Source organism: Marinobacterium alkalitolerans (genome assembly GCF_017776525.1).
Lineage (GTDB): Bacteria > Pseudomonadota > Gammaproteobacteria > Pseudomonadales > Balneatricaceae > Marinobacterium > Marinobacterium alkalitolerans.
On record NZ_JACVEW010000004.1, the window covers coordinates 56,512 to 112,731 of the forward strand.

Below are 56,220 nucleotides of genomic sequence, written 5' to 3' on the forward strand. Positions count from 1 at the left end.
CATGTGATGGGACGCGCCTACCACCACCGCTGCCGTTTTCAGCGGGCAGCCATGCGTATGAGTGGGCGCATTATCGCGCAATCAGTCTGCAATGTCTTGTACGGAGTCGTCATGGATTTTGAGATCATCAACGGCAGTGTTGAATCACTGGAAACCGAATGCCTTATCGTTGCCCTGGAAGCAGAGGGCGCCCTCTGTCCTTCTGCCGCAACCGTGGACAAGGCATCCGGCGGCTACCTGACCGAACTGGTTGAAAACGGCGATATTGCCGGCAAAGCGGGCCAGACACTGCTGCTGTTCAAGGTGCCCGGCATCAAGGCACGCCGCGTCCTGCTGGTGGGTCTGGGCACCGAAAAGGAACGCAAGGACCGCCACTACCGCAAGCTGGTCAAGGCGATCACCGCGACCCTGAAACAGTCCGGCATCACCTCGGCAGCGTTCGCACTGGATGGCTGTGCCAGCTACCGTGATGATGTTTACCGTGCCACCCGCCAGCTGGTGGAGTGGGTATCGGCCGACTTTTATCAGTACGACGAAACCAAGAGCAAGAAAGCCGATCCGGCCAAGCTGGAAAACGTGCAGATCCTGCTGTCCGAAGAGGACACCGAACTGGGTGAAGGCGCACTGCTGGACGGTGTCGCCATCGCCAACGGCGTGAGCACCGCCCGTGAACTGGGCAACCTGCCCGGCAACATCTGCACCCCGGTCTATCTGGCCGAGCGTGCCGAAGCCCTGTCCGAAGAGTTTGACGACATTCACACCCGCATCCTCGATGAAGACGAAATGGCCGAACTGGGCATGCACAGCCTGCTGGCCGTTGGCCGCGGCAGTGCCCAGCCGTCTCGCCTGATCGTGATGGAATACAACGGCGGCGAATCCGACGAGAAACCGCACGTGCTGGTCGGCAAGGGCATCACTTTCGACACCGGTGGCATCAGCCTCAAGCCCGGTGCGGCCATGGACGAAATGAAGTTCGACATGTGCGGTGCCGCCAGCGTATTCGGTGCCATGGAAGCCGTGGCCGAAATGCAGCTCCCGATCAACGTGGTGGGCATTGTGGCCGCAGCCGAAAACATGCCGGGCAGCCAGGCCACCAAGCCGGGCGACATCGTCACCACCATGGCCGGCAAGACGGTCGAGATTCTCAACACCGATGCTGAAGGCCGACTAGTGCTCTGCGACGCACTCACCTATGCGGGCCGGTACGAGCCGGAAACCGTGGTGGATATCGCCACCCTGACCGGTGCCTGCATTATCGCACTGGGCCATCACGCCACCGGCATCCTGTCCAACGACGAAGAGCTGGCCGGCGCCCTGCTGGACTCCGGCGATTACGCGGCTGACCGCGGCTGGCCGCTGCCCCTCTGGGACGAGTTCCAGGAACTGCTGGACTCCAACTTTGCCGACATGGCCAACATCGGTGGCCGTTCAGCCGGCACCATCACCGCAGCCTGCTTCCTGTCCCGCTTTACCGAAGAGTACCGCTGGGCACACCTGGATATCGCCGGCGTGGCCTGGAACAGCAACGGCAAGGAAAAAGGCGCCACCGGCCGCTGTGTACCCATGTTGAGCCAGTACCTTCTGGATCTGGCTGAACAGGCACAGGACGAGGACTGATCCCCCTTGTCCCGCGCCGATTACTACATCCTGCCGGACAGCGACCCGGACAGCCGGGCCGCTTTCCTGTGCCGGCTGTGTGACAAAATCCTGGGGCTCGGCCTCAGGGTGTTCATCAGCACCGAACATGAAAGCGACGCCCGGCGGCTGGACCAGCAGCTCTGGACCGCCCGCCCGGACAGCTTCGTGCCCCACGTGCTACTCGGCGGGGAGCCCGACTCCCCCATCGAGATCGGCTGGGGCGACCAGCTGCCCGAGCATCGTCAGGTGTTCGTCAACCTCTCGGCCAAGCTGCCCGAGGCCGCATTCGACTTTGAACGCATTGTCGAAATCGTGGTGCAAACACCCGAAGTCCTGGCCGCCACACGGGACAACTACGCCCGCTGTCGCGACCGCGGAATTGAACTGCACCGTACGGACATGCGCCCAAGGGGTTGAGCCCGATCAAGCCCGGCCCCGGCGCCCTTGCCTATACTGCATCCGTACCGCAAGGAGCATACCGGATGAAAAAGCTGTTCTGGGGCCTGTTCACACTGGGCCTGATCGCCACCGCCTTCTACCTGCTCAACCGCCCGGACCCCGTTCAGGTTGAACTGACCACCGTCAGCACCGGGACAGTCGAACAGATCGCGGCCAACAGCCGTGCCGGTACCATCAAGGCCTGCCGCCGTTCCCGTTTGTCCATGCCCCAGGGGGGCCGCGTTGACCGTCTGCTGGTCGATGAAGGGGATCGCGTTGAACAGGGCCAGCCCCTGCTGGAACTCTGGAGTGACGACCTGCGTGCCCGCACTGCAGAAGCGGCCGCAGTCCTGAACGCCCGCTCCATTCAGGCCCAGAGCGCATGCGATACGGCCGAACTGGCGCAGCGCGAATCCCGTCGCGCCGAGTCGCTGGCACGCAACCAGCTGGCCTCGGAAGAACTGCTGGACCAGCGCCAGACCGAAGCCCGCCGCGCCCGACTGGCCTGCGCTGAAGCCAAGGCCATGCGCGATCAGGCCGAAGCCAGCCTGCAACTGAATCAGGTCCTGCTTGACGACCGCATACTCAAGGCACCCTTTGACGGCATCGTTGCCGAAATCAACGGTGAAGTGGGCGAATACGTAACGCCCTCCCCGCCCGGCGTTCCCACACCACCGGCCGTCGATCTGATCGACGACACCTGCCTGTATGTCCGTGCCCCCATCGACGAGGTGGAAGCCTCCCGGCTGGTGGTCGGACAACCCGTTCGGATCACGCTGGACGCCTTCCGCGGCCAGAGTTTTCCGGGCGAACTGCAGCGCATCGCCCCCTTCGTCTCGGAGCAGGAAAAGCAGGCACGCACCGTGGACGTGGACGTTCGCTTCACGCCGCCCCCCGAGTCCGCCCATCTGCTGGTCGGCTACAGCGCAGACGTTGAGGTGATCATCGAGCGCCAGGAAAACACCCTGCGCGTGCCCACCGAAACCCTGCTGCAGGGCAATCAGGTACTGCGCTATGACCCTGACAGTGAAACGCTGGAAGCGGTCGACCTGACTACCGGGCTGGGCAACTGGACCTGGACCCAGGTGCTCGACGGACTGAGCGAAGGCGACCGCATTCTGCAGGCACTGGACACCGAAGGGGCTGAAGCCGGCGCCCGGGTGGTGCCCGCGCCATGATCCGCCTTGAGCAGCTGAACAAGGTGTACCAGCTCGGTGGCGAGCCGGTGCAGGCGCTGGATCACGTGGACCTGAGCATCGACGCCGGCGAATATCTCTCCGTGATGGGGCCGTCGGGCTCCGGCAAGTCCACCCTGCTCAACATGCTCGGCCTGCTGGATACCCCGGACAGCGGCCGTTACTGGCTGGACGAACGCGAAATGACCGCCCTGTCCGAAGAAGGCCGCGCGGCCGAGCGCAACCGCCATATCGGCTTCGTGTTTCAGGCCTATCACCTGATCGACCGGCTCAGTGCCCGGGAGAACATCGAGCTGCCGCTGGTGCTGAACGGCACCGCCCCGGCAGAACGTAAGCCCGCCGTGGGTGCCCTGCTGGAACGCCTCGGCCTGTCCCACCATGCCGACCACCTGCCGCATCAGCTCTCGGGTGGTCAGCGCCAGCGTGTGGCCATCGCCCGCGCCGTCATCCGCAAGCCCCGCCTGCTGCTGGCCGATGAGCCCACCGGCAATCTGGACAGCCATTCCGGGCGCGACGTGATCGAACTGCTGGAAGAGCTCAACGCCGAGGGCATCACGCTGGTGATGGTCACGCACGACGCCAGCATGGGTGCCCGCGCCCACCGCAGGCTGTGGATGCAGGACGGCTGCCTGCTGAAGGACGAGCGTCATGCGCCCGGCTGACCTGCTGCGCTTCAACGGTCGCCTGCTGACCGGCCAGTGGTTTCGGACCCTGATGACACTGCTGGCTACCGCCGTGGGCGTCGCCGCCGTGCTGCTGCTAACCGGACTGGGCGAAGGGGCCCGCCGTTTCGTCTTGAACGAATTCAACCTGCTGGGCAGCGATGTGCTGATCATGCTGCCCGGACGCAAGGAAACCAGTGGCGGCATTCCGCCGCTGACCGGTGAAGGCACCCGGGACCTGACCTTGGCCGATGCCCGCGCCGTGGAGTCACTGCCCGGCATCGCCTCGGTGGCGCCACTGGTGGTGGGCCTGACCCAGGTGGAAGCCGAAGGCCGTAACCGGGAGCTGATGGTGGTCGGCACCAACCAGCGTTTTTTTCAGATGCGCCAGCTTGAGATGGAACAGGGCCGCCCCCTGCCCGCCATGCGGCTCGACCGGGCCGAAGCGGTCTGCGTCATTGGAGCCGAGGTCCGGCACAGTCTTTTTGGCCAGGCACCGGTGCTGGGGCGCTGGCTGCGCACCGCCGACCGTCGCTGTCGCGTCATCGGGGTGATGGCCGAGCGCGGGGTTTCGCTGGGTACGGACATGAGTGAATCGGTGATTATTCCGGTGGCGAGCGCCCAGCAACTGTTCAACACCGAAGGGCTGTTCCGCCTGTTCATTCAGGTGCGCCACCCGAGCCTGATCGAGAGTACCAAGCCCCAGATCCTGCAACTGATACAGGCCCGCCATCAGGGCGAGCGTGACGTGACTCTGATCACTCAGGACAGCCTGCTGGGCGTGTTTGACGATATTCTCAAGCTGCTCACACTGTCGGTCGGCGCCATCGCCGCCATCAGCCTGATCGTGGCCGGTATTCTGATCATGAACATCACCCTGATCAGTGTCACCCAGCGCACCTCCGAGATCGGGCTGCTGAAAGCACTCGGCGCCAGCGAAAACGAGGTGCACCGTCTGTTCCTGAGCGAAGCACTGATGATGGCGTTGCTGGGCTCGGCATTGGGGGTCGGCACCGGCTATGCCCTGCTGGGCGCCGCCCACTGGATGTGGCCCGAGTTCCCGGTGTCCGTGCCCCTGTGGGCACTGCTCGGAGCCATCGCCCTCGCGCTGGGCGTGGCACTGGTGTTTGCCTGGCTGCCGGCACGCAAGGCGGCCCGCCTGCCGCCGGTACTGGCATTAAAGGGGCTCACCCATGCGCAGTCCTGATTATCTGCGCCTCGTCCTGCGCACCCTGCACGCCAGCCGCATGCGCAGCGCCTTGACCGTGCTCGGCATCGCCATCGGCATCTGCGCCGTGGTGCTGCTGACCACACTGGGGGAAGGTGTGCGCCTCTACGTGCTGGACAACTTCTCCCAGTTCGGCAGCCGCATCGTCGCCATCAACCCGGGCAAATCCCAGACCGGCGGCACCGGCGGCCTGCTGGCCAGCACTCGCCCGCTGCTGGTAGAGGATGCCAACAGCCTGCAGCAACTCCCCCACGTGGAGTATGTAGTGCCCGTGGTACAGGGCAGCGGCGCAATCGAATTTGGCCGCCGCGTGCGCTACACCGATATCATCGGCTCGGGCAGCGATATGGCCCGTGCCTGGCGCTTTGAAGTCGCGCAGGGCCGGTTTCTGCCGGACAGCCGCAGCGGCTACCCCAAGCCCTGGGCGGTGCTGGGCCACAAGGTCAAACAGGAGCTGTTCGCCGAGCAGAACGCGCTGGGCCAGTTCATCCGAGTGGGCGGCGAACGCTACCGGGTGGTCGGCGTCATGGCCGAGAAAGGCCAGATGTTGGGCTTCGATCTGGACGATATCGTCTACATTCCGGTCGAACGCGCCCTGAGCCTGTTCAACCGCACCGGCCTGATGGAGATTGATGTGACCTACCGTGCCGGCATCAGCGCCGATGCCATGGCAGAGCTGATCCGCCAGCGCCTGATCAGCCGACACGGCGTGGAAGACTTCTCCCTCATCACTCAGGATGAAATGCTCAAAAGCCTGGACCGGATTCTGGCCGTACTCACACTGGCCGTCGGCGGGCTGGGCGGTATTTCACTGGTGGTCGGCGCCATCGGCATCGTCACCATCATGGTCACCAGCGTGCAGGAGCGGCGCGCTGAAGTGGGCCTGCTGCGCGCCCTGGGCGCCACCGCCCGGCAGGTGATGTGGCTGTTTCTGGGTGAAGCGGTGCTGCTGTCGTTGCTGGGCGGTGTGGCCGGCATTCTGCTAAGCGGCCTGGCACTGGCTGCACTGGCGCTGGGCATTCCCGGGCTGCCCATCCAGCTTGACCCCTTCTACCTGCTGCTGGCACTGGCGCTCTCGGCGATGGTCGGGCTGATCTCAGGCGTGCTGCCCGCAAGGCGCGCCGCCGGGCTGAACCCGGTACTGGCACTGCAGAGTGAGTAAGGCGGTTGCACAGATGCTGCGTTTGGATTGGCCGGCGGTGGTTAGTCTGGCGAATTTGAAAAGTTCTGGTGTTGGCCAAAAGGAGACATTAACGCCTTACTAACTAAAAAAGATGGGCGGGGCCAATAAACCGGGGGAACTACAGCGTCCGCCAACAGCCACTTGTTAGGTGATTAACCACGAGACACCCAATCAGTCACTATCGATTTTGCGAGGTTAAAATCTGGCATTTTGGTCTGTGCATCGATGATTCTTGCTGCCTCAGACGGCGTGGTATTTTTAAGCTTGCATCTATTGAAATAGCTTTGCAGCTTTTGCTGGTGGCGCTTCAATGGCCGATCAGAACCAGCCAAAATCCAATAGACGATATGAACAAGAGCATCCTCGTGCTTATTTTCCAGCCTGAGAATGTTGGCCATGTCTTCATGAACGCTGGCATCAAGCGCGACTGCTTGCTTAGCAGTAAAGCCTAATCGGTTGGCGTGCTGCATGTAGAAAGATTTCTGATCATGATAGAAACCCCAAGCCTCATCGTACTGCTTAGCTTTGACGGCAGCTTTAGCTTTATGACCCGCTTCCGCCGCTTTTCCCAGAAAATCATTTTGCTGGAAGTCAGCCATAGCGTTTTTTGCGTAATCATCAAACTCTTGATCGGACTTGGGCCTTTTCTTCTTGAAGATTCTGAAGAATCCCATTCAATCACCTAACGCTTGCAGCATGCGCGCCTACGGAATGGAGCCGAAGGCGCAATGTAGTAGGCGTCGCCGTGCCTGCACTTGTTAAAAAACGGCCCCAGCCGCAGCGCCGATGACGGATACAACAGCGGGGTGCTCCAGTAGTTTGCGGAGCATTCCTTTGGCTTCTTCCTTTTGCTCTGGTGGGAGGTCAGCAGACTCGATTTTCTTCACCAGGGTCTCAAACGAATTCACAATATTCTGAGTGTTATGGTCGCCGACCTGGACTGATTGAGCGCCATGAATATTGATGGTGTGCCCAGGTTTCTGCATCTCAGATTGTCCGCCTTTACGATACTTAATTTGGAAATGCGCTCCCATGCCGGCAACACCACGTTTGTAGAATGTGGCATCAGTGACTATGCAACGCTCATCCTTCCCACTGGGTAGCTCCCTTAGAATTACGTCGCCTTCTTCTACATCTGCCTTCTCATCCAGAATGAAGATGGTCTTGCCGGGAAATGAAGCCTTATATGGACCGACTACTGTTCCATCTTGCTTTTCGATTCGAGCGTCATCCTCGAACTCCTTTAGGATGTCCATGACTTCTCCTTTTTAACATTTTAATACTGCGCATGCGTGTTTTGCTCCCAGCCAAAGACCGGGATAGATGACCTAAGCACTTGAAGAGAAGGGATAAATCGAGATATCACAGCCATTCTCTTCCAGTGAAAACGGGCATGCGCATTTTTATGATTTGCTGTGCGCAGTATCCCACAGCGACCTTTCCATAATCTCTTGATACTGGACCAATTTTCTACTGATCGCCAGTGGTAAATGAGCATGAAGATGTGGCAAAACGAGCATAACCAAGCACTGTTGATAAATATACTGTGTGAAATCAAATAGATACGATGTTCGTTATCCACAACGGCCAACAGGCCCACGCGCCATGCCTGCTGCATGGCCGCTTTGTGGTTTAAAACGGCCACCACCAGGGGGATGAGTTCAGCCGGTGCCTGCAGCCTCTGAGTTGTTCGCCGTACATCCGGGCGTTGGCATCCACCTTGCGGGCGACGCTGACCAGCCAGCCCTTGCTGTTGTAGGTTTTCCGTTGCCAGCCTCCGTGTCCTTCGTGGTAGGCCAGATACTGGTTATAGGCGTCCCATTTGGAGATGCCGAGGGTCTTTTGCGACATGTCGGCGTACCAGCCCATGAAGTCGACCGCATCGTCATACTCATCGCGATCAGCGCCCCAGTTGCCCGTCTTGTCCTTGTACCAGTCCCAGGTTTCGTCTTTCACCTGAGCGTAGCCATAGGCGCTGGATTCGCGCCACCACAGGGGAATGCCCAGAAACGTCTCGCGTGGCGGGGCGGCATTGTGCTTGAAGCTGGATTCCTGCCGCATGATCGCAAGCTGTACCTGAACCGGCAGGCCATATTTCTTTTCGACGGCCAGGGAGGCATCAAACCAGTCGGGCTTCTCGCGAAAGATCCGGCAGGCATTTTCCACGCTGGAAGGCGGTGTGGTCGCGCAGGCAGTCAGCAGGAGCGGGAGGGCGAGGAGTAGCCGTTTTTTTCGCATATACACACCAGTAGCCAAGTGAAATGCCGAGGATTTACACGGCACCGGATGATGAACGGCGCTGTGTCACTGGTTTGAAATGGTACTCTGCCCTGAGGGCGCAGACAAAAGAGATGCATCAAGCTGCCACAGGGCGTTGCTTCAGGCACTGGCCTGATGGATGCCGCTCGATTTTTGACGCAGGTTTTCAATATCCCGCTTTGGCGGTGTGCCGTAGAAGCGGCTGTATTCACGGCTGAACTGGGACGGGCTCTCGTACCCCACGATAAAACTGGCCCGGGCCGCATCCAGACCGTCACTGAGCATCAGGCGCCGGGCTTCACTCAGTCGCAGCCACTTCTGATACTGCAGCGGGCTCTTGGCCGTGAGCTGACGGAAGTAATGGTGCAGGCTGGAGCTGCTCATCTGCACATGGGCCGCAAGCTGATCGACCTTGAGCGGCTTGTTGTAGTTGGCCTTGATCCAGTCGATGGCACGCGCAACCTTCTGGCTTTGACTGCCCACCGCGACCACTTTCCAGAGGCTGGCGGCCAAATCACTTTTGAGCAGCCGGTAGTGAATTTCGCGCTTGATCAAGGGTTCCAGTACGGCGATATCGTCCGGCTTGCCGACCAGATTAAGCAGGCGCGCAAAAGGCTCCAGCAATTCAGGCGTCAACTGGCCGATATAGGCACAGTCTTCACGGGTTCGCTCACGCGGCGGCGACAGCCTGTACTGGGCGATCAGTTCGGCCATGATGTTCAGCTCCAGCTTGAACACCAGTCCCAGCGCGGGCTTATCCGGTGAGGCGTCCAGCACACCGGACTTGGCGGGCAGGTCCAGCGAGTTCAGAAGGAAATGATCCGGGTCGTACTCATAGGCCTTATCCCCGATCAGCAACTGCTTCACCCCCTGCACCACCAGCACCACGCTGGGCTCAACCACACAGTCGCAGGGTTCAGTGACGCTTTCACGGCGAAACAGCGCCAGGTTGTCGATCGGCGTTTGCACATCTTCGTGCCCACGGATCAGTTGATCAATCACGGCACACAGCGTCCGGGAGTGTGGTGCAAGCGCGGCTCCAACCGGGTGCTCGTACTGGCGTTTCACGGGCATGCAGTCCTCCAATTATCAGGTCATGAAAGAGTAAGCCAGCGCGCATGTGCTGTCTAAAGAAAATCCGCCGATTTGGAGAATCAGGCAATAACTTGACGGGATCATTATACCGCTCGCGGCTTCCGCCCCTCCAGAATGTCAATCACTGGCTAGCGGCTCACCTCTTGGGTGCAAGCCGCCTGAGCCCTCTTATCAACCAAACTGCCAGACCGCGATACGGAGGCTGACATGGGTAATCATATTTTCAATCTGAACGAGAAGGTGACGCGCAAGGCCGTAACCTACAAGAACCGTTTTGGCATAGAGCTGGCCGGTGAACTTTACCTGCCCACCGATTTTGACCCGTCCGGGCAGTACCCCGCCCTGGTGATTGGAGCCCCTTATGGCGGCGTCAAGGAACAGGGTCCCGGCATTTATGCCAACGAACTGGCTCAACGCGGCTATGTTGCGCTGACGTTTGATCCTTCCTACAACGGTGATTCCAGCGGCTTTCCCCGTCACCTGTCATCGCCGGAAATGTTCGTGGAAGATTTTCACGCCGGCGTCGACTTCATTGGTACACGTGCCGGTGTGGACCGCAACCGGATCGGCATCATCGGCATTTGCGGCTCGGGGGGCTTTGGCCTCAGCGCCGCGCAGGTCGACCCGCGCATCAAGGCCGTGGCTACCGTCAGCATGTACGACATTTCCCGCATGCACGCAGAAGGCTTTGCCGGCTCGCTGGATGAAGACGGCCGCAAGGCGCTGCTGGACAGTCTGGCTGAACAGCGCTGGGCCGAATTCGAGAGCGGCCGCCCCGAACTGAGCGAACGCGGTTCGCCGCTGGACATCGACGACAACACACACCCGATCGGGCGCGAGTTCGGCGAGTTCTATTCCCGCTCACGCGGCTACCACCCCAACTCCATCACCCAGTTTACCCAGACCTCCATGCAGTCCTTCATGAACTTCCCGCTGCTGGACAAGCTGGAGTGGATTTCGCCCCGCCCCATTCTGCTGATCATGGGTGAGCACGCTCATTCACGCTTCTACAGCGAAGACATCTACGCAGCGGCCGCCGAGCCCAAGGAGCTGTATGTCGTGCCGGGCAGTAACCATGTCGACCTGTACGACCGCACCGATGTCATCCCGTTCGACAAGCTTGATCGCTTTTTTGCCGAGGCGTTGACGCTCGACAGCCAATGAACCCATTGCTGCACAAGGAGAATCCGATGAAATCCGTGCGCAAAGGTTGCAAGACCATGCTGCATGCCGAGTAAGGCTGCAGACTAACCGGCACTGCCCCGGTGGTCAGGGCGAACAGCTCTGGCCACCGGGCTGATATTCGGAACCAACCAGAGAATAGGAGGATGCCGCAGATGAAAAGAGACAGACAGGGCTCCTGGCGGCCGCTGGCACGCCTGCTCTGCATGGTCTGGATGTCAGAGCCTGCCCTTGCCGACCCTTCCGGAGGAAGCATGAAGATCGCCATTATCCACGAAGACCAGCGCCTGACGGCGACACTGACCGACACCCCAGCGGCCAGGCACTTCGCAGAGCTGCTGCCGTTGGCGCTGACACTGACCGACTATGCGGCGACCGAGAAAGTGGCCGACCTGCCCGCTACGCTCCCCACTCAAGGCTCACCCAAGGGCATGGACCCCAGCGTGGGCGACCTGACCTATTATGCCCCCTGGGGCAATCTGGCCATTTTCTACCGCGACTTTGGCTATGCCAACGGTCTGATCTCGCTGGGCAGGATTGAAGGCGGCCTCGGTTTTCTGGAACGGCCGGGGCCGATAGCCGTTCGTTTCGAGCGACTTCCGACTGAGTGAGGCTGCAGGTGTTGATTCAATCCAGACGTTCACTACGACAGGGCATCAAGACACTCATGATCTGGTTGGCCGGGTTTCTGGTTCTCGCGGCCTCGGCCGCATTCGCCTACATGCAACATCCAAAATTCGGACAGCAGCCGGAGGGCACCCACCTGAGCAGCATTCAGGCCTCGCCCAATTACGTTGACGGCCAGTTTCGGAATCAGGTCGACACCCCGATGTTTACCGGTGATGAGTCCTTCGCGTCGGTGGTGTGGCAGAACCTGACAACCACCTCTCCCGAGCTGACGCCCGCCGGTGCGCTGCCCTCGGTCAATGTCTCGATCAAGTCACTGGATGCACAGCAGGACCTGCTGATCTGGCTTGGCCACTCATCGTTTTATCTGCAGCTGGACGGCAAACGCTTCCTGATTGATCCGGTATTCGGCCCCAATGCAGCGCCCGTGCCGGGGATGATTCCTGCTTTTCCCGGCGCTACGCCCTATTCGGCCGAAGACTTTCCGGCCATCGATTACCTGCTGATTACCCATGACCACTGGGATCATCTGGATTATCCAACGCTGACGGCACTGGCGCCGCGCGTAAAAAACGTCATCACGCCGCTGGGAGTGGGTGCCTACCTGCGCGGATGGGGCTTTGAAGATGCGAAGATCAGCGAAGGTGACTGGTACGATGCCTTCAGCGTTGAAGACACCCTCAAGGTGCACATCATTCCCGCTCGCCATTACTCGGGACGCACACTCAAGCGCGCCCAGACCCTCTGGGCCGGGTTCATCATCGAGTCAGCGAACTATCGACTGCTGTTCAGTGGTGACAGCGGCTATGGACCACACTTCAGCGAACTGGGCAAGCGGTTCGGGAGCTTTGATCTGGCCGCACTGGATCAGGGACAGTACGACCCACGCTGGGCCAACATTCACATGACACCGGATGAAGCGGCCACGGCAGCAGCGGAACTGGGTGCCCGGTTTCTGCTACCCGCTCATGTGGGCAAATACGCGCTCGCCAGACATCCCTGGCAAGAGCCGTTTGAGCGCATTTCAGCCCTGAGCCGCGAGCGCCCCTTCCAGCTTGTAACTCCCCGGATCGGCGAGCCGATCGCGCTTGAGTCACTTGAAACTCAACGCGCGACAGCCTGGTGGGTAACACAGGAGAGGTAGGTTAAAACCGCTTTTGATACCGATGGCAGTAGGGCATCTTGCCGGTGCGTTCGTAGTAGTCCTGATGGAACTCTTCGGCACGCCAGAAAGGTGCCATCGGCAGCACCCGGGTCACCACGTTCAGCCCCTGGTTTTCCAGCAGGGCGATCAGTTTTTCGCTGATGCCGCGCTCTTCGTCATCATGCACGAAGATGGCAGAACCATACTGGGGGCCGATATCCGGCCCCTGACCGTCTTCCTGAGTCGGGTCGTGAATTTCAAAGAACAGCTTGGCCAGGGTTTCAAAGCTGATCTTGGCCGGGTCGTACAGCACTTCCACGGTTTCCAGATGGCCCGTCTGCTTGCCGCACACCTGTTCATAACTGGGGTTATCCACATGACCCCCCATGTAGCCGGATACCACCGACACCACGCCGGGCTGCTGTTGCATCAGGTGCTCTACCCCCCAGAAACAGCCGCCGGCGAAATAGGCGGTTTTGAGGGTACTGCCCTGCTGCCGGGCCAGCTCTTCGGCGCTGATAAAGTCCATGGAAATGGAGTTCACACAGTGACGCAGGTTCTTGCGGGTCAGCATTTCACCTTCAAACACGTGGCCCAGGTGGCCGCCACAGTTGGCACAGAGAATCTCGGTACGGCGGCCGTCCGCATCCACTTCCCGACGGATGGCGCCCTCAATTTCATCATCGAAGCTGGGCCAGCCGCAGTGAGAGGGGAACTTGTCCTCGGAGCGATACAGGTGCGCTCCGCACTGCTTGCAGGCATAGACGCCGGTCTCGAAATGCTCGTTGTACTGGCCGGTGAAGGGCCGTTCGGTGCCCTTGTGCAGGATCACGTGTTGCTCTTCGGGGGTCAGTTTTTTGTAACTCATCACGGCACCTTTACTTCAGGTTGATCAAAGGGCCCGATCGGGGCCCTGTTGCGTGTCACACTCGCCGGAAAATCGGTGTCAACTTTCCGTTTGTACTGCCAGCAGCCAGTTGCGGATCTCAACACTGGCGGCATTCATTAACTGATCGAACGCGGCCACCACTTGCCCGACCTGACGGCCGGCCACCGGCTGCGACAGGGTCAGCGGGCGTTCGGCCAGAATGGCGCGGGTACGCGTATCGACCAGTTGCAGGTAGGCCCGCAGGACCACCACCGGCTGGCCATCCATGTATTCAGTCTGGAATGCATCGAGGCGGCTGACCAGTTCGTGGCGCGCCCCCATCAGCACCTCATCCCCGCTGATGCGGGCAAAACGGCTGTCCTGCTGCAGGGCCGCCACCAGATAATCTCGCCAGAGCACGGGGATACTGCCACTCCAGCGCGCATCCTTGTAGACACTGACCGGCTGCCCTTCCGGCACCACCAGCAGATAGCGCCCGCTGAGCAGGTCCTGTGTCTGGGGCCGCAGTACGCGCAGATCGCTCACCTGCACCTCACCCGCTTGTGTGGGCCGGGCAGGCTGCAACGTCCAGCTCTGTACCGGCTGAGGTTCGGGCAACAGGCTGCAGGCTCCCAGCAGCAGCGCCATGCCCAGTACCAGCGTTTTCGTGGCGATGTGTCGCAGCATGTTCAACCTCTCAGGGGGTAAATTCGTGGGCCGGCGGCTGACCGGTCAGGTAACCGGCCGGGTCGTCTTCCAGCCGGATCAGAATACGGTTCAGGGTACCGAGACTGCGCTGCAGCTCCTGCATCACCGGGCCAATGGCCGACAGCCCCTGCATGCCCTGATCCAGCGCGCCGCCGTTGCGACTGAGCAGCTGTTCCAGTTGCTCACTGCTGCTGGCCAGCGCCTGCATCGCTTTCTGGCCTTCTGCCAGCATGGGGCCACCCTGTGCCGTCAGCATGCGGTCGGCGTGGACCAGCAGCTGACTGGCATCACGCAGCACGGTCTGGGCGTCACGCGCCGCCTGAGTCAGTTCGTTCAGGGTTTCGCCCACACCGGAACGGGACTGGGCCAGCTCCTCCGATACCTGTTCCAGATTCTGGATAATGCGTTCAATGCGCTGGATGTTATCCACCGAGAGCAACTGTGCCCCCCGCTCTACCAGCACGTTGACGTTACTGAACAGCGTTTCACTGTTGCCCAGCAGGGAGCCGATCGCGGAGGGCTCGGCCAGAATCACCGGCGGCGAGTCCGGCGGCTGTGGCAGGGGCGGCGCCTGAGGATTATCGGTACTCAACAGAATATTGGCGGCACCGGTAATGTTGGCAATGGCCAGCCGGGCGCTGGTGCCCTGATTGATCGGAGTGGCGGCGCTGACCTCCATATCGGCCAGTACGCGCCGCGGGTCGTTCGGGTCCAGCTGCAACTGGCGCACTTCGCCCACGCGCAGGCCGTTGTATTGCACCAGACTGCCGACGGCAAGCCCGGTGACGGCTTCCTCAAAGATCACGCGGTAGGTCCGGGTTTCCTGCTGCTGGCCGGACTTGACCAGCCAGACACCAAACCCCAGCGCCAATACCAGTCCGGTCAGTGTAAACAGTCCGATCAGCACATGATGCGCACGTGTTTCCATATCAACTCCCTTGCACGGCCTGATAGGCCGCTCGCCCACGCGGGCCATTGAAGTAATCCTGTATCCAGGGGTCGTCGTATTCGGCCACCCGCTCGGGACTGTCTGCTACCAGCACGCGCTTTTGCGACAGCACGGCGATGCGGTCACAGGCGGTCCAGAGTGAATCCAGATCGTGGGTGACCATGAACACGGTCAGCCCCAGCGCATTGCGCAGGGTCAGCAGCAGCTGGTCAAACGCCGCCGCGCCGATCGGGTCGAGGCCAGCGGTGGGCTCATCCAGAAACAGCACGTCCGGGTCCAGCGCCAGCGCACGGGCCAGTGCCGCGCGCTTGACCATACCGCCCGACAGCGATGCCGGATAGAGATCACCCGCATGCGCTGCCAGCCCCGTGAGAGCCAGTTTGACCTCGGCCAGCGCTTCCGCATCCGCCCGTGTCAGGCCGGCATGTTCGATCAAGGGCAGGGCCACGTTTTCCCGCACGGTGAGCGAGCTGAACAGCGCCCCACCCTGAAACAGCACACCCATGCGCTGCTCCAGCTCGGACCGCTCCCGTGCCGGCAGGGCCAGCAGGTTGCGCCCGAACAGACGCACTTCTCCGGAATGCGGCCGGTTGAGCCCCACGATGGAGCGCAACAGCACGGACTTGCCGGTGCCCGAGCCCCCTACGATGCCCAGAATCTCGCCGCGGTAGAGGTCCAGGTCCAGTGCCTCGTGCACGCTGTTGCGACCAAAGCGGTTACACAGGCCGCGTACTTCGATCAGAGTGTCCGTCTGCGTCACCAGCCCATCTCCATGAAAAACAGCGCCGCTACGGCATCCAGCAGGATCACCATGAAGATGGACTGCACCACGCTGGAGGTCGTATGGCGGCCGACAGACTCGGCACTGCCACTCACCTTGAACCCTTCCAGACAGCCAATGATCGCCACCACAAACGCGAAAATCGGCGCCTTGGCCATACCGACCAGATAGTGGTTCAGCGGCACGTCCGCCAGTATGCCGAGAAACTGTTCCAGCGAAATGCCCAGCGACAGCAGCGATACCACGCCACCGCCGATAATACCGGATACCACGGCCACAAAACTCAGCAGCGGCAGAGTCAGCATCAGCGCCAGCACCCGTGGAATCACCAGCAGCTCCACCGGGTTCAGCCCCAGTGTTCTCAAGGCATCCAGCTCTTCGTTAGCCTTCATGGACCCGATCTGGGCAGTAAAGGCACTGGCCGTGCGGCCAGCCATCAGAATCGCGGCCAGCAGCACGCCGAACTCGCGCAGGAAGGAGTAGGCCACCAGATTCACGGTATAGACTTCAGCCCCGAAAGCGCCCAACACTGTCGCCCCCAGAAAGGCGACCACGGCTCCCACCAGAAAGGTCAGCAGCGCCACGATGGGCACCGCATTCAGGCCGGTCTGGTGGACCTGATTCACAAAGGCCGTGATGCGCCAGCGCCCGGGTCGAAACAGAATACCCAGCAGGCTTTGCAGCACCAGCCCCATAAACCCGCTCTGCTGCCAAAACTGCTGCCCCAGTGCCTGCGTTTGACGCCCCAGCCCTTCCAGCAACTGACTCAACAGGCCCTGTTTGGGAGCCTCCGGTGCCGGCGCTCGGTCCAGTGCGTCCAGCAGCGTTTCCAGCAGCGCCCGCCGTTCGGGGGCCAGAGCCTGCTCCTGCAACAGCAGGCCGCGCAGCCGGTCCACACCCAGCCAGCGAATCAGCAGCGTTGCCCCGGCCGTATCCAGCCGGTCAATGCCGCTCAGGCTGACGGTTTGTTCTGGTGGGGCTGCCTGCGTCAGCAGCGCCTTCAGCCGGCCGTGCTCTGCCAGGGTCCAGCTCCCGGTCAGCACAAGGCCGCCCTCCTGCCGTTCAATGGCCGGGGGCCGCATGTCCTCAGCGTTTGTCATCACAGATTCCATTGCCACAATGGTTCCATTGTCGCCTTCGGCCACTGGGCCTGCAAGCGGGGCGCAACCCTGTCATCACTCAGCGGCTGGCTGTATAATGTCCGGTTTCGACCGAGCTGCCGACGCCCCGTGCCCCTGCGCACGCCACACGCGTATTCGGCAATTATCCGAGCGGCCAAACGATCAGAGATACAGACCCCAATGGACAAGACCTACCAGCCACACGAGATCGAGAAATCCTGGTACCAGACCTGGGAAGAGAAAGGTTACTTCGCACCCTCCGGTGAAGGCGAGCCGTACAGCATCATGATCCCGCCGCCCAACGTCACCGGCAGCCTGCACATGGGCCACGCCTTCCAGCACACCATCATGGATGCGCTGACCCGCTACCGCCGCATGCAGGGCCGCAACACCCTGTGGCAGGTGGGCACCGATCACGCCGGTATCGCCACCCAGATGGTGGTGGAGCGCAAGCTGGCGGCAGAACAGGAACTGACCCGCCACGACCTGGGCCGTGATGCCTTCATCGAGAAGATCTGGGAGTGGAAGGAAGAGTCCGGCGGTACCATTACCCGCCAGATGCGCCGTCTGGGCAACTCTGTCGACTGGCCGACCGAGCGCTTCACCATGGACTCCGGTTTCTACCGTGCCGTGCAGGAAGTCTTCATCCGCCTGTATGACGAAAAACTGATCTACCGTGGCAAGCGTCTGGTCAACTGGGACCCGAAACTGCACACCGCCATCTCCGATCTGGAAGTGGAAAACCGCGAAGTCAAAGGCAAGATGTGGTATCTGCGTTACCCGCTGGCCGATGGCGTTAAAACCGCTGCCGGTGAAGACCATATCGTGGTGGGTACCACCCGTCCGGAAACCCTGCTCGGCGACACCGGTGTGGCGGTGAACCCGGAAGACGAACGCTACCAGAGCCTGATCGGCAAGTTCGTGGAACTGCCGCTGGTGGGCCGTCGTATCCCGATCGTGGCGGATGAGCACGCCGACATGGAGAAAGGCACCGGCTGCGTGAAAATCACCCCGGCACACGACTTCAACGATAACGAAGTCGGCAAGCGCTGCGGCCTGCCGATGATCAACGTGCTGACGCTGGACGGCCATATCCGCAAGGAAGCCCAGACGTTCAACACCGATGGCAGCGACAACACCGAGATCGACCCGAGCCTGCCGGAAGCCTATCAGGGTCTGGAGCGCTTCGCCGCACGCAAGGCGATCGTGGCCGACATGGAAGCCGCCGGCCTGCTGGTGAAGATCGAAGAAAACAACATGACCGTGCCCTACGGCGACCGTGGTGGCGTGGTGATCGAGCCGATGCTGACCGACCAGTGGTTCTGCGATGCCAAGACTCTGGCCAAGCCGGCCATCGAGGCGGTCGAAAACGGCGACATCAAGTTCGTGCCCAAGCAGTATGAGAACATGTACTTCGCCTGGATGCGTGACATTCAGGACTGGTGTATCTCCCGTCAGCTGTGGTGGGGCCACCGTATCCCGGCGTTCTACGACAACGAAGGCAACGTCTACGTCGCCGCCGACAAGGAAGCCGCGCGTCAGAAATACAACCTGGATCCGGAGCTGGAACTGCGTCAGGACGACGACGTGCTGGATACCTGGTTCAGCTCCGCACTCTGGACCTTCGGCACCCTGGGCTGGCCGGAAGACAGCGAACGTCTGAAGACCTTCCACCCGACCGATACGCTGGTCACCGGCTTCGACATCATCTTCTTCTGGGTGGCGCGCATGATCATGATGACCATGCACTTCATGAAGGACGAAGACGGCAAGCCGCAGGTGCCGTTCAAGAATGTCTACGTGACCGGCCTGATCCGCGACGAGAACGGCGACAAGATGTCCAAGTCCAAGGGCAACGTGCTCGACCCGCTGGACATGATCGACGGCATCAGCCTGGAAGACCTGCTCGAGAAACGTACCGGCAACATGATGCAGCCGCAGCTGGCCGAGAAAATCGGCAAGCGTACCGAGAAGCAGTTCCCGGAAGGCATCACCGCCCACGGGACAGATGCCCTGCGCTTCACGCTGGCAGCGCTGGCCTCTACCGGCCGCGATATCAACTGGGACATGAAGCGCCTGGAAGGTTACCGCAACTTCTGTAACAAGATCTGGAACGCCGCTCGCTACGTGCAGATGAACACCGAAGGTGAAGACTGCGGCCAGAACGGTGGCGAGGTCGAGCTGTCGCTGGCGGATCGCTGGATCATCAGCAGCCTGCAGCGCACCGAAAGCACCGTGGTCAAGCATCTGGACGAGTACCGCTTCGATCTGGCCGCCCAGACCCTGTACGACTTCATCTGGAACCAGTACTGCGACTGGTATCTGGAGCTGTCCAAGCCGGTGCTGTGGGACGAAAATGCGTCAGCCGAAGCCAAGCGCGGCACCCGCCGCACGCTGGTGCGCGTACTCGAAGCCGTACTGCGTCTGACTCACCCGCTGATGCCGTTCATCACCGAAGAGATCTGGCAGTCCATCAAGGGTCTGGCCGGTGTCGAGGGCGAAACCCTGATGCTGATGCCTTACCCGCAGGCCGACGAAAGCAGGATCGACGCTCAGGCCGAAATCGACATCGAATGGCTCAAGGGCGTGATCACCGGTGTGCGCAACATTCGTGGCGAAATGAAGATCCCGCCCTCGCGTGATCTGGACGTGCTGTTCCAGCACGGCGATGCCAATGACAAGGCGCGCTTCGAGCAGAACGCCACCTTCCTGAAGAAGCTGGCCAAGCTGAGCAGCCTGACCTGGCTGGAAGCGGATGACGAAGCACCGATGGCTGCCACGCAGCTGGTCGGCTCCATGGAAGTCCTGGTGCCGATGGCCGGCCTGATCGACAAGGATGCCGAGCTGACCCGTCTGCAGAAAGAGCTGGATCGCCTGACCGGCGAGATCAAGCGTGTGGAAGGCAAGCTGTCCAACGAGAAGTTTGTCGCCAACGCCCCGGAAGCCGTCGTCGCCAAGGAGCGCGAGAAGATCGCCGCTGCACAGGCCTCCTACGACAAGCTGCAGGAGCAGTACGCCAAAATCGAGGCGCTCTGATCCTCCCGGCAGACCGGCCATTCGTGCCGGTCTGCCCCTTCCCGCTTTCATCTCTCCAAATTTGAACGATACTTGGCTTATGACATCTAGATGTCTGTCACCAAGACGTTCAATTCATTACAGGGGAGTATGTCTATGACGACCTGGTTTCTGGTTGCCGATGCGGCCAAGGCCCGCATCTTTCAGCAAAACGGCCCCAAAGATCCTACCGTCGAAATCGAAACACTGGTGCATCCCGAGGCACGCATGCACAACGGGGATCTGGTCAGTGACAGCCCCGGGGCTCAGGCCAACGGCGGCTCAGGCAGCCACGGAGTGGAAGAAAAAGCCTCGCCACGCGTGGCCGAGGATCAGCGTTTTGCCCGGGAAGTGATCGATCACGTCCGTCACGCACTGAACGAAAATCAGGTCAAGAAATTCTATATGGCCGCACCGCCCCACTTTCTGGGGTTGCTGCGTCAGGCCATGGATGACCGGGTTTCAAAAGCAATGGCCGGTGATTTGGCCAAGAACCTGTCCAAGGCAACGCCGGACGAAGCACGTGCGGCGTTCAGTCCCACCTATCTGTAACCCCCACGCAGGGCAGGCACCGCCTGCCCTTTCTAATCCCGATTCCGCACCATATCGGCAATGGCAAACATCGGCTCCTTGAGCATCTGCTTGAGCGCTTCTTCAGCCCCGATCTGCTCCAGTGCCTTATCCATACAGAGCAGCCACTGGTCACGTTCACTCGTCCCGATCGCATAGCCCTTGTGCGGGCTGGTCATACATACCGAGCCATACTTCTCGGCATACACCTGAGGCCCACCCATCCAGCCGATCAGATACTCGGCCAGGCGTTCCTTCATCGGGGCCAGATCCTTTCCGTGCATGGCACGTATCCCGGCCACCTCCGGTGCGCTGTCCATGTAGTCGTAAAACGCGCTGGTCAGCGCTCTGATGCCGTCTTCACCCAGTGCCTCATAGGGCGTTGCATAACCACTCATCCCGTTACCCTTGCAGATTCAGTCTGTTTGAACCGAGAGTAACCGAGCCTTCACCATCGAAAAAGCGTCCATTTGCAGGAGACTGTCCATTACGTGCAACGGCTTGACCTGATGCAAGGGACGCGTTTCCATGGAGTTCAGACCCCGGTGAAACCTGATCCCCTGAGGCCCTTGATGAAAGGACACCGCAAACGCCTGTTGCTGATAACCCTGCTGGCAGTCCTCCTGCTGCCGCCCGGCTGGCTCTGGTACACCCTGCTCAGCCCCTGGGGATATACGGCACCGGAAGGACTGCCGGCGGTCGAGCCGACCGAGGAGTATCGGGTATTCGTGTACGGCACCCTGACACGCAGCTGGGTGCGCTGGCTGGTCACGGGCGAGTATATTTCCACCCGGCCTGCACAGCTGGAAGGCTACTACCGCGACGGACTCAACCTTATCCCCAAAGCCGACGCCAGGACTGAGGGGCAGCTCATGCTCGTGTCCGGCGAGAACCTGCTCGATCTGGACCGCTACGAGCGTTTGGGCATTCGTTATGAGCGCACCCAAATGATGTTGTCAGACGGTCGAAGTGCCTGGGTCTACACCCGGCTTGCCCTGCCTGAGCCATGACATCAGGACACCAGTTTGAGCCCCACCAACGAGCACAACAGCAACCCCAGAAACATCAGCCTGAGTCCGCCGGACGGATCACCAAACCAGAGCATGCCCACCAGAGCGGTGCCAACCGCGCCAATACCGGTCCAGATGGCATAGGCCGTGCCAAGTGGAATATTCACCATGGCGCGGGTAAGCAGGAAAAAACTGCATGCACCCAGTAACACGAATAACACCGAGGGCCAGAGTTTGCTGAGCCCGTCGGACTGTTTCAAGGCGATGGCAAAGCCCACTTCAAATAGCCCCGCCAGTAACAGATATACCCATGACATTCTATTTATCTTCCTAGAAAGATACTTTGGTGTGATACTATCTTTCCAGGAAGATAAAAACAAGAGGATTTGGTAATGCCCCGTGAGCGCATCAGCTTTACCGAGCTATACGACAGTTCAAGACAGCACTGGCCTGAATCGACCGAAGGCGTCAGCCTGATTGCACCGGCGGTTTATCGGTTGCATGAACACCTCAGCACTCTGGCCGAAACCGTGTTCAAGCGGCACAGATTGCAAAGCGCCGAGTTTGAAACCCTGTGTGCGCTACGCAACAGCCCCGACCCACACCGCATCACACCCACCGAGCTCTACCGCAAGCTGTTAGTCAGTTCGGGCGGGATGACCAAAATCCTGGCTCGACTGGAGGACAAAGGGTTGATCGACCGCCCTGCCAACCCGGACGACGCCCGCAGCCGGTTGGTAGAGCTGACCAACAGAGGAAAAGCCCTGATCGAGGAAGTCACTGAGCAACTGCTGCAGCAGGAAGCAGCTCTGATCGAGAAGGCCGTTGATTCAAGCCAACTGGAAAAGCTGCTTATGACATGGCTGGACAACCTGGAACGATCAGCAGAGGACAAGCCTCCGGCCCACCCCTCCTATGCTGAAAAGTAAGGGCTGGCCGGTTAGATTTAATCCAGATCCGGGCTGGCCGTATCCAGCAGAATATCGTCGAGTTTGCGTCTGGGCGAGGCCGGCAGGGTTTCTTCCGGAAAGCCCATGCGCAGCAGCATCTGGGCATGTCCGTCGATCTGGCAGATCGACTCCAGTTCCGGCCGCAACGCCGGTACCTGAATCGGCTGATTCAGATAGGACGCCTGCATGCCATGACGCTGCCCTTCCAGCAGCACACGCTGCAGCGCCTGTCCGACCCTGAGCCAGTCTTCACGCGCATCCCGCTTGCTCCAGAGCAGCAGCAACAGCGGTGACTCCGAGGCCAGCAGGTTATCCTGGGACGCCATGCTCTTGCCCATATCGAAATGCCGGACCACTCCTCTCACCAGCGGCGCCACCAGTCCCGGGACCGTCAGGCCGTCGCCCCTGCGGCTGCCGTGCAGCCATTGCGACAGCTCATTGCGCCAGGCATCGCTGTCCCATTGCAGGTTGTCGCCTCGTTTAACCAGTTCGATCAACTCATCCCGGACGGATTCAGCCAGCACTTCCAGATGCGCGCCTTCAAGATGGGCGGCCTCCCTGAGCGTGTCCTGCAACGCTTCTGCGGGTGTCTCGCTGGTGAAACGGTTGCGGTAGGTTCGGCGCAGCAGCATGGCGTCAAAGAGGCCGGACAGATCACAGGCCAGCTCCTCTTCCTGCAGCTCAAAGCGCGCCAGCAGATCAGGCGTCTCCGTGTCCGGAAACAGCTCGATGCGATACCCCCAGCCGGCATGCGCCGCACCGATGCGGAGGTTCATCAGCGCACAGCCACAGCTGATCATCAGCTCACGCTGGTCCGGGTCATTCACCACCAGCGCGCGCGAAGGATCGGCATACAGCTCAATCGAACACTCCTGAATCCTGAACAGCCAGGGCTGGGTATTGTGGCTGGACGGCGCCAGGGTGGCATTTTGCACCAGAGTCGTGAGCGTTTCCTGATCGGGACGCATCTCCATTCAATAAGCTCCGCAAGCGTAGGTGATCCTTAAGTGTATGCCACCCGCCTCAAGACGTCAGCATATGACCGGCAATCCCCAGGGCAAAGCCCAGAACAGCCCCCATGGGTGGCCCCCAGTGACGCGCCAGTTTGACCTGCGGGGCAATATCCTGAAACACCGAATAGAGAATCCCGCCGGCGGCAAACACCATGATGGCCGCGACGGTGGAAGGCAGGTGGGAAAGCCAGAGGTAACCGGCCAGACCTGCCAAGGGGCCCAGCAGCGCCATGGCCGCAAACAGGGTAATGATGCGCCAGGGAGACAGCTTGCTTGAGTGCCGCAATTCACGGAAGGCGTTGAACCCTTCCGGCAGGTTTTGCAGGCCAATCAACAGGGCCAGCAGCAGCGCGTTACTGCCGCCAAGGGCAAGGGAGGCACCGAGGGCAATGGATTCAGGTACGAAGTCCGCCAGCATGGCCACCAACTGGCTTGCAGTCGTTTTGAACAGGTTCAGCAGCACATCGATGAGCATGAACACGACCCCGCCGAGCATAAACCAGAACAGCGCAGCTTTGACATCCAGCTGTTCAATGCCGTCCGGCACCAGCACCAGCGCCACAGCCGAGAGCAATGCGCCCCCGCCCAGCGCGATCACGCTGTGCCGAAATTCATGTTCAAGCCAGCGTGGCCGTATGCGTTCAATTCTGGCAATGACGGCACCCAGCGGCATACTCATGCCCGCCAGCAGAGTCAGTACCAGTATTTCAACCACCGCCATAGACACTCCTGTCGCAGACAAATCGGCTCAGATATCGGCAATGGGGGCGAAACGGGCCGAGGTCAACCGGGCCAGCGCTTCGGGCGCCAGCTCGATCTCCAGCCCCCGCCGCCCGGCACTCACGTGGAAGGTATCCAGCGCCCGTGCGCTCTCATCGATGAAGGTGGGCAGACGTTTCTTTTGCCCCAGTGGACTGACACCGCCCATCACGTAGCCCGTCACCCGCTCCACATCCTGCGGATCGGCCATGGCCGCTTTCTTGGCCCCGGCGGCCTTGGCGATCTGCTTCAGATTGAGCTTGCCGCCCACCGGCACGATGCCAACAGCCAGCCCCTTGCCATCCAGGCTCACCACCAGTGTCTTGAACACCACTTCGGTCGACAGCCCCAGCTTCTCGGCCGCTTCCAGTCCGTACCCCTGACTGCCCGCTTCATGGACATATTCATGTACCTGATAAGGCACCCTGGCTTTTCGGACAGCATTGATGGCAGGCGTCATGCACGTGATCTCCTCTCATGTTTCAGGCCGATCAGTGTACCTTCTGCGCCCTGGTAACACAGCCGTCTTCGGTGCTGAACAGGTTATAACGGTTCTTGCCCGCCCGCTTGGCAGCATACATCGCATGATCGGCATGGCGCAGCAGGGTTTCAGGATCTTCGCCATCCTGCGGGTAAAATGCCACGCCGATACTGGCCGACACACTGCGTTCCTGCCCCTTCACCGGCAAGGGACGCGTCACTTCCATCAGTACACGCGACAGGGCCGACTGCCAGTCTTCATGATGAGAGAGGTCGCTCATCAGCAGAACAAATTCATCTCCGCCCAAACGTGAAACCGTATCCACCTCACGCAAGGCTCCGGTAAGACGGTTGCCGATCTCGATCAATACCTGATCACCGGCATCATGCCCCAACTCATCGTTGATCGGTTTGAAACCATCCAGGTCCAGATAACACACGGCGAACTCAGTCTGATGGCGGCGTGCAAGCACCACGGCACGGGACATGCGCTCGGAGAGAAGGGTACGATTGGGAAGCCTGGTTAACGCATCAAAATGCGCCATGTCTTTAAGTTCAAGTTGCTGCTGTTTCAGCAGACTGATATCCCGTGTTACCGATAAAACTGATGTGACCCGGCCCTCCTCATTTTTCAATGGTGCCGCATGGGTATCCAACCAGCGCATATGGCCATGTTTGCCTGTAATGGTGAATTCCAGACTGCCATGCTGCCCGGAAAAAGCCTGTTGATGTAATGTTTCAAAGGCCTGGCGATAAGGTTTGTCCACAAAGTTCAGCACACCCTTCTGGTTGATTTCCTCAACACTTTCAACCTCAAGCATTTCCAAACCCGCTCTGTTCATTTGGGTGACTTGTCCATCCTGTGACATCACCTTTACGCACTCCGGTTCCGTTTCAATGATCGCTTTCAAATACGCCTCACTGGCAACCACTGCCGCTCGGCTTTTATCCAGCGTCATGACGGACCCGATCCATCTGGCCAACAGGCGAATGAACTCTCGGTCACCGGCATCAAACGCTCTTGGATAAGGCTTCGCGCTTGAAAAATTCACTGTGCCGTAAAGGCTGTTATCCACCCAGACAGGCGCGCCCAGATAGCTTTCCAGTTGAAATTTCCGGTAACAGGGGTGTCCTGAATAAGGCGAGACTTCCATATGCGATATGGCAACAACATCTCGCGACGTGAGTGTCAGATCACAATAGGTTTCACCAAGAGCGAAATGCTGATCTTCTTCCAATGTACCGGGGGGCGCTGAAAACACATGAACCCGATAATCACTGCCAGACACTGCACTGATAATGGCACAGTCCAGATCGTAGTAACGGGCGCCAATCTGAAGTGCTTTTCCCATCTGTTGCTTAAGCGGCAGGTGTGACTGGGCCGCCACTTCATTCAGTGCTTTTAAACCTTCACGATGACGCCTCTCCCGGTCGTCCAGCAGTTTCCGATCAGTGATATCGCGGGCTGAGGTGAAGCACAACCACTCACCATTAAACGGCATGGCCCTGGCTGTAATTTCAACCGAAAACTCAGTCCCATCCCGGCGCCGGTGAACTGTTTCAAAAGGCGGTGTCCATTGCTCCTTGCATTGATCAATTATCGCTCTGACCTCTTTTTCAGAGTTGCGAGGGTCAATGTCAGGCACTTTCATATTCAGTAGCTCATCCTGCCGATAGCCCAGTGCTTCACAGGTCGCCCGGTTGGCATAACAAATCCTTGTGGTTTCATCCGTCAACATCAGCATATCGGCGGCGTTATCACTGAAGAACTTGAATTTTCGCAGGTTCTGCTCGGCATCCTTTCTGGCCGTAATATCCTCCAGTAACGCAACGCCACCCAGCACTTCACCGCACTCACCCCGCACCGGAGCACACCGCATGGAAATCCAGATTTTTTCCTGACCATAGCTGGTGCAGTACTCCCCTTCGTACAGGGCATTTTTACCTTCAAGCGCCTGTTCCAGTGCCGGTACAACACGTTGATCCTTCAACCCGGTACAATCCAGCCCCAGCATGTAGTCGACCGGTACTTTCATGATGTCGGCAAAGCGCTCATTGACATAGCTCACCACCAGGTTCCGGTCATAGTTGATAATACCGACCGGCGAATTGTTCAGCAGCTGTCGATACCGTTCCTCACTTTGCTGCAGCTTTATGCGGCTTGTCTGCAGTTCGGCTTCAGCCTGCTTGCGCGCATCAATATCAACCAGCGTGCCCGCCATTTTCAGAGGGGTGCCCCGTGAATCGCTCTCCACGGCCCGGCCACGCATAAGCATCCAGCACCAGCGACCGGGACCGCTGTAAAAGCGGCATTCCAGCTCCAGCATGTCAGCCCCACCCGACAGATGCTGCAGCAGCGCAACATCCAACACTTCAACATCATCCGGGTGAATGACACTGCGCAGTGTGTTGCCATCATGAGTTTGAGCCAGTGACAACGGCAGGCATGATTCATCCGCATGAGTGATCGCATCTGTTTCCAGGTTCCATTCCCACATGCCCAGCTCTGCACCCAGCGTTGCCAATGCAAGTCGATGCTGGCTTTGACGCAACTCATCCATCAAAACGGTAATCAGCACGGGGATGATGGTCGCCGTTGCCATATAGCCCCATAACATCGCCAGGCTGAAGTGAACCTCATTGGACTGAAAAGGACCCGTTCCCTGTGAAGTTGCCCAGACGGCCTCAATGGCAAGCAACAATGCCGCTCCCGAAGCCAGAGCAATGCTTCCGCGTACCGCCAGCCATGACAACAGGAAAAAAGGCAGGTAAAGAATCGGATGGTAAAGTGCACTTTGGGATACAGGTCCGTTAAAGATCAGTGCACCCGCCGTGACCAGAAGCGACAACACCAGAAGCAATTCTCGCCGGCGCTGATTCCCAAACACATCCAGGCTTTGGCGGCTGGCCGTAAGGAGCGGCACGCCACACACCAGAGCGCCCATGGCATCACCCAGCCACCAGACACTCCAGGCAGCTAGTAGATTATCGGCACTCAGCACGCCAGCCAGCCAGCCAGAGTTGCAATACGCCGTTGGAAGCACTGATAGTCATCCCGCCAATCACCCCCACTGACAGATATAACTGGAGGTCTCGACGATTATGAAGGCGTTGATCAAACCCCTTGCGCCGCAGTAACCATGCGGCCAGTACCGGTCCCAGTGTATTGCCACAGGCAATTGCTGCGGCCAGCAAGAGAGGGCTGCCGATCCACAGGTTGACTCCCATAGCCCCCAGCCAGATCGCTAGCCACAGGCTGCCACCCCACCTCAGTAATGCAGCCAGGGCAATTCCTGTTGGCGCCCAGATCAACGTGATATGCGTTTCAATAAAGGGAACGGACAGACCGGCAAGACCTGTCAAGAAGTAAGAAACAAACACGAGCACTGCACGAAAAAGCCAGGTACGTGTGGTGTTGGCGGGTATCATGTGTCTCATCACTCATACAACCGGGGGCAGACATCCAAGAATATTGCAGCCTTAAGGAGGCATACACAACACTTAACAAACATCCCTTGGTCGTATATTCGCAAAAGCCGATTTATTGACTGCTATCAAGTAAACAGCGATTTGCGCCCCGCCGAGCGCGCCGGACGCTTCACGCCCGTGTCTGTCTTGGCAGGCTTGCCTTTCCTCGCAGCCGCCGAATCATGTTTGGCTTTGCCTTGGCGCCTGGCAGCCTTTTCGGTACTTTGAGCCCCCGCTTCAACCAGCTTGCCGTTTTCCAGTGTCGGCACCGGCTGGACCTGCAACGGCTTGTCGATCAGCGCGGAGATGGCCTTGAGAAAACGCCGCTCTTCCGGTGCCACCAGAGACACCGCCCAGCCCGCCTGCCCCGCACGACCGGTACGTCCGATACGGTGCACATAGGCTTCCGGCTGGTTGGGCAGATCGTAGTTCACCACCTGTGGCAGGGCTTCAATGTCCAGCCCGCGCGCGGCCACATCGGTCGCCACCAGCACATCGGCTTCGCCTGAGCGGAAGGCTTCCAGTGCCCGCAAGCGCTCTCGTTGGTGAACATCCCCGTGCAGAGGGAGTGCTCGAACGCCCTCCTGTTGCAGCTCGGATGCCACCTGATCGGCACGCCGCTTGGTACGTGTAAACACCAGCGTTTGCCGCCACCGCCCGGCCTGTATCAGGTACAACAGCACATCGGTCTTGTCGGCGTTCGTGACAGCATAGGCACTCTGCCGGATTTGACGGTTGGTACTGTTGCGCCGCGCCACCTGAATCCGCGCCGGGCTTTTGAGCAGTCGGTCCGCCAGTGCCTGTATGGGATCACTGAGCGTAGCGGAAAACAGCAATGTCTGACGTTCAGCCGGCATCAGCTCGATCAGTTGACGGATATCCTGAATGAAGCCCATATCCAGCATGCGGTCAGCCTCATCCAGCACCAGCACTTCGAGCTGATCCAGCGAGAGCTTTTTCTGTTTCAACATGTCCAGCAGCCGCCCGGGGGTTGCGACCAGTACATCCGCCCCCCGTTTCATCTTGCGGATCTGGTTATCAAAGCGTACCCCGCCGAAAATCGAGATCACCCGCATCCCGACGTACTGTCCATAGGCCAGCAGGGTTTCGCCCACCTGTACGGCCAGCTCACGGGTCGGCACCAGCACCAGTGCCCGAATATCGTGATAGGGTTCCGTCACCGACACCTGGCTCAAGCGCTCGATGATCGGCAACCCGAAGGCCGCGGTTTTACCGGTTCCTGTCTGTGCCTCGGCGATCAGATCCTGCCCCTCAAGGATGGCGGGTATCGCACGCAACTGAATCGGGGTCGGCGTCTGGTAACCCAGTTGTTCAACAGCAGCGATCAGTTCGGGACGCAGGTTCAGGTCATGAAAGGTGGACACGGCGTGTACTCAGCTTAAAACCTCTATTATCGCATGTCCTCAAGGGACAGTCTCGCCGGCTTCAGCCCCATCCGCTTGAGTGGATCACGCTTGCCTAACGGTCAATATGTGCCACGCTTCAGAGCGATGAAACGGATCATACGGGAGGTGGCAGATGTTCAATCAATGGCGTTCAGGTGCACTGATGCTGCTCATCAGTGCCAGCCTGAGTTCTCCGGCGGTCGCACAGCATCACATGGGAAGCACACAAGGCATGGGCCCCGGCATGATGCAGGGGCAGTCGTCCATGCCGGGCTACGGTATGGGCTATGGCTACGGCATGGGTATGATGCAGGGCTACGGCCCCATGATGGGACCGGGCATGATGATGGGCGGCCCTATGATGGGCGGCATGGGCATGATAATGGGTGGCCCCATGATGGGTGGCATGGGCATGATGCCCTGCCCGATGCAGTATGGAAACAATGCAGGTATCGAGCTGACCGCGCAACAGCAAGAGCAGATGCAGGCGATCCAGGAAAAACACTGGCAGGTGCATCAGGATCATATGACCTCAATGCAACAGCATCACGCACGCATGCAATCGCTGTGGCAGGATGGCAAACCCGACAACAGGGACATTCTCGATGCGCACCGCGACATGCAGAAGCTGCAGCTTGAGATGCTGGAACAGCGACTCAAGCTGCAGGATGAGATGGAAGCGATTCTCACAGATGAGCAGCGTGAGTCGCTCCACCGGATGTACAAGCGGGGCTATCCTTCAAGCCAATAAATCGAGCGGTCAGTCACATCCTCGGCAGCGTCTGTGCAATTGTTGAATGCGGTCGACCAGCGCCGGGACAGGTCCCTCCACCGGTATCCCCGGCGCAACCTCACGAATGGACAGGGTACTGACCGGCGGCGGTGCGACGCCCATCTCGTTCAGCCAGCGCGCCAGCTGCTGTGAGGAGCTGGCGTAGACGATACGCCCCAGCCCCGACCAGGCATGTGCGGCAGCACACATGGGACAATGCTCGCCCGACGTGTATACCGTCGCAGCCTTACGCTGCTCGGGGGTGAGGTGCCGGACCGCCCAACGCGCCAGTTCAAACTCCGGATGCCGTGTCGGGTCGCCGGTTTCAACGATGCGATTGCGATCTTCTGCCAGCACCTCGCCATCGGCGCCGACCAGAACGGAGCCAAAGGGCTCGTCTCCGGCCTCCAGTGCTTCCTCTGCCAGCTCAACCGCTCGCTTGAGGTACGTCATTTCCGTTTCAGACCACATGCCAGCCTCCTGATTATCCGAGTTGATCCATGCGGCCAGCCTACAGGAAGGTTACACCAGCTGGCCACGCTGATAGTCAACGATTGCCTGCTCGACCTCTTCCATGGTGTTCATGACAAAGGGGCCGTACTGCGCGATGGGCTCTCGTATCGGCCTTGCCGCCAATATCAGCATGGCCGCGCCCTGCTCCCCGGTACTCAGGGTCAGCTTACTGCCTTCCCCCAACTCGGCGGCTTCGTTCACCTGAAGCGCCTCATCCCCCAGCCGAGCTTCGCCTTCAAACAGGTAGACGAAGCCGTTCTTGTCCTCACTGATCGGGAGGGTGATACGGCTGTGCGGTGACAACCGCAGGTCCAGCATCAGCGGCTGCCGGCTGATGCCCTTGACCGCGCCCTGATGTTCAATCCCGTCAAGCGTGACAGACCCGGCGATCAGCTTGATACGTGCACCGCTCTCCGGCGCTTCGATGACCGGAATTTCGTCAGCCGCAAACTCCTGATAGCGGGCCGGTGTCATTTTTTCCGCCGCCGGCAGATTCACCCAGAGCTGAAAGCCGCGCATCAGCCCTTCGGACTGTTCCGGCATCTCTTCGTGGATCACGCCGCTACCGGCTGTCATCCACTGCACACCACCACTGCCCAGAACCGCTTCATTGCCCAGATGATCACGGTGGCGCATCTGGCCATCCAGCATATAGGTCACGGTCTCAAAGCCCCGGTGCGGGTGTGCCGGGAAACCGGCGATGTAGTCATCCGGGTTGTCGGAGAAAAAGTTGTCCAGCATCAGGAAGGGGTCGATGCGGTGCTGGGCAGAGCGGCCCAGGCTGCGCAGGAGACGCACCCCTGCGCCATCACGGCTTTCGCGTGCGGTAATACGGCGTTGAATAGTACGCTGAGACATAGTGGGCCTCCTTTATCTTGGAATGACCCTATTCTGGAATCGAGCACACCGATGATAAACAGCAAGTATTTGCCTGAAATGATCGATTTTTCTGATCATCCCGGGCATCCAAGTGCCAGCGCTAGACTTTCACCTTGCCGCGCAGCGACTTCACGCCGCCACGCTGCTTTTTCTTATCCAGTCGCTTGCGCTGAGAGCTCCGCGTCGGCTTGGTAGGACGCCGCTTTTTTTCCACTTTCACGGCACTGCGGATCAGATTCACAAGGCGGTTCAGGGCATCTTCGCGGTTCTGCTCCTGAGTGCGAAACTGCTGCGCCTTGATCACGATGATGCCATCCGAAGAGATACGGCTGTCATTCAACTGCAGCAGCCGTTCCTTGTAAAAGGGAGGCAGTGAAGACGCCTGAATATCAAAGCGGAGGTGGATGGCGGTTGCGACCTTGTTCACGTTCTGCCCGCCCGCGCCCTGAGCGCGGATGGCATTCAGCTCGATCTCGTGTTCGGGCAGGTCCACGTTGTTGGATATCTTAGGCATTGGGCTTAGCGGTCATCGATGGAAAGTGACACACGGGCCTGAATGGGAGCGGCTTCATGTTCGGCCGTTAACAGCGACAGCACCAGACGCCGGGGCGCATGCTCCGTGGCCCACTGCCATGACAAACGACTGGCTTCACCCGTAAGAGGGCTTTCCACCCGGTCGTCTTCCAGCGGGGTTGCGATCAGCGGTGCCGGGGCCTGTTCCGCCATACGGGCAAACCAGCCACGATTCACCCGTGACTCGCCCCCACGCGCCATGACATGGCAGCTCTGATCTCCCTCCGGCAGGGCCAGTACGTATTGACCAAAGGCCCCCTTGAACGGAATGGGCCAGACATCACCCGGCTGACCGTCCAGAAAATTGACCGCCTGCTGCGCGGGCAATCTGGGCAGTTCCTGCGCCACGAGCTGCTCCCGCAGGCCGGCAAAGCTTTCCAGATGCTTGACGCAAAAGGACAGATAAATCTTTTGCAAGAAGGTTTCGCGTTCCCCCGCGTGTACCTGGGCCGAGAGAGCGGCCAGCACCACACAGAGGCTGAATAAGACGTTAGCGCGCATTCGCTTTCCCCATGTTCACTGCGCCCTAGTCTGAACGCAGATCAATAGACTGACAAGTCGGCTGGCAAACCGGGCAGGCTCGACTAGGCTGACCTCAATATAATAATAAACCTGCCATGCATAAGGACTTTTGCTGTGTTCTGGATCAAGTCTCTGTTGATACTGGCCCTGCTGGGATCCGGTGTCCTGCTGAGCTGGGCCTTCACCGACAAGGCGCTGCACCTGACGTCCGATCACCAGTTCTGCGGCAGTTGCCACAGCATGAAGCCCATGCAGGCATCCTTTCTGCGAGACCCGCATGGTGGCCGTTCCGCCACCGGCATTCAGGCACTTTGCACCGACTGCCACCTGCCCCATGACAGCACCGTCAACTATCTGTGGATGAAAGCCCGCAACGGCGCCTGGGATGTCTGGAAAGAGTTCGTTCTCGGTGCCGAAGATGTTGACTGGCATGCCAAGCGGGCTCGGGCCAATGCCTATGTGTATGACTCCGGCTGCCTCAAGTGCCACAACAACCTGCAGCAGGCCTCTGAACTGGACAGTGCCCGCTTCGTGGCCCACAAACCCTACTTCCTCGGCGCCATTCAGGATACCTGTATCGACTGCCACCGCGTCGGGCACAAGGACCTGGAGCGTGACCTGCCTCCCCCACCGCCTATTGCGACCCGAGAAGGATAAGGAGACCCGCCATGATCCGGCTGATACCTCTGCTCTGCTCACTCTTGCTCTTGTTCATCTCCCACGCGGGTGCAGCCAACAGCGGCCTGGAGATTAACCCTGAAGTACGCTCCCTTGCGTTCAGTCGCAGCCTGACCGAGCTGGACAAGCAATGTGTCGGCTGCCACCAGAACGAACATCCGGGGATTGTTGCCGACTGGAAAAACAGCCGGCACAGCCACACGGGTGTCGGTTGCAACGACTGCCATGCAGCCTCCAAGGGCGATGCCGATGCCCAGCTGCATAATCAGGAGGGCCTGCAGAACGTCTACATCTCCCCGCTGGTTTCACCGGATACCTGTGGTCGCTGTCATGCTCAGGAGCAGGCGGAGTTCGACCAGAGTGGGCACTTTCGCTCCTATCGCCAGATCATTCCCAAGGACAGTCTGCACGCGCTGGTCAAATTCCATGAAGGACGGGATAACCCGGAGCTGGGCAATGCTCCGGGCGAGACCGGCTGCATGCAATGCCACGGCACCGAGATCAAACTGCTGGCAAACGGCAAGCCGGACCCCACCACCTGGCCCAACTCAGGCATGGGCAACATCTACCCGGACGGCTCCACCGGCAACTGCGGCGCCTGCCACACCCGCCACCGCTTCTCCATTGCCGAAGCGCGCAAGCCACAGGCCTGTGCAAGCTGCCACCTGGGGCCCGATCATCCGGACATAGAGGTGTTCGAGAACAGCAAGCATGGCCAGGTGTTCGCGGCTGAAGGGCATGAGTGGAACTGGAATGCACCGGCCGATGCCTGGGAGCCGGGCGACTACCGAGCCCCAACCTGCGCCACCTGCCATATGAGCGGCGTAGGCAATCTGGCGCCCACCCACAACATCAGCCAACGCCTTTACTGGAATCTCTGGGCCAAGCGTTCGGAAGTGCGCAACTCCACCGATGTGCTCAGCCCGCTGCTGGGCAACGGCGAACAGGGGCGCAAGGAGATGAAAGCGGTGTGCAATGCCTGCCACGGCAGTTCACACACCGAAGGGTTCTTCGCTCAGGGCGACAAGGCCGTGAAGCTCTACAACGTGGAGTACTACGACCCCGCCAAGGCCATGTTGGATGAACTGGATGCCAGGGGGCTGCTGAAAGACAACCCCTGGACTGACGAATTCCAGATCACCTTTTACCACCTTTGGCATCACGAAGGACGCCGGGCACGGCACGGGGCCATGATGGCAGGTCCTGACTATGCGCACTGGCACGGATTCTTTGAGCTGCAGCAGGATCTGTACAAACTTCAGGCGATTCACAAGAAGCGTCTGGAAAGCGGGCAGATCGAAGACTGAAAGCGGTGTGACCGGCCTTAATGACGCGGGCCGGTCACCGAATGCATCAGGGTTTCCACATCTTCAGCCGTCGTGTTCTCGAAGTTGTGCCAATCCAGATAATACTCGCTCAGGTCCGGGTTGGCGGGAACCGCCTCGGCATTGGTTTCAGGGGCATGCAGCACGATCTGCATGGGCGAAATGCTGAGGACACGACTCTCCTCTTCCCACAGAACGTTTTGCAGATCATAGAGCGCGTTCATGATGATGAAATGCTTGCGGTAAAGCGCGAGCGACCCATCGGCCCCCACATCATCAAATGCATGCTGGTGCTCCAGGACCTTCATCAAATAGTACTCACTGACGCCTTCAGGGTGAGCTCTGAGTTCGCTCAGCACCTGCGGCAGTACCGGGTTAATCATCACGGCCCCCGAGACTTTGCTTTATGCATGTTCACTTCCAGTATAGTCTTGAGTAAAAGGAGTGCCATGCACGGATAGCACCTGCAGCGGAGAGCAGAATGGACGAATTCTGGTTATTGCTGATTATCCCCCTGTTTCTGCTGGTGGGAGCAGCACTGGGCATACGCGCCTGGTTTGTCACCCGCGCCCTGCGCGCCGATATTCAGCAACTGCAGCAACGGCTTGACCAGCTCAGCGGATCAGAAACGCCCAACCGGATCCGCTCGGCCACTCCCCCGCCCACACCCGTCACTCAGGATGCGGCCGTTGCCGATGCGCCCTCTGAGCAGGACGCCGACGCCGCCTGGGGCATAACCGGTCACAGGCCTGTCCGACCTGAAAACAACGAACGCCCGACACGTCCCGGACGCCTGACCGGCTGGGTGCACCCGATTCGGCAGCACTGGATGATCTGGCTGGGCGGGCTCTGTGTAGGCCTGGCCGGCGTATTCATGGTGCGCTACTCCATCGAGCAGGGCCTGCTGGGCCCCGAAGCCCGAGTGATTCTCTCCCTGATCGCCGGCGCGGCCTTGCATGCAACGGCCGAGTGGCTGCGACGGCAGCAGGGGCAAAACAACGTGTTTGCGGCTCTGGCCGGCGGTGCCAGCATCATCCTCTATGCCGCCCTGTTTGCCGCCTTCAAGCTGCTACCCATGGTATCAACCGGCCTGATTTTTGCTGCCATGGCGGGGGTCTCCTTTGCGACGCTGGCACTGGCGCTTCGGCATGGCCCGGTACTGGCCGCACTCGGGATGCTGGGCGGGTATCTGGTGCCCATTCTGGTCAATACGGGCAGTGGCGATATCGAACTGGCACTGGTCTATGCCGCCATCCTCAGTCTGTTTTCCCTGTGGCTGCTGGGCTACGTGCAGCGGCAATGGCTGTGGCTGGGTGTCATCGGAGGCAGCCTGCTGTGGTGGGCATTAAGCCTGGGTGCCAATCCGGCAACGGGTGTCCGTTCAACCTACCTGCTGGCACTGGCCTATCTGTTTCTGGCGGTGCCCCGCTATGACTGGCTGCTGCGACGGCAGGAGGACCACGAGCATGGCTGGTGCGCCCTGCTGAAACAGACCCGGAGCGACCGGCACTGGCCGGTCATGCCCATGCTGTTGCTGCTCACGCTGGCGCAGGGGTACACCCTCACGCTGGAAACCCTGCCCCTGAGCAGCTACCCCAGTTTGCTGCTGATGCCGGCACTGCTGCTGTTGGCGGCCAGCCGCCGTCCCGTTCTGAACCCCTTGCCGGCCTTGATGCTGGTGACGATGGCCGTAGCGACTCTGGTGCCCATGATCGCTTACCAGCAGGGTCAGTGGGTGTTCACACCTCCGTCTGCCGACGTTCAGGCTGCGCTCGTCTCCCGCTTCGTCATGCTGACCCTGCTCTATACCGCTGCCGCCGGCTGGCTGGCACGCCGCACCCGCTACCCCGGGTTCTGGACCGGGCTGGGCTGCTTCACGCCGCTGCTGATGCTGGCACTGGGGTACTACCTGTTCACCGCGTTCAGTGCCGACTGGGCCTGGGGCGCCAGCGCACTGGTACTGGGGTTTGTCTACCTGGCACTGGCACGCATGAGCCTTGAGCACAACCTCAGCGACCGGGTGAAAGTCATACTGCTGACCAGTGCACATCTGGGACTTTCGCTCGCCGCCGTGATCTGGTTTGACAGTGCCACGCTGACACTGGCGTTTGCCGCCCAGCTGATTACGCTCTCCCTGTTGCAGGAGCGGTACCGACTCGCCTACCTGCCATGGATTATCCGTGGTGTGCTGGCGCTGGTGGTATGCCGCCTGACCTTCAACCCCTGGGTGCTCAGCTATGACAGCAGCACCCACTGGTCGCTCTGGACCGGTGGTGGCGCCACGGTCTGTGCCTTCGCCTCGGCCTGGATTCTGCGTCGAGACACCCGGATGACGGCCTGGCTGCAGGGGGCAGGCGCACACCTGCTGGTGCTGACACTGGCAGCCGAAGTGCGCTACTGGCTCTATGACGGGGATATTTTCAGAGCGGAATACGGTTTTCTGGAAGCGAGCCTCAATACCCTGATCTGGGGCACGGCCGGTCTGGTCTACCTCTGGCGCGCCCGCCTGAGTCGGGTGCTGACCCATTTCTATCAGATCATTGCCACCCTGCACCTGCTCGCGGCCGGTGCCAGTTACACGCTGGTGGTGTTGCTGTCGAAAAACCCGCTGTGGAGCAGTACCGGCATCAGCCGGACGCCGGTCTGGAATGAATTGTTGCTCAGCTATGGCGCGCCCACGCTTTTGCTGCTGATTCTCTGGCGCGTGCTGCCCAAGGCACTGGCACGCTGGATCGGGCTTGCAGCAGGCCTTAACCTGCTGCTGTTTGTGTCGCTGGAAATTCGCCACCTGTGGCAGGACGGTCTGGTTCATCTGAGCCACCGCACTCCGGATGGCGAACTCTATACCTATTCGGCGGTGTGGCTGGCTTTGGCTTCATGCGCGCTCATTGCGGGCAGCTGGCGCCAGCAGCGCGGACTCTACCAGGGCGGCATGGCCCTGCTGCTGGTGGTGGTTGCCAAGCTGTTCCTGGTGGATATGGCCGGCCTGACCGGTCTCTGGCGCGTGGCCTCCTTCATGGGGCTGGGACTGGCGCTGTTGGCACTGGCCTGGCTGCACCAGCGGCTGACCCCGCCGGCCCAGACCCGAGAGCCCGTTAACGCGCCTGAGCCGGATCAGGCTGACCCTTGAGGCGTCGCCCCAGCCGGCGCAGGTCTTCCAGCAGCATGAAGTTGACCGGCACCATTATCAGCGTCACCAGGGTGGCGAAGATAATGCCAAAGCCCAGTGAGACCGCCATCGGAATCAGGAACTGCGCCTGTACGGCTTTCTCGAACAGCAGTGGCATCAGGCCGATAAAGGTGGTCATGGAGGTCAGCATGACCGGCCGGAAACGGGCTACCCCGGCCATCAGCACGGCCTGCAGCGTCGCCTCGTAATGTGAGTGCTCACCCGCTTCCTGCAGCTCATGGCGGCGGCGATTGGTGAAGTCCACCAGTACCAGGCTGTCATTCACCACCACACCGATCAGCGCCATCAGACCCAACAGACTCATGATGGTGAGGTCCATCCCCATGATCCAGTGACCGATGATGGCGCCTATGGCTCCGAAGGGAATCACCGACATCACGATCAGCGGCTGCAGGTAAGAGCGGAAGGGAATCGCCAGCAGGCTGTAGATCACGAAGAACACGAAGGCCAGGCCGATGGCCAGCGACGAGAAGGATTCACGCTGCTCACGGGCCTCCCCTTCCAGGCTGTACGAGGCGCCCGGGTACTGCCGCACCAGATCGGACAGGAACTGCTCGAGGTCACGTTGCAGCACCGTCGTATTGGTATTCTGCTTGTCCATGTCCGCCACAACACTGACCGTGCGCTGCTGATCGACCCGGTAGATCGCTGATGGGCTCTGGCCCGGCACCAGACGCGCGACCACGTTCAGCGGCACCTGCCCGGTGCTGGTGGTGATCAGCACATCGCGCAACCCGGCCACGGCCTGTCGCTCCTGCAGCGGCAGGCGCACCATCACCCGCACGTCGTCCCGTCCACGCTGGACGCGCTGAACCTCGATGCCGAAAAACTTCTGTCGCACCTGACGGATGATATCGCTGCGGGTCAGTCCCAGCAGGTGCGCCTGCTCGGTCAGCTCAAGCTGCAGCTCCTCCTTGCCATCCGACAGGTTGTCGGTAATGTCGAACAGGGTCGGGTAGGTGGCCAGTCGCGCTTTCACCGCATCGGCCATGGCCTCCAGGTCGGCGACTCGACTGGAGCGCAGCTGCACGTCAACCGGGTCACTGGCACGGCCAATTTCAGCCCGGAAAGCGACGGTTTCAGCCCCCGGAATCGGCCCGATACGCTCGCGCCACTCACTGACGATCTCGCGAGTGCTGATATCCACTTCACGCTCTTCGGAGGGCACCAGTTCAAAGCGCACCCGGCCCTCCTCGGCATTGCCGTGAGCCCCGGTGGTGGAGTAGATATTCATGATCACACTCTCACCGGTTTCGGGGTTGCGATAGTTCTCCTGCAACTCGCGCGCCGCTTCAACCATGCGGTAGATATGCCGATCGGTCACTTCAAAGGGAGTACCGCTCGGCATGGTAAGCGTGACCCGTGCGGTATCGCTCTGCACCCGCGGGAAAAAGACAAACCGGGTCCAGCCGGACATCACCATCGACAGAATGAGAATGAATACGCCGGTAAACAGCGCCAGTGTGGTCAGCCGGTTGCGCAATGCCACATCAAGCAGCGGCCGATAGTAGCGCACGATAAAGCGCTCAAAGCCGTCCGCAAAGGATTGCTGCATCTGTGCCAGACGTCCCTGCTGCTCCACGTTCTCGTGGCGCAGTTTCAAATGCTTCAGGTGTGCCGGCAGTACAAACTTGGATTCGATCAGGGAAAACAGCAGAACCGGAATCACCACCACCGGAATCTGCGCAAACAGTGCGCCACGGGCACCCTCGATGAAGCCGATGGGCAAGAACGCCGCCACTGTGGTCAGCACACCGAAAGTCACCGGTACGGCCACTTCCTGGGTTCCGCGCACGGCCGCCTGCAGGCCGCTTTCGGCGCCACGCAGATGGCTGTAGATATTTTCGCCCGTTACGATGGCGTCATCGACCACGATCCCCAACACCAGGATAAAGCCGAACAGCGACAGGATATTCAGGGTCACACCGAACACCGGCATCACCAGAAAGGCCCCCATGAAGCTGACCGGAATGCCGATAAACACCCAGAACGCGATGGAGGGCCGCAGGAAAAGGGTCAGTAGCAACAGCACCAGAGTACCGCCCTGAATGGCGTTGGTCGTCAGCGTATTGATGCGGCTTTTGACGATTTCGGAATCATCGTCCCAGTAGCCCAGATTCAAACCCTCGGGCAGCAGCGGCTGCTGCCGCTCGATGTAGTTTTTCACCGCATCCGCGACCGCGATGGCACTCTGATCACCCACCCGGTACACCTCGATCATGGCGGCGGGCAAGCCGTTAAAGCGGGTGCGCAGTGCCGTCTCTTCGAAGCCGTCACTCACCTGTGCCAGATCACCCAGCCGCAGCAGGCTGCCATCGGGATGCGTTTTGATCACCAGTGACTCGAACTCGTCCCGGCTGTAGGCCTGCCCCTTGGAGCGAATCAGGATGTCGCCGCCATCGGTGCGGATATTCCCCGCCGACAGGTCCAGCGAGCTGTCCGCTATGCGCTCGGCCACTTCTCCCAGCGTCAGGTCGTAGGCCCGCAACTGATCCTGTGAAATTTCCACCCCGATCTCATAGCTGCGCACCCCGTCCAGCTCGGCCTGAGTCACGCCGTCCAGCTGCAGGATGTCATCACGCACCTGCTCGGCGTAGCTGCGCAGCTCCTGCTCGGTCAGGTTGCCCGATACCGAGACGGTGATCACGTCACGCTTGAAGGTAGCCAGTGAGATGACCGGCTCCTCGGCTTCGCTCGGAAAGGTGCCGATCTCGTCTACCCGTGATTTCACATCGGCCAGCAGCTCGCGGGGGTCATAGCCCTTGTCCACCTCCAGCGTAACCGTGGTACCGCCTTCCACGGAGCGGCTGCGTATCTCTTCAATGCCTTCCAGATCGCTGACCGCTTCCTCCACCCGTGTGGCCAGACTCAGCTCGGCATCCTCCGGCGTTGCCCCACGCAGGCTGATCTGCACGCTGATGGTGTCCGATTCAAAGCTGGGAAAGATCTCCAGCGGAATGTTCAGCTTCAGCGACATCAGGCCGGTAAACAGGATGGTGACCATCAACAGGTTGGCGGCCACGTGGTTACGTGCAAACCAGGCGATCATGAGCCCTCTCCTGCCATCTCAGCCTGAGCGGTTTCGGATGCCTTTGGCTGCTCGGCCGCGTCGCCCTGAATCCGGACCGGGGTCCCCGACACGACCTGACCGAGCGAGGTCAACACCAGACGATCACCGTCCTCAAGCCCCTGCGCGATCAGGGCATGGCTGTCATCCTGCCAGGCCACTTCGATATTGCGACGTTGCAGCACCCCCTCTTCCACCACGTAGACGTAGGTGCCCTGATAGATCGCCCGGTTGGGAATCACCAGTGCAGCGTCCACTTCGACCCCCTGAATACGTGCGGTGACATACTGTCCCACCTTCAGCGGTATGCGGTCCACGGCCTTTTCACCGTAAGGGTCTTCAATCTGAGCCAGTACGTGCAGCTGGCGGCTGTCCTCATCAATGGCCCCCTCGGTTTGCACCACGCGCCCCTGCCAGGTTTCGGGGCGGATCAGATCCGAGTGGATGGAGACCGGCGGCTGAAACGGCTCGCCGTATTCCACCCGGTACTCTTCCGGCAAGCGCAGGTAGGCCAGATCCCGGTTTTGCAGCGGCAGCCGCACCTCCAGCACGTCGACCGCATAAATCTGCCCCAGCGTCGTTCCACTGGACACCACCTGCCCCAGATCGACGGACTTTTCCAGTACCCGGCCGGCATAGGGCGCACGGATGCGGGTGCGCTCAAGATTGAGCCGAGCCTGTTTCAGGGCCGCTTCCGCTGACGCCACAGTTGCCCGGGCGGCACTGAGCTGAGGCTTGCGCAGCACCAGCGGAGGCGCCTCACCGGAATTGCCCAAACGTGCCCAGTCGGCTGCGGCCTGCGCACTGCGTGCCTGTTCCTCGGCCAGCGTTTGCCGTGCTTCCATCAGGGTGGCTTCTGCCTGTGCCAGATCGGTTTCGTAGTCACGCGGGTCCAGACGAACCAGCTCATCGCCGGCCTCAAAGAAGCCACCGGCCCGGAAATCGGGATTGATCCAGACAATCTCACCGGATACCTGTGGCAGCAGAGTGCTTTGGGTGCGTGGTTCGATGCGCCCATAACTGCGCACCTGCACTCTGAAAGGCTGCGCCTTAAGCGTCTGCACCTCCACGTTGATGCGCTTGGGTGCCGGGGGTGCCCCGCGCTGTGCCTGCGGCGGATTCTGATAGATCAAAAAGCTGGCAGCCCCCAGCAGGCCGATAACAACAAAGGGCAATAGGCGCTTGATCATGAGGCGTCCGTCTCCGGTTCAGCAGTCATCCGGGCACTGAAGCGTCCACCCAGTGCACGATAGAGTTCGATTCGGTTGGTCAGCAGTTGCTGGCGCAGGTTGATCACGCTGGTCTGGGCATCCAGCGAGCGCCGCTGGGCTTCCAGTACGGTGGTGAAACTTTCCAGACCGTTGCGGTAGCGTTCAAACGCCAGTTGCTCGGCGTTCAGCGCATTTTTTTCGGCTTTCAGGTAGAGCTGGTAGCGGGCCTGCAGATGGGTGCGGGCCGACAGGGCGTTTTCCACTTCGACCAGCGCGGCAAAGACCGCTTCCAGCCAGCGCTGCTCCTGTTCCCGTCGCGCTGACAGTGCCTGATCCTGCACCGCCTCCTTGCGCCCGGCATCAAACAGGGTTTGCACCAGCGATGCCCCCAGCGTCCAGGCCAGATTGCCGGACGATACCAGGTTGCTCAGGGTATCACTGCTGCCGCCGTAACTGCCGCTGAGCGTCAGGGCCGGAAAACGATCACGGTGTGCCGCGGCCAGTGCCGCATCCGAAGCCATCAGATTGAGCCAGGCCTGCTGAAGGTCGGGCCGTCGCCGCAGGATGTCGGCTGGCAAACCGGCCGGAATATCGGCCTCAAGCAGTGGCAGCTCGGTGCCGGCACTCAAGGCGGCGGAGGGGTAACGCCCCAGCGCCTGCTCCAGTGAACGCTTGAGTTCTCCCAGCGCCTGCTGCTGTTGCTCGACCCGCGCGGCTTCCTCGTTCACATTGTTGCGCGCCAGATACAGGTCCAGCGCTTCGCTCAGCCCCTGACGGTAGTTGGACTCGATGATTTCAAGATTCTGTTGCAGGTTGTCGCGCCGCTGGGTGTAAAGCGCCAGCAGCATCTGTGCTTCCTGCAGCTTGAACCAGTTCTGGCTGACCTCGGCCACCAGCGCTTCGCGCGCTTCATCCAGCGCGGCCTGTTCTGCGGCAAATTGCAGCGCCGCCTGCCGGCTGCGGGCATCCAGCTCGCCCCAGAGATCCGGCGTCCAGCTCAGGCTCAGATCCAGAGATTGAACCGCATCGCTGTCCTCTTGCCGCCGGCTGCCCAGCTCCAGCGACAGCGCCGGAAAACGGTCGGCATCCGTGGCACTGAGTGCAGCGACTGCAGCGGCAACGGCTTCACGCTGTGCGGCAAGCGAAGGATTATGCGCCAGTGCCTCGCTCACCAGCTGCTCCAGCACCGGGTCATTCAGCGATGTCAGCCAGCCGGGCATTGGCTCGGCCGACAGTGCGGAAGTCGACCAGCTCGAGGGCAACTCAGGCGAAGGGGGTGCCAGTGAAGGTGGGGCACTGCAGGCCGTCAGCATGGCCAGAAAGGGCAACATCAGATGGACGCGCACATCAGCTCCCTGTCAAAGTAGGTTAAGTCGTTCCTGTGAACCGCAATAGTAGTGAATTGTTCCCGCCGGCACAGCGCCTTTTACATATCTTTACGACAGCTCGGTGTTTCGCAACACTTCATAGGCGCGGCGAATTTCGATAAAGGCATCACCGTCGCCGCCTCGGTCAGGATGATGCTGCGCGGCCAGTTGACGGTATCGGGCCCGTACATCCGCTGCCGATGCACCCGATTCAAGGCCCAGTGTCTCATACGCACGTTTGCGGATAGTCGGATCTGAACACTGGTCCATGAACCCCTGCATCAGGCGACGCACGTCTTCGGCACTGGTCGTTTCCAACTGCGACCAGTCCAGATAGTAGGCTTTTAATGGATCCTCCCGGCCCGGCAGCTCCTGCCCCTGGGCAGCACTCATTTCCGTCGCTTCGTAAAGGCGGACACTGAGCGGGGAGATCTCAAGCCGCATCCCCTCCTCGTACCAAAGCCGTGATTGAAGCGTGTACAGCCCGTGCATGATCATGAAGTGCTTTTGAAACAGCTGCAGCTGCTGATCCGTCGACAGGTTCGCGAACGCATCATGATCCGCTAGCCCCTTCATCAGGGAAAATTCGCTGATCCCCTCGGGGGCCGCACGCAGCAGGGCCAATAATTCAGGTATCAGAGGGTTGGGCGTGTGTGGCTCGGTCATGAGATCTCCGCACGGGGTTGCACTTGCTGTCCTGCCCGGTCGGGCTCTGGCACAATGAGAGCTACGCCCACAGCAGGACACACGATCATGTTGCTTCGAGTTATTATCCTCCTGATCCTGGCCCCCGTTGTCCACGCCAGCGAGTGGAAAAGCCTGATTGACCAGGCCCCTGAAGGCAGTCAGGTGGCACTGGTGGTGGAACCGCTCAGCGCCAGCGCCCCGCTTCAGATTCATTACCGAGACGACCGTTTCCTGCCCCCCGCCAGCACCCTAAAGCTGTTTACGGCGACCGCCGCAGAGCTGGCTTTGGGACGGGACTACCGGTTTGCCACCCGCCTCTGGCAACGCGGTCAACAGAAAGGCGGCCAGTGGAACGGGGACTGGCTGCTGCAGTTCAGCGGTGCCCCGGATCTGACACGACAGCAACTGGCCGACCTGCTGGACGTGCTGCGCCAACGCAACATTCGTGAAATCAAGGGCGACCTGCTGCTGGACACCCGTCATTTCAGCGGCTTCGATCGTGCCATCGGCTGGCCCTGGAACAACCTCGGTGTCTGCTACAGTGCTCCCGCTGCCGCCCTGACGCTTGAGGGCAACTGTGTTGCGGCCAGCCTGACCAACCGGGGCCCGCAACGCCCGGCCCGCTTTTACGTTCCCCCGCACCAGCCCGTTGAAGTGACGGCCGATGTGGAGGTCGTGACGCCCAGGCAGATGGATGATCGCCTGTGCACGCTGGAATCCCGCGTGGGCCCCGGCAATCGCTATCAACTCAGTGGCTGCATGAGCAATCAGCGCGAGGTATTACCGCTCAACTTTGCCATCAATGACCCTGTCGCCTACGGCAAGGCTCTGGTGCAGCAGGAGCTCAAGCGCCTTGGCATTGTTCTGCGCGGCGAAGTGAAAACGGGTACACGCGAAGGCGACTGGCAACAGGTAGCGGAAGTCTACTCTGCTCCGCTGGAACAGCTGCTGACCACCATGCTGCAGGACTCCGATAACCTGATTGCCGACCTGGTGTTCAAGAATCTCGGTTCTCTGACAGGACAACCGGGCAGCTTCGCCCGTGGGGAGCGCCAGCTCAAGGAAGTGATCAATCAACATACCGGTATTGATATGACACTGGCTCGGCTGGAAGACGGTTCAGGCCTGTCCCGGGATAACCTGGTACAGGCCCGACAGCTCGCTGGCCTGCTGCAGTGGCTTGCCCGGCACCCCGAAATGGTCACCCATGAGGTCTTACCGGTGAGTGGTCAAAACGGTACATTGAAGTATCGCCGCAGCACTCGGCAACCGCCGCTGAAAGGCGCCATTCAGGCCAAAAGCGGCACCGTCAACGGTACACGCAATCTGGCAGGCTATATGGATACCGCATCAGGCGAGCGTTATGTGTTCGTGCTGATGATCAGCGGCCTCAGCCTGCCGGAGAAGATGCCCCGCCCGACACCGCTGACCCGTTTTGAACGTGCGCTGCTGGAGTGGATTCACGCCAACGGCTAGTCCGCCTCGGCCTCCAGCCGTTTCAGAACCGCCTGCCCATGCAGGCTTTCGGCCGCTTCAGCTTCAAAGGCGGTGCTCTGGCTCACCGGCAGTGCGCATTCCAGCATCACACGCTCGGTAAACTCCTGATTCAACAGGCTGACATCGAAGCGGTTCAACAGCGCTTCCACCGTTGCGGTAAGGCTGTAATCATAACTGAGCCGGTAACAGGCCTTTGGGTCGCAGCGCTCAAGGTCTGTTTCGGCCAGAACGGCTCGCACGGCCTGTGAGTAGGCGCGAACCAGACCGCCGGTTCCCAGCTTGGTGCCGCCAAAAAAACGGGTCACCACGACACACGCCTGCCCAACATCCGCACCGGTCAGGACCGCCAGCATGGGGCGCCCGGCCGTACCGGCAGGTTCCCCGTCATCACTGCTGCCCACACCCGTGGATGCATCCGGCCTGCCGGTTACAAAGGCCCAGCAATGATGGTTGGCCCCCGGAAAGCGGGCACGCTGGCGCTCGATGAAGGCTTTGGCGGCGGCCTCATCTGTCACTGGACAAAGACTGGCAATAAAGCGGCTTTTTTTGATTTCCAGTTCGGCCTCTTGCTCGGCCACCGGAATGAAGTAGGGCTGGGGAGATGACACATCGGCTCCTGCTGCAACTGTTCACCGGAAATGGTAACAGAGACTGACAGTGCCGGCAGAAACAGAAATCCCCGCCGCAGCGGGGATTATTCACAAGCGTCTGAGGTCAGGCTTACTTGCCGTGCTTGTGTGCGTCTTCACTCATCAGCTTGCGGACCTTGAGGAAACCCCAGATCATCGCAGCGGACATGCCCGCGACGCCCAGCAGGCTGGGCCACAGAGTACCAAAGCTGTATGCATCGATCCCGAACATCGCAATCACCTTTATCGTTGCTGTCTAATGTTAGGTTCAGAATACTCCCTTAAGGCCCGGGGATTATTGACATGGCTCAACTCAGTTTGCTCATTTTATGAACACTTCCGACAGGGCCCTGAATCACTTGCAAATACACCGCTGTTGAGCCATATCTGAAGTAGACCCATGCCTGAAAGGAGCACTCGTATGTACCAACGCAAGCAGTGGACACCGGCCCAGCTCAGCAAGATGAATGAAGAAAGTTTCCTGGTTGAGATGCTGGACATGTTCCAGTACTCCCCGTCCAACTCTGACGAAAGCAGCACCGACGCCATGCGCGCCAAACTGGATGCCATCGAAGCGGCCCTCAAGGCTCGCCTGGAAAGCACCCGCACCGAATAAACGCTTCCCCGCAGGCGGCTCTGGCTGCCTGCGCCTGCCTCCCCGCTCCACCCCTCTCGCAGTCCCTTGATACCCGCACTGACGGAGTTCACACCTGCTGCCTGATCACCTTCTCTCGGCCGGGTCCCTTTCGGCTCAGGATTATTCAATAATTTTTATTGATATCTCTTAATTCGTTTTTGACATACCAAAAAACACTCTCAAGGCATTAGAAATAATATATTAATAGCCAATCATTCTATTACCCACTGAATTTTAAACCCTTTAAAAACAACATGTTATATCGGCTAGAAACCATTCCCTCTCGGCCTGACCAAACCTGAAACCATGACCTAAAAAATCCTTTATTTTCAACCAGTTATAACATAATTAAAATCACAATTGATTTGAAAATGATCGATATTGCTTATATACTATTCATTAAGTAGTTAAGACTAATCATAAAAGAATTAAGACAATGCAAGAGAAGGAAATAAAACTACTGTTCAAGGCGGGTGTATTCGATTCCTGTCAGGCGATCCCGATTTCAATGTCACGCGGCTGGACACTGAAATTCATTACCCGGGATCAGGAAGTGGTGACGCTGAACCTGCAGCGTTCCAAGCGCGAACGCGAGTTCAAAAGCCTCGACGGCGCATCGGCCGTGGCCAGAAGGATTGGCTTTGACTGGTTGAACGTGCAGATCGGCGACCTGCAGTGGCGAGAGAAGGTGAACTGAGCCGGCGAACACCGGCCCAGTGGTAAAGGCAGGGCTCAGCCCAGCTCGGACAGCTCCTGAGCGGTTGCCGCACGGACGGACAGCACCTCTATATCGAACAGGAGGTCCTGACCGGCAAAGGGATGGTTGGTATCAACGGTGACCTGGCGTGTATCCAGTGCCACCACCTTGCCCAGGCGCATCTCGCCCTGTTCGTCTTCAATCTGACAGAACAGGCCGATCTTGAGCCCCGGCATGCCGGCGAAGGCTTCACGTTCCAGTTCAAGCACCTTGCTTTTGTCCCGTTCGCCATAGCCTTCAGACGCAGGGACTCGCTGCCGAAAGCGCTCGCCCGGCTCACGCCCTTCAAGGGCGGCTTCAAGGCCGGGAACGATCTGACGGTGTCCGTGAATGTAGGTCAGCGGTTCGCCATCGCGGGAACCATCCAGTACCTCGCCAGCCTCACTTTCAAGCGCATAATGAAAACTCACATGCGCATCCTGGGTTATCTTCACGCTCACTCCTCAGGGCTGTAACCGTTCAATCTGCCACTGGCCTTCCACCTGCGTATAGCGGAAACGGTCGTGCAGACGATTTTCACGCCCTTGCCAGAACTCGAAATGTTCCGGTATCAGGCAGTAGCCTCCCCAGGTCTCCGGACAGGGAATCACCTGATCGGCGTACTGACTGTCCAGCGCTTCAACTCTCTCCTCAAGCGTTGAGCGGTGGTCAATAACCTCGGTCTGGCTGGAGATGGCGGCGCTGAGCTGGCTGCCACGCGGACGCTGATGGAAATAGGTTTCCCCGTCGGCGTAGGGCAGCTGTTCAACTCGACCACGGATACGCACCTGACGCTCAAGGCCGCGCCAGTAGAACAGCAACTCCGCTTTCGGATTTTCCGCGAGGTGTTGCCCCTTCTCACTGCGAAAATCCGTGAACCAGCAGAACCCACGGGAGTCATAACGCTTGAGCAGCACGATGCGGGCAGAGGGCCAGCCTTCTGCATCCGCCGTGGCCAGGGTCATCGATGTGGCATCATCCGGGTGTGCTTCCAGCGCTGACTGCATCCACTGCTCGAATTGCTGCAGCGGGTCCGCCTGCATGTCTGCACGGTGCAGGCCTGCCGCGACATATTCACGACGCAGCGCACTGATCTCCGAGGTTTCACTCATCGTTATCTCCGTTGGAATTGATACAGGCCGATACTATAAACCATCGTCAGGGGGTTATACTGCCCGGGATCATGCATGGAGCATAATAGTGCCGTTCGGCTTTGGAGAGTGACCCTATGCGTTTGACGCGCCCTTCATTACTGGCAGTGCTGGTGGCCATTGGCCTGCTGCTGGGAGGCTGTGCCACCAACGGCAAGCCGCGCCCGTTTCAGCTGAAAAACCTTGCCAAGTCCGAAATCGACATGGTCACGGACCTGCATATCCAGGCCGTCAACAAGCTGGCTCGAGAGCTGACGATCAAGCTCTACAAGCGCAACCCGCGCGAGCTGGCCAAAAACGAGGGCATGACCATCGAGCGCCGGCTTGAGTTGCTGCTGGGCTCACCGCGCCCGATCAAACACCCGGAGCTCAACAACCTCTACGCCGAGAAAGCCATTCCACTCGCCTTTGATCCGAGCTTCAACGGTGACCGGGTGTTCGCGCTGATGGTGGGGATCACCGGCATGCTGCATGCGTCCTACAACTACCGTGACGAATTCTACATGCTGAACGAGATTGACCAGCAGAAGCTGTACAACTCGGCCCGCAATCTGGAAGCGGTCGCCTGGCGTCTCAACACCTACCGCCAGCCCAACGGCGAGCCTTTCCTGTTTGCCAACAGTGAGCAGAACATGAGCTTTGAGCGCCTGCTGGGCAAGCTGATCGCGCATCAGGACATGATGGCGCGCATCGTATCCGACTCGACCAACCGCGCTATCAACACGGTGGTACACGGCATCGCGTCGACCACCCTCCTGCCGATCTAGCCCGGCGGTTCAGCAATCGCGCAGCGGCTTGAGCACGCGGATGTCGCTGATCTTGTGATTTTCGTTCAGGAACAGGGTAACGTCGGCCTGCTCCGGCATCTGTTCCAGCATGGTACGGGTCAGGCGCTCGTAGTGCTGAATGAAGCGCTGAATCTCGTCCTCATTCATGATCCGCAAATGGTCCGTGGGCTGCTGGGTGTCATAGATATAGCGCACCCGCTCGGCCAGCTTCTTCTCCTGCAGCGAGCGCCACTCGTACACGGCATCCATGCTCGGCACACAGAGCATCAGTAATACATCCAGCCGTTGGAACAGCTCCCGGTAAGGGCCTTTAAGCTGTTCATTGACGTAGCGGCGCCAGATTCCGTCCGGGTCCTCTTCCCGTTCGAGCGCGTTGACCGGGTCATCCAGCAGCGCATCCGGCTGTGGCTGTGCACCGACACACCAGCCCTCGAAAACAATCAGGTCAGCCCCGCCGACCCACTCCTGCCAGACCGAGTCCGGGCAGCGATCATCAATGGACTTGTCGAACACCGGAATCTTGGTGACCTGTTCGGGGTCATCCCGGCACAGGCTGTCGATAATGTCGATCCCGAGCTGCACATCGTGCGTACCGGGGACACCGCGGGTAACAAAGAGGGGGTGAATGCTCTCCGCCATGGCTTCGCGGTCGGCACGCGTCTTGTAGAGGTCATCGATCGAGAAACCTACTACACGCAGCCCAAAGCCCTCGCCCAGTATCACTTCCAGCAGGTTGAACAGGGTGGACTTGCCGGCGCCCTGAGCACCGTTGATGCCCAGTACCAGAGGCCCCTCCTGCTGGCGCTTGCGGGCCAGAATCCAGGCCGCCAGCGGCACGTAGATCTCCTCGAACATCTCCTTCAGGCCGATATCCACCTTGAGGGATTCCAGCGTCGCCGCGAAGGCCTGCTCCACCGCATTGACGGCATGACGGCGCTCGTCCGAGGTCAGACAGAGTTGATTGCGAGGCCAGCGTGTCAGTAGGCTCATGCGTGCTCCTTCAGGCTTGGGCTGTGGATAAGGGCATTCAGTTTACACCAGTCCGGATCGGTCCGGATATGCGGACAGGTTCGTCCGGGGCTGTGGATAAGCGGATCCGATTTCCCTAATATAATTGCCTGCTTCTGCCTCCGTGGGAGGTACCGGCCTGTTGCTTCGCAGCCACACAAGGATGCCCCATGCGTAAATCTGCCGCGAACCGCCGCTCACTTCTGCACCGTCTTTTGCCTATGTTGATTCTGGCCGTTGCGGCCGCCATCACCAGCGGGCTCATTCTGACACGAGAACAGCCGCAGGCGAGTGCCGCCCCCATCAAGCGCTGGAACGTCAACGCCACAACCCTGAAGCCCATTACCGCAAGCCCCGAGCTGAGCATTTACGGCCAGTTCGAGCCGCCCCAGACCACGCGGCTCAGCAGTGCGATCAACGCCGATGTACTGGCGATACCGGCACAGGAAGGCCAGACACTGGAGGCTGGCGCCCTGCTGCTGAGGCTGGACGAACGTGACCTCCAGCTCCAGTTGCGCCAGCGTCAGGCCGACCTGGCCGCCGTGGATGCGCGGATTCAGGCCGAATACACCCGCCACCGGCATGACCTCAAGGCACTCAAGCTGGAACAGGACGTGCAAACCCTGAACAGGGACCGGGTTCAGCGTGCCGAATCCCTGCACCAGAAAAACCTGCTCAGTCAGGAGCAGCTCGACAGCACGCGCCAGACGGCACGGCAGCAGGCACTGGCCATTGAAAACCGACGCCAGTCCATTGATGACCATCCCAACCGTCTGGCACAACTGAAGGCCGAGCGAGAACGCCTGCAAAGTCTGGTCGAAGCCTCAGAACTGGACCTGGCTCGCGCCCGGATCCGAGCCCCCTTCAACGCCCGGGTGCTGGAGATCAACACGTCGGTGGGAAACCGTGTTCGCCCCGGTGATCCCCTCATCACGCTGTATGATCTGGACCGCATACAACTGCGGGCACAACTGCCGGACCACTGGCGCGACCGTTTGACCGAAGCCCAACACAAGGCTCAGCTGGTGGCCGTGGCCCGGCTGAACGGTCAGCGCTATCAGCTCAAGCTGGAGCGGCTGGCAGCCCGTATCAATACCGGCCAGGCGGGGCTGGATGCGCTGTTCAGCGTTCCGCCAGCACTCAAGACACCCCTGCCGGGGCAGACCCTTGAACTGCAACTGCAGCTGCCACCCCGCTCCGGACTCTTTGCCCTGCCCCCGGAAGCCCTGTACGGCAGTGATCGGGTCTACCGACTGGCCGAAGAGGATCGACTGGAGAGCGTGACGGTCGAGGTGGCCGGCAAGCGCCAAAACGCAGACGGCCAGCAGCAGGTGTTGCTGGCCTCGCCCGAGCTGAAAGCCGGCGACCGTGTCATAACAACCCAGCTGCCGAATGCGATTGGCGGCCTGCCGGTCAGAGTGGTGGAGTAATCCATGAACGGCATGATCCCCCTGTTTGCCAGTCACCGCGTCGCCGCCAACCTGTTGATGCTGTTGCTGATACTGAGCGGCCTCTATGGCTTGCGCCAGCTCAACACCCAGTTTTTCCCCGACTTCGATATCGACATTGTCACCGTTGAAGTGACCTGGAGTGGCGCGACGGCTGAAGACGTGGAACGTTCGATCCTGCTGCCCGTCGAGCAATCGCTCCGGGCCGTCAATGGCGTGGACACCCTCTATGCTACGGCCAATCAGGGCCGGGCCTCTTTTCGCGTGGAGCTGGAAGAAGGCACGGACGTGGATTACGCCCTGACCGAGGTGCGCCAGAAGGTGGACGCCATCCGTGCTGACCTGCCGGCCGACAGCGAAACCCCACTGGTCCAGAAGGTGATCAACTACGAGGGCATCTCGGATGTCATCCTGACCTCAGACCGTGCCTCACTGGCTGAGCTGAGACCGCTGGCCTACCAGCTGGAACAGCAGCTACTGGACAGAGGGGTGCGCAAGATCGACTTTATCGGTCTGCCGGAGCAGGAAATTGCCATTCAGATACCGCCACAGCAATTGCAGCAGCTGGGCCTGACACTGGACCAGATTGCCGCCCGTATCAGCGAACGCAGTCGGGATCTGCCGGCCGGAACCGCCGCGCGGGGCGAGGGGGCACGCCAGATCCGCAGTCTGGGCCAGCAGCGGGACAGTGAAGGATTCCGGCAGCTGCCCCTGATCACGGATGCTCAGGGACGCCTCGTGCGTGTCGGGGATGTGGCCGAGGTCGAAACCCGCCCCCGTGACCGGTCGGTCCTGCTGTCCTGGCAGGGCCAGCCCGCCATTCTGATGCAGCTCAAGCGCACCAAGGCGGACGATACGCTGGAAGCCGCCGCCATTCTGGACAACTGGCTGGCCGATGTGCGCCCCGCCCTGCCTGCCGGGGTGCAACTGGTCGCCTTCAACGAGAGCTGGCAGCTGGTCCGTGATCGTATTCAGCTCCTGATCAAGAACGGTATCAGCGGCCTGATTCTGGTCGTACTGGTGCTGTTTCTGTTTCTCAACGCCCGGGTCGCGTTCTGGGTCAGCGTGGGCATTCCGATCTCCTTCATGACGGCGCTGGCGGTGCTCTGGGGGATTGGCGGCTCCATCAACATGATGTCACTGTTCGCGTTCATCATGGCACTCGGGATCATCGTGGATGACGCCATCGTGGTGGGCGAGGACACGCTGACGCACGTGCAGCGGGGCGAGCCGGGGCTGCAGGCCGCCATTGGCGGTGCCCGTCGCATGGCTGCCCCCGTCATCGCCTCCTCTCTCACCACCATCGCGGCCTTCCTGCCCCTGCTGCTGGTCGGCGGTATTATCGGCAGTATTCTGATCGACATTCCGACCGTGGTCATTTGTGTGATCCTCGCATCCCTGCTTGAGTGCCTGTTGATCCTGCCGGGTCACCTGAGCCACAGCCTCAGAGGGATTCAGGATCTGCACCCGTCCAAACTGCGCCTGTCACTGGACGCCCGCTTCGAGCACTTTCGAGAGCGGCGTTTTCGCCCCTTTGTGACCCTCGCGCTGGAGCACCGGGGCGCCACCCTGGCCGTGGCATTGGGGCTATTGATCGTTGCCATCGGGCTGATCGCGGGCGGTCGACTGGCCTTCACCTTCTTTCCCAGCGTGGATACCAACACCCTTACCGCCAACGTCAAGTTCGTGTCCGGCACCGACCGTCCTCAGGTGGACCGTTTCCTGAGCCATCTGGACACGACCCTGGCCCAGTCGGATCAGGCGCTTGGCGGTGGGCTGGTCAAGATTGCCCTGCGCGAGTCCGGCATGGCCAACTTCCCGCGCAGCTCCGCGGCCGCCTTTACCGGGGACACCTATGGCTCCCTGTATGTGGAGCTGATCCCGGCCGATGATCGCAGCATCACCAATCAGGCTCTGATCAGTGCCTGGCGTGAACGGATCAACCTGCCGGCCGGCATCGAGAAATTCAGCATCGACATGGCACAGGCCGGACCGCCCGGCAAGCCAATTGAGGTCAAGTTGACCGGGCCGGATGTGCAGACGCTGAAACAGGCCTCGCTGGCATTGCAGGAAGCGCTGGCACGCTACGAAGGGCTGTCCAACGTGGACGATGATCTGCCCTGGGGCAGTACCCAGATGATCTACCGGCTGACCCCCGCGGCGCGTGCGGCCGGCCTGACGCTGGAAAGTTTGGGGCGTCAATTGCGGGCCGCTTTCGATGGGCACAAGGTACAGGCGTTTTACGAAGGGCGTGACGAAATCGAAGTCCGCGTGATGTTGCCGGATGCCGAGCGCGACCGGCTCAGCACCCTGAGGTCACTGCCCGTGGTGCTGCCCTCGGGCCAGGTAACCCCCATTGGCAATGTTCTCCAGTTCGAGGCAAGGCCGGGGCTGGACAGCCTGCAGCGCATCGATGGCCAGCTGGCCCTCAACGTCTCGGCCGATCTGGATGAAGCGGTCACCAACGCCGATGAAGTGATCGCCCGTCTGCAGCAGGACGTGATACCCGGCTTGACCAGTGAGTTTGGCGTGCGCGCCAGTTTCGAAGGCAAAAACCGCGACCAGCGTGAAACCCTGGCTGACATGAAGGCCGGCCTGATGCTGGCCCTCGCCCTCATCTACATCATTCTGGCCTGGGTGTTCGGGGCCTGGTCCTGGCCACTGGTGGTCATGCTGGCGATTCCGCTCGGGCTCACGGGTGCCATTTTCGGCCACCTGCTGACCGGGCTGGACCTGACCGTACTGTCTCTGTTCGGGCTCTTTGGCCTGTCCGGCATTGTGATCAATGACTCCATCGTGCTGGTCACCTTCTACAAGGGCCTGCGTGAGAAAGGCATGGCCGTGCGAGACGCGATTATTGAAGCCGCCTGCCAGCGCCTCAGGGCCGTTTTGCTGACCTCACTCACGACAATTGGCGGGCTGACGCCTATTCTGTTTGAAACTTCTCTACAGGCACGCTTTCTTATACCTATGGCAACCTCCATCGTATTCGGCCTGGCGTATGGCACCCTGCTGATACTGGTGATCATTCCGGCCCTGCTGAGCCTGCTGGAGGAAAACAGCCTTAAACTCAAGAACAATACAGTGCAGCCCTGAGTGGCAAGGAGCGCATAATGGTCAATTCAACGCGTACCGAACATGACAGTCTGGGCGAAGTGGAAGTCCCTGCTGATGCACTCTACGGGGCTCAGACACAACGTGCGGTAGACAACTTCCAGATCAGTAACCTGACGCTGCCGGTGCATTTCATCACCACGCTGGCCCGCATCAAGGCCGCCTGTGCTCAGGCCAACGCCGAGCTGGGCCTGCTCGAAAAAGAGCAGGCAGACGCCATTGTGGATGCCGCCGAACGGGTGGTGGCCGGTGACTATGACGACCAGTTCCCGGTCGATGTCTTTCAGACCGGCTCGGGCACCAGCACCAACATGAACATGAACGAGGTGCTCAGCGCCATTGCCCGAGAGCACAGTGCAATCGAGCTGCACCCGAACGATCACATCAACATGAGCCAGAGCTCCAACGATGTGATCCCTACCTGTATCCATGTCAGCGCCCTGCTGCAGCTGGAGAACAGGGTTCTGCCGGCGCTGCGCCAATTGATCAGCACACTGACACGCAAGCGTAACGAGGTGGCTCACGTCGTCAAAACCGGCCGCACCCACCTGATGGATGCCATGCCGGTGCGCATGGATCAGGAGTTGTCGGCCTGGATGCAGCAGATCGAGGACAACCTTGCCCGGCTCGAAAGCATCC

General features: G+C 60.1%; 55 protein-coding genes (1 of these 55 only partly in view). 24 read left to right on the forward strand and 31 right to left on the reverse strand.

What is annotated here, in order from left to right; all coding sequences use genetic code 11:
- The first annotated feature begins 111 nt into the window (after positions 1-111).
- The 6 genes from H9C73_RS03660 (at position 112) to H9C73_RS03685 (ending at position 6,324) form a co-directional block, all read left to right on the forward strand.
- Positions 112-1,617 carry a leucyl aminopeptidase gene (locus tag H9C73_RS03660; RefSeq protein ID WP_209286439.1) on the forward strand — a complete coding sequence of 502 codons (1,506 nt, stop codon included), beginning with the start codon at positions 112-114 and terminating at the stop codon, positions 1,615-1,617.
- 6 nt (positions 1,618-1,623) lie between these two features.
- Positions 1,624-2,055 (forward strand): DNA polymerase III subunit chi, encoded by a 432-nt coding sequence (locus tag H9C73_RS03665; protein WP_209286440.1) that lies wholly within the window; start codon positions 1,624-1,626, stop codon positions 2,053-2,055.
- Between the two features lie 65 nt (positions 2,056-2,120).
- Positions 2,121-3,254: an efflux RND transporter periplasmic adaptor subunit gene (locus H9C73_RS03670; protein ID WP_209286441.1), complete on the forward strand. Its 1,134-nt coding sequence runs from the start codon at positions 2,121-2,123 to the stop codon at positions 3,252-3,254.
- Entirely contained in the window at positions 3,251-3,934 is a 684-nt protein-coding gene (locus H9C73_RS03675) for an ABC transporter ATP-binding protein (protein ID WP_209286442.1), read from the forward strand. Before H9C73_RS03670 ends, H9C73_RS03675 begins: the two co-directional genes overlap by 4 nt.
- Positions 3,921-5,141 carry an ABC transporter permease gene (locus H9C73_RS03680; protein WP_209286443.1) on the forward strand — a complete coding sequence of 407 codons (1,221 nt, stop codon included), beginning with the start codon at positions 3,921-3,923 and terminating at the stop codon, positions 5,139-5,141. Before H9C73_RS03675 ends, H9C73_RS03680 begins: the two co-directional genes overlap by 14 nt.
- Entirely contained in the window at positions 5,128-6,324 is a 1,197-nt protein-coding gene (locus H9C73_RS03685; protein ID WP_209286444.1) for an ABC transporter permease, read from the forward strand. The genes H9C73_RS03680 and H9C73_RS03685 overlap by 14 nt, the downstream gene beginning before the upstream one ends.
- A 173-nt stretch (positions 6,325-6,497) precedes the next feature.
- Here H9C73_RS03685 and H9C73_RS03690 read toward each other — a convergent pair whose 3' ends face one another.
- The 4 genes from H9C73_RS03690 to H9C73_RS03705 all read right to left on the reverse strand — a co-directional run bounded on the left by H9C73_RS03690 (position 6,498) and on the right by H9C73_RS03705 (position 9,678).
- Positions 6,498-7,019, reverse strand: coding sequence for a hypothetical protein (locus H9C73_RS03690; RefSeq protein WP_209286445.1), 522 nt, complete (start codon positions 7,017-7,019; stop codon positions 6,498-6,500).
- An 84-nt stretch (positions 7,020-7,103) separates the two neighbouring features.
- A complete protein-coding gene (locus tag H9C73_RS03695; RefSeq protein ID WP_209286446.1) occupies positions 7,104-7,601 on the reverse strand; it encodes an RIP homotypic interaction motif-containing protein in 498 nt (165 codons plus the stop codon).
- A gap of 376 nt (positions 7,602-7,977) precedes the next feature.
- Positions 7,978-8,583, reverse strand: a complete 606-nt coding sequence (locus H9C73_RS03700; RefSeq protein WP_209286447.1) for a transglycosylase SLT domain-containing protein — start codon at positions 8,581-8,583, stop codon at positions 7,978-7,980.
- A 141-nt stretch (positions 8,584-8,724) separates the two neighbouring features.
- Positions 8,725-9,678 (reverse strand): AraC family transcriptional regulator, encoded by a 954-nt coding sequence (locus H9C73_RS03705; protein WP_209286448.1) that lies wholly within the window; start codon positions 9,676-9,678, stop codon positions 8,725-8,727.
- A gap of 228 nt (positions 9,679-9,906) precedes the next feature.
- Here H9C73_RS03705 and H9C73_RS03710 point away from each other — a divergent pair, with 228 nt between their 5' ends.
- The 3 genes from H9C73_RS03710 to H9C73_RS03720 all read left to right on the forward strand — a co-directional run bounded on the left by H9C73_RS03710 (position 9,907) and on the right by H9C73_RS03720 (position 12,652).
- The gene (locus H9C73_RS03710) at positions 9,907-10,863 is read left to right on the forward strand and encodes an alpha/beta hydrolase (protein ID WP_209286449.1); all 957 of its coding nucleotides are present in this window, start codon (positions 9,907-9,909) and stop codon (positions 10,861-10,863) included.
- A gap of 173 nt (positions 10,864-11,036) precedes the next feature.
- Complete coding sequence (locus H9C73_RS03715; RefSeq protein WP_209286450.1) at positions 11,037-11,492, forward strand: cyclophilin-like fold protein; 456 nt, start codon at positions 11,037-11,039, stop codon at positions 11,490-11,492.
- Positions 11,493-11,548: 56 nt separating this feature from the next.
- Entirely contained in the window at positions 11,549-12,652 is a 1,104-nt protein-coding gene (locus H9C73_RS03720) for an MBL fold metallo-hydrolase (protein ID WP_209286451.1), read from the forward strand.
- A 1-nt stretch (position 12,653) separates the two neighbouring features.
- Here H9C73_RS03720 and H9C73_RS03725 read toward each other — a convergent pair whose 3' ends face one another.
- From H9C73_RS03725 to H9C73_RS03745, 5 genes are all read right to left on the reverse strand, one after another.
- Positions 12,654-13,520: a bifunctional methionine sulfoxide reductase B/A protein gene (locus H9C73_RS03725; RefSeq protein ID WP_209286452.1), complete on the reverse strand. Its 867-nt coding sequence runs from the start codon at positions 13,518-13,520 to the stop codon at positions 12,654-12,656.
- 78 nt (positions 13,521-13,598) lie between these two features.
- Positions 13,599-14,207 (reverse strand): ABC-type transport auxiliary lipoprotein family protein, encoded by a 609-nt coding sequence (locus H9C73_RS03730; protein ID WP_209286453.1) that lies wholly within the window; start codon positions 14,205-14,207, stop codon positions 13,599-13,601.
- Between the two features lie 10 nt (positions 14,208-14,217).
- Positions 14,218-15,156 carry an MlaD family protein gene (locus tag H9C73_RS03735; RefSeq protein WP_209286454.1) on the reverse strand — a complete coding sequence of 313 codons (939 nt, stop codon included), beginning with the start codon at positions 15,154-15,156 and terminating at the stop codon, positions 14,218-14,220.
- Position 15,157: 1 nt separating this feature from the next.
- On the reverse strand, positions 15,158-15,937 hold the full coding sequence (locus H9C73_RS03740) for an ABC transporter ATP-binding protein (RefSeq protein WP_328797934.1): 780 nt from the start codon (positions 15,935-15,937) through the stop codon (positions 15,158-15,160).
- Complete coding sequence (locus H9C73_RS03745; RefSeq protein ID WP_236014065.1) at positions 15,934-17,058, reverse strand: ABC transporter permease; 1,125 nt, start codon at positions 17,056-17,058, stop codon at positions 15,934-15,936. The genes H9C73_RS03740 and H9C73_RS03745 overlap by 4 nt, the downstream gene beginning before the upstream one ends.
- Positions 17,059-17,259: 201 nt before the next feature.
- Between H9C73_RS03745 and H9C73_RS03750 the strand changes: the two genes are divergently transcribed.
- Together H9C73_RS03750 and H9C73_RS03755 are read left to right on the forward strand one after the other, a co-directional pair.
- Positions 17,260-20,115, forward strand: coding sequence for a valine--tRNA ligase (locus tag H9C73_RS03750; protein WP_209286455.1), 2,856 nt, complete (start codon positions 17,260-17,262; stop codon positions 20,113-20,115).
- Between the two features lie 135 nt (positions 20,116-20,250).
- Positions 20,251-20,685: a host attachment protein gene (locus tag H9C73_RS03755; RefSeq protein ID WP_209286456.1), complete on the forward strand. Its 435-nt coding sequence runs from the start codon at positions 20,251-20,253 to the stop codon at positions 20,683-20,685.
- A gap of 32 nt (positions 20,686-20,717) precedes the next feature.
- Here H9C73_RS03755 and H9C73_RS03760 read toward each other — a convergent pair whose 3' ends face one another.
- Complete coding sequence (locus H9C73_RS03760; protein ID WP_209286457.1) at positions 20,718-21,101, reverse strand: group II truncated hemoglobin; 384 nt, start codon at positions 21,099-21,101, stop codon at positions 20,718-20,720.
- 174 nt (positions 21,102-21,275) lie between these two features.
- Here H9C73_RS03760 and H9C73_RS03765 point away from each other — a divergent pair, with 174 nt between their 5' ends.
- Positions 21,276-21,713 (forward strand): gamma-glutamylcyclotransferase family protein, encoded by a 438-nt coding sequence (locus H9C73_RS03765; protein ID WP_209286458.1) that lies wholly within the window; start codon positions 21,276-21,278, stop codon positions 21,711-21,713.
- A gap of 2 nt (positions 21,714-21,715) precedes the next feature.
- Here the strand turns inward: H9C73_RS03765 and H9C73_RS03770 are convergent, their stop codons facing one another.
- Positions 21,716-22,030, reverse strand: a complete 315-nt coding sequence (locus H9C73_RS03770; RefSeq protein WP_209286459.1) for a DMT family transporter — start codon at positions 22,028-22,030, stop codon at positions 21,716-21,718.
- A gap of 75 nt (positions 22,031-22,105) precedes the next feature.
- On the opposite strand from H9C73_RS03770, the gene H9C73_RS03775 reads away from it, so the two are divergent.
- The gene (locus H9C73_RS03775; protein ID WP_209286460.1) at positions 22,106-22,642 is read left to right on the forward strand and encodes a MarR family winged helix-turn-helix transcriptional regulator; all 537 of its coding nucleotides are present in this window, start codon (positions 22,106-22,108) and stop codon (positions 22,640-22,642) included.
- Positions 22,643-22,659: 17 nt separating this feature from the next.
- Here H9C73_RS03775 and H9C73_RS03780 read toward each other — a convergent pair whose 3' ends face one another.
- The 6 genes from H9C73_RS03780 to H9C73_RS03805 form a co-directional block, all read right to left on the reverse strand.
- Positions 22,660-23,637, reverse strand: coding sequence for an Acg family FMN-binding oxidoreductase (locus tag H9C73_RS03780; RefSeq protein WP_209286461.1), 978 nt, complete (start codon positions 23,635-23,637; stop codon positions 22,660-22,662).
- Between the two features lie 49 nt (positions 23,638-23,686).
- Positions 23,687-24,397 (reverse strand): ZIP family metal transporter, encoded by a 711-nt coding sequence (locus tag H9C73_RS03785; RefSeq protein ID WP_209286462.1) that lies wholly within the window; start codon positions 24,395-24,397, stop codon positions 23,687-23,689.
- A 27-nt stretch (positions 24,398-24,424) separates the two neighbouring features.
- Positions 24,425-24,895: a Cys-tRNA(Pro) deacylase gene (gene ybaK / locus H9C73_RS03790; protein WP_209286463.1), complete on the reverse strand. Its 471-nt coding sequence runs from the start codon at positions 24,893-24,895 to the stop codon at positions 24,425-24,427.
- 31 nt (positions 24,896-24,926) lie between these two features.
- Complete coding sequence (locus H9C73_RS03795; protein ID WP_209286464.1) at positions 24,927-27,959, reverse strand: PAS domain S-box protein; 3,033 nt, start codon at positions 27,957-27,959, stop codon at positions 24,927-24,929.
- Positions 27,901-28,344, reverse strand: coding sequence for an MASE1 domain-containing protein (locus H9C73_RS03800; protein WP_209286465.1), 444 nt, complete (start codon positions 28,342-28,344; stop codon positions 27,901-27,903). Before H9C73_RS03800 ends, H9C73_RS03795 begins: the two co-directional genes overlap by 59 nt.
- A 125-nt stretch (positions 28,345-28,469) precedes the next feature.
- Positions 28,470-29,768, reverse strand: coding sequence for a DEAD/DEAH box helicase (locus H9C73_RS03805; RefSeq protein WP_328797935.1), 1,299 nt, complete (start codon positions 29,766-29,768; stop codon positions 28,470-28,472).
- A 154-nt stretch (positions 29,769-29,922) separates the two neighbouring features.
- Between H9C73_RS03805 and H9C73_RS03810 the strand changes: the two genes are divergently transcribed.
- Positions 29,923-30,540 carry a periplasmic heavy metal sensor gene (locus H9C73_RS03810; RefSeq protein ID WP_209286466.1) on the forward strand — a complete coding sequence of 206 codons (618 nt, stop codon included), beginning with the start codon at positions 29,923-29,925 and terminating at the stop codon, positions 30,538-30,540.
- A 9-nt stretch (positions 30,541-30,549) separates the two neighbouring features.
- On the opposite strand, the gene H9C73_RS03815 is transcribed toward H9C73_RS03810, so the two are convergent.
- The 4 genes from H9C73_RS03815 to H9C73_RS03830 all read right to left on the reverse strand — a co-directional run bounded on the left by H9C73_RS03815 (position 30,550) and on the right by H9C73_RS03830 (position 33,027).
- The gene (locus tag H9C73_RS03815; RefSeq protein WP_209286467.1) at positions 30,550-31,032 is read right to left on the reverse strand and encodes a nucleoside deaminase; all 483 of its coding nucleotides are present in this window, start codon (positions 31,030-31,032) and stop codon (positions 30,550-30,552) included.
- A 51-nt stretch (positions 31,033-31,083) separates the two neighbouring features.
- Complete coding sequence (locus tag H9C73_RS03820; protein WP_209286468.1) at positions 31,084-31,932, reverse strand: pirin family protein; 849 nt, start codon at positions 31,930-31,932, stop codon at positions 31,084-31,086.
- 121 nt (positions 31,933-32,053) lie between these two features.
- Positions 32,054-32,467 carry an alternative ribosome rescue aminoacyl-tRNA hydrolase ArfB gene (gene arfB, locus H9C73_RS03825; protein ID WP_209286469.1) on the reverse strand — a complete coding sequence of 138 codons (414 nt, stop codon included), beginning with the start codon at positions 32,465-32,467 and terminating at the stop codon, positions 32,054-32,056.
- Positions 32,468-32,472: 5 nt separating this feature from the next.
- A complete protein-coding gene (locus H9C73_RS03830) occupies positions 32,473-33,027 on the reverse strand; it encodes an NMCC_0638 family (lipo)protein (protein WP_209286470.1) in 555 nt (184 codons plus the stop codon).
- Positions 33,028-33,162: 135 nt separating this feature from the next.
- Between H9C73_RS03830 and H9C73_RS03835 the strand changes: the two genes are divergently transcribed.
- Both H9C73_RS03835 and H9C73_RS03840 read left to right on the forward strand, forming a co-directional pair.
- On the forward strand, positions 33,163-33,705 hold the full coding sequence (locus H9C73_RS03835) for a cytochrome c3 family protein (protein ID WP_209286471.1): 543 nt from the start codon (positions 33,163-33,165) through the stop codon (positions 33,703-33,705).
- A gap of 11 nt (positions 33,706-33,716) precedes the next feature.
- Positions 33,717-35,033 carry a multiheme c-type cytochrome gene (locus H9C73_RS03840; protein ID WP_209286472.1) on the forward strand — a complete coding sequence of 439 codons (1,317 nt, stop codon included), beginning with the start codon at positions 33,717-33,719 and terminating at the stop codon, positions 35,031-35,033.
- Positions 35,034-35,050: 17 nt separating this feature from the next.
- Here the strand turns inward: H9C73_RS03840 and H9C73_RS03845 are convergent, their stop codons facing one another.
- On the reverse strand, positions 35,051-35,434 hold the full coding sequence (locus H9C73_RS03845; protein ID WP_209286473.1) for a DNA-J related domain-containing protein: 384 nt from the start codon (positions 35,432-35,434) through the stop codon (positions 35,051-35,053).
- A 98-nt stretch (positions 35,435-35,532) separates the two neighbouring features.
- Between H9C73_RS03845 and H9C73_RS03850 the strand changes: the two genes are divergently transcribed.
- Entirely contained in the window at positions 35,533-38,181 is a 2,649-nt protein-coding gene (locus H9C73_RS03850) for a DUF2339 domain-containing protein (protein WP_209286474.1), read from the forward strand.
- Here the strand turns inward: H9C73_RS03850 and H9C73_RS03855 are convergent.
- The 4 genes from H9C73_RS03855 to H9C73_RS03870 form a co-directional block, all read right to left on the reverse strand.
- On the reverse strand, positions 38,147-41,290 hold the full coding sequence (locus H9C73_RS03855; RefSeq protein WP_209286475.1) for an efflux RND transporter permease subunit: 3,144 nt from the start codon (positions 41,288-41,290) through the stop codon (positions 38,147-38,149). The genes H9C73_RS03850 and H9C73_RS03855 overlap by 35 nt on opposite strands.
- Positions 41,287-42,498: an efflux RND transporter periplasmic adaptor subunit gene (locus H9C73_RS03860; RefSeq protein WP_209286476.1), complete on the reverse strand. Its 1,212-nt coding sequence runs from the start codon at positions 42,496-42,498 to the stop codon at positions 41,287-41,289. The genes H9C73_RS03855 and H9C73_RS03860 overlap by 4 nt, the downstream gene beginning before the upstream one ends.
- Positions 42,495-43,865, reverse strand: a complete 1,371-nt coding sequence (locus H9C73_RS03865) for an efflux transporter outer membrane subunit (RefSeq protein ID WP_209286477.1) — start codon at positions 43,863-43,865, stop codon at positions 42,495-42,497. The genes H9C73_RS03860 and H9C73_RS03865 overlap by 4 nt, the downstream gene beginning before the upstream one ends.
- A gap of 90 nt (positions 43,866-43,955) precedes the next feature.
- Entirely contained in the window at positions 43,956-44,552 is a 597-nt protein-coding gene (locus tag H9C73_RS03870; protein WP_209286478.1) for a DNA-J related domain-containing protein, read from the reverse strand.
- An 87-nt stretch (positions 44,553-44,639) separates the two neighbouring features.
- Between H9C73_RS03870 and dacB the strand changes: the two genes are divergently transcribed.
- Entirely contained in the window at positions 44,640-46,049 is a 1,410-nt protein-coding gene (dacB, locus tag H9C73_RS03875; RefSeq protein WP_209286479.1) for a D-alanyl-D-alanine carboxypeptidase/D-alanyl-D-alanine endopeptidase, read from the forward strand.
- On the opposite strand, the gene H9C73_RS03880 is transcribed toward dacB, so the two are convergent.
- A complete protein-coding gene (locus H9C73_RS03880) occupies positions 46,046-46,678 on the reverse strand; it encodes a YigZ family protein (protein WP_328797936.1) in 633 nt (210 codons plus the stop codon). The two genes, dacB and H9C73_RS03880, sit on opposite strands and share 4 nt — an antisense overlap.
- A gap of 112 nt (positions 46,679-46,790) precedes the next feature.
- Positions 46,791-46,931 (reverse strand): hypothetical protein, encoded by a 141-nt coding sequence (locus H9C73_RS03885; RefSeq protein WP_209286480.1) that lies wholly within the window; start codon positions 46,929-46,931, stop codon positions 46,791-46,793.
- Positions 46,932-47,120: 189 nt separating this feature from the next.
- Here H9C73_RS03885 and H9C73_RS03890 point away from each other — a divergent pair, with 189 nt between their 5' ends.
- Together H9C73_RS03890 and H9C73_RS03895 are read left to right on the forward strand one after the other, a co-directional pair.
- Entirely contained in the window at positions 47,121-47,315 is a 195-nt protein-coding gene (locus H9C73_RS03890) for a hypothetical protein (RefSeq protein WP_209286481.1), read from the forward strand.
- Positions 47,316-47,772: 457 nt separating this feature from the next.
- Positions 47,773-48,033, forward strand: a complete 261-nt coding sequence (locus tag H9C73_RS03895; RefSeq protein ID WP_209286482.1) for a hypothetical protein — start codon at positions 47,773-47,775, stop codon at positions 48,031-48,033.
- A gap of 35 nt (positions 48,034-48,068) precedes the next feature.
- Here the strand turns inward: H9C73_RS03895 and H9C73_RS03900 are convergent, their stop codons facing one another.
- Together H9C73_RS03900 and pdxH are read right to left on the reverse strand one after the other, a co-directional pair.
- Positions 48,069-48,527, reverse strand: a complete 459-nt coding sequence (locus H9C73_RS03900; protein WP_209286483.1) for an FKBP-type peptidyl-prolyl cis-trans isomerase — start codon at positions 48,525-48,527, stop codon at positions 48,069-48,071.
- Positions 48,528-48,536: 9 nt separating this feature from the next.
- Complete coding sequence (gene pdxH, locus H9C73_RS03905) at positions 48,537-49,184, reverse strand: pyridoxamine 5'-phosphate oxidase (RefSeq protein ID WP_209286484.1); 648 nt, start codon at positions 49,182-49,184, stop codon at positions 48,537-48,539.
- 116 nt (positions 49,185-49,300) lie between these two features.
- Between pdxH and H9C73_RS03910 the strand changes: the two genes are divergently transcribed.
- The gene (locus H9C73_RS03910) at positions 49,301-49,990 is read left to right on the forward strand and encodes a hypothetical protein (RefSeq protein ID WP_209286485.1); all 690 of its coding nucleotides are present in this window, start codon (positions 49,301-49,303) and stop codon (positions 49,988-49,990) included.
- Between the two features lie 9 nt (positions 49,991-49,999).
- On the opposite strand, the gene H9C73_RS03915 is transcribed toward H9C73_RS03910, so the two are convergent.
- Positions 50,000-51,001, reverse strand: a complete 1,002-nt coding sequence (locus H9C73_RS03915) for a hypothetical protein (protein ID WP_209286486.1) — start codon at positions 50,999-51,001, stop codon at positions 50,000-50,002.
- A gap of 188 nt (positions 51,002-51,189) precedes the next feature.
- Here H9C73_RS03915 and H9C73_RS03920 point away from each other — a divergent pair, with 188 nt between their 5' ends.
- The 3 genes in view from H9C73_RS03920 to H9C73_RS03930 are tightly spaced (at most 17 nt apart) and all read left to right on the forward strand, a layout consistent with a single transcriptional unit that may run on beyond the window.
- Complete coding sequence (locus H9C73_RS03920) at positions 51,190-52,449, forward strand: efflux RND transporter periplasmic adaptor subunit (RefSeq protein ID WP_209286487.1); 1,260 nt, start codon at positions 51,190-51,192, stop codon at positions 52,447-52,449.
- Positions 52,450-52,452: 3 nt separating this feature from the next.
- Positions 52,453-55,563: an efflux RND transporter permease subunit gene (locus H9C73_RS03925; protein ID WP_209286488.1), complete on the forward strand. Its 3,111-nt coding sequence runs from the start codon at positions 52,453-52,455 to the stop codon at positions 55,561-55,563.
- Between the two features lie 17 nt (positions 55,564-55,580).
- Positions 55,581-56,220 carry the 5' end (the start) of a class II fumarate hydratase gene (locus H9C73_RS03930; RefSeq protein ID WP_209286489.1) on the forward strand. 734 nt of this gene lie beyond the right edge of the window, so 640 of the gene's 1,374 nt are visible here — the first part of the coding sequence; it begins with the start codon at positions 55,581-55,583; its stop codon lies off the right edge, out of view.

What these genes read in the sequence shown, in the direction of transcription:
- H9C73_RS03730 (WP_209286453.1), bottom strand. Translation starts at nt 14,207, where the DNA reads ATGCTGCGACACATCGCCACGAAAACGCTGGTACTGGGCATGGCGCTG.
- H9C73_RS03815 (WP_209286467.1), bottom strand. Translation starts at nt 31,032, where the DNA reads ATGTGGTCTGAAACGGAAATGACGTACCTCAAGCGAGCGGTTGAGCTG.
- H9C73_RS03765 (WP_209286458.1), top strand. Translation starts at nt 21,276, where the DNA reads ATGAAAGGACACCGCAAACGCCTGTTGCTGATAACCCTGCTGGCAGTC.
- H9C73_RS03775 (WP_209286460.1), top strand. Translation starts at nt 22,106, where the DNA reads ATGCCCCGTGAGCGCATCAGCTTTACCGAGCTATACGACAGTTCAAGA.
- H9C73_RS03715 (WP_209286450.1), top strand. Translation starts at nt 11,037, where the DNA reads ATGAAAAGAGACAGACAGGGCTCCTGGCGGCCGCTGGCACGCCTGCTC.
- H9C73_RS03885 (WP_209286480.1), bottom strand. Translation starts at nt 46,931, where the DNA reads ATGTTCGGGATCGATGCATACAGCTTTGGTACTCTGTGGCCCAGCCTG.
- H9C73_RS03685 (WP_209286444.1), top strand. Translation starts at nt 5,128, where the DNA reads ATGCGCAGTCCTGATTATCTGCGCCTCGTCCTGCGCACCCTGCACGCC.
- H9C73_RS03820 (WP_209286468.1), bottom strand. Translation starts at nt 31,932, where the DNA reads ATGTCTCAGCGTACTATTCAACGCCGTATTACCGCACGCGAAAGCCGT.
- H9C73_RS03760 (WP_209286457.1), bottom strand. Translation starts at nt 21,101, where the DNA reads ATGAGTGGTTATGCAACGCCCTATGAGGCACTGGGTGAAGACGGCATC.
- H9C73_RS03925 (WP_209286488.1), top strand. Translation starts at nt 52,453, where the DNA reads ATGAACGGCATGATCCCCCTGTTTGCCAGTCACCGCGTCGCCGCCAAC.
- H9C73_RS03710 (WP_209286449.1), top strand. Translation starts at nt 9,907, where the DNA reads ATGGGTAATCATATTTTCAATCTGAACGAGAAGGTGACGCGCAAGGCC.
- ybaK (WP_209286463.1), bottom strand. Translation starts at nt 24,895, where the DNA reads ATGACGCCTGCCATCAATGCTGTCCGAAAAGCCAGGGTGCCTTATCAG.
- H9C73_RS03830 (WP_209286470.1), bottom strand. Translation starts at nt 33,027, where the DNA reads ATGCGCGCTAACGTCTTATTCAGCCTCTGTGTGGTGCTGGCCGCTCTC.
- H9C73_RS03785 (WP_209286462.1), bottom strand. Translation starts at nt 24,397, where the DNA reads ATGGCGGTGGTTGAAATACTGGTACTGACTCTGCTGGCGGGCATGAGT.
- H9C73_RS03915 (WP_209286486.1), bottom strand. Translation starts at nt 51,001, where the DNA reads ATGAGCCTACTGACACGCTGGCCTCGCAATCAACTCTGTCTGACCTCG.
- H9C73_RS03690 (WP_209286445.1), bottom strand. Translation starts at nt 7,019, where the DNA reads ATGGGATTCTTCAGAATCTTCAAGAAGAAAAGGCCCAAGTCCGATCAA.
- H9C73_RS03895 (WP_209286482.1), top strand. Translation starts at nt 47,773, where the DNA reads ATGCAAGAGAAGGAAATAAAACTACTGTTCAAGGCGGGTGTATTCGAT.
- pdxH (WP_209286484.1), bottom strand. Translation starts at nt 49,184, where the DNA reads ATGAGTGAAACCTCGGAGATCAGTGCGCTGCGTCGTGAATATGTCGCG.
- H9C73_RS03660 (WP_209286439.1), top strand. Translation starts at nt 112, where the DNA reads ATGGATTTTGAGATCATCAACGGCAGTGTTGAATCACTGGAAACCGAA.
- H9C73_RS03680 (WP_209286443.1), top strand. Translation starts at nt 3,921, where the DNA reads ATGCGCCCGGCTGACCTGCTGCGCTTCAACGGTCGCCTGCTGACCGGC.
- H9C73_RS03770 (WP_209286459.1), bottom strand. Translation starts at nt 22,030, where the DNA reads ATGTCATGGGTATATCTGTTACTGGCGGGGCTATTTGAAGTGGGCTTT.
- H9C73_RS03695 (WP_209286446.1), bottom strand. Translation starts at nt 7,601, where the DNA reads ATGGACATCCTAAAGGAGTTCGAGGATGACGCTCGAATCGAAAAGCAA.
- H9C73_RS03855 (WP_209286475.1), bottom strand. Translation starts at nt 41,290, where the DNA reads ATGATCGCCTGGTTTGCACGTAACCACGTGGCCGCCAACCTGTTGATG.
- H9C73_RS03840 (WP_209286472.1), top strand. Translation starts at nt 33,717, where the DNA reads ATGATCCGGCTGATACCTCTGCTCTGCTCACTCTTGCTCTTGTTCATC.
- H9C73_RS03735 (WP_209286454.1), bottom strand. Translation starts at nt 15,156, where the DNA reads ATGGAAACACGTGCGCATCATGTGCTGATCGGACTGTTTACACTGACC.
- H9C73_RS03755 (WP_209286456.1), top strand. Translation starts at nt 20,251, where the DNA reads ATGACGACCTGGTTTCTGGTTGCCGATGCGGCCAAGGCCCGCATCTTT.
- H9C73_RS03870 (WP_209286478.1), bottom strand. Translation starts at nt 44,552, where the DNA reads ATGACCGAGCCACACACGCCCAACCCTCTGATACCTGAATTATTGGCC.
- H9C73_RS03800 (WP_209286465.1), bottom strand. Translation starts at nt 28,344, where the DNA reads ATGATACCCGCCAACACCACACGTACCTGGCTTTTTCGTGCAGTGCTC.
- H9C73_RS03750 (WP_209286455.1), top strand. Translation starts at nt 17,260, where the DNA reads ATGGACAAGACCTACCAGCCACACGAGATCGAGAAATCCTGGTACCAG.
- H9C73_RS03910 (WP_209286485.1), top strand. Translation starts at nt 49,301, where the DNA reads ATGCGTTTGACGCGCCCTTCATTACTGGCAGTGCTGGTGGCCATTGGC.
- H9C73_RS03845 (WP_209286473.1), bottom strand. Translation starts at nt 35,434, where the DNA reads ATGATTAACCCGGTACTGCCGCAGGTGCTGAGCGAACTCAGAGCTCAC.
- H9C73_RS03675 (WP_209286442.1), top strand. Translation starts at nt 3,251, where the DNA reads ATGATCCGCCTTGAGCAGCTGAACAAGGTGTACCAGCTCGGTGGCGAG.
- dacB (WP_209286479.1), top strand. Translation starts at nt 44,640, where the DNA reads ATGTTGCTTCGAGTTATTATCCTCCTGATCCTGGCCCCCGTTGTCCAC.
- H9C73_RS03850 (WP_209286474.1), top strand. Translation starts at nt 35,533, where the DNA reads ATGGACGAATTCTGGTTATTGCTGATTATCCCCCTGTTTCTGCTGGTG.
- H9C73_RS03920 (WP_209286487.1), top strand. Translation starts at nt 51,190, where the DNA reads ATGCGTAAATCTGCCGCGAACCGCCGCTCACTTCTGCACCGTCTTTTG.
- H9C73_RS03780 (WP_209286461.1), bottom strand. Translation starts at nt 23,637, where the DNA reads ATGGAGATGCGTCCCGATCAGGAAACGCTCACGACTCTGGTGCAAAAT.
- H9C73_RS03705 (WP_209286448.1), bottom strand. Translation starts at nt 9,678, where the DNA reads ATGCCCGTGAAACGCCAGTACGAGCACCCGGTTGGAGCCGCGCTTGCA.
- H9C73_RS03700 (WP_209286447.1), bottom strand. Translation starts at nt 8,583, where the DNA reads ATGCGAAAAAAACGGCTACTCCTCGCCCTCCCGCTCCTGCTGACTGCC.
- H9C73_RS03890 (WP_209286481.1), top strand. Translation starts at nt 47,121, where the DNA reads ATGTACCAACGCAAGCAGTGGACACCGGCCCAGCTCAGCAAGATGAAT.
- H9C73_RS03725 (WP_209286452.1), bottom strand. Translation starts at nt 13,520, where the DNA reads ATGAGTTACAAAAAACTGACCCCCGAAGAGCAACACGTGATCCTGCAC.
- H9C73_RS03810 (WP_209286466.1), top strand. Translation starts at nt 29,923, where the DNA reads ATGTTCAATCAATGGCGTTCAGGTGCACTGATGCTGCTCATCAGTGCC.
- H9C73_RS03720 (WP_209286451.1), top strand. Translation starts at nt 11,549, where the DNA reads ATGATCTGGTTGGCCGGGTTTCTGGTTCTCGCGGCCTCGGCCGCATTC.
- H9C73_RS03670 (WP_209286441.1), top strand. Translation starts at nt 2,121, where the DNA reads ATGAAAAAGCTGTTCTGGGGCCTGTTCACACTGGGCCTGATCGCCACC.
- H9C73_RS03745 (WP_236014065.1), bottom strand. Translation starts at nt 17,058, where the DNA reads ATGACAAACGCTGAGGACATGCGGCCCCCGGCCATTGAACGGCAGGAG.
- arfB (WP_209286469.1), bottom strand. Translation starts at nt 32,467, where the DNA reads ATGCCTAAGATATCCAACAACGTGGACCTGCCCGAACACGAGATCGAG.
- H9C73_RS03860 (WP_209286476.1), bottom strand. Translation starts at nt 42,498, where the DNA reads ATGATCAAGCGCCTATTGCCCTTTGTTGTTATCGGCCTGCTGGGGGCT.